Below are 52,302 nucleotides of genomic sequence, written 5' to 3'. Positions count from 1 at the left end.
CGGCGGAGGCGGCGCGGGCCGGGACACCGGAGCCGGTGGCGGCGCGGGCCGGGCCGGCGGGGTGGCCGCGGGACGAGTCGCCGCGGGGGGCGGTGTGGGACGGCCTCCCGGCAGGGCGGGACGCGTCACGGTGGTGCCCGGACGCAGCGGTGTGCGCACGGCGGCCGGACGCGGCAGGGCGGGACGCTCGGCGGGCTCGCGGCCCGGCTCCACCTCGCCCATGTCCACGCGGCCGCGGAAGCTTGCCCCGTCCACGATGATGACGCGCGGCGAGTGGATGTCCCCCACCATGCGTCCCTCGCGGGTGAGCTCCACACTCTCGGTGGCGTTGATGTTGCCCACCACCACGCCGCTGATGATGGCGTTCTTCACCGCCACGTTCGCCTTCACCACGCCCGTGGGCTCCACGATGAGCGTCCGGCTGAGGGTGAGCTCCCCCTCCACCCGGCCACGCACGGTCAGGTCCTCATCACCCGTCAGCTTGCCGCTGATGAGGATGGAGGGACCCACCACGGTGTTGTTGACGTTGGCCCCAGAGGCCAGTTCCTTCGTGGTGGCCAAGGATCAGCGCTCCTTCGGGATGTCCATGTCGACGTTGCCCTTGAAGGAGGCTCCGTCGGCGATGAGGATGCGCGGCGCCCGGATGTCGCCCACCACGCGGCAGTCCGTCTTGAGCTCCACCTTGTCCGAGGCCGCGATGTTGCCCGTGACCCGACCGGCGATCTCCACGTTCTGCGTCTCGATGTCCGCCTCGACCACGCCGCTGCCCTCGACGTAGAGGCTCTCCTTGAGGGAAATCTTCCCCTTCACGGTGCCCTGGATGACCAGGTCCTCGTCGCCGGAGATCTCCCCATCGATGACAATGCTCGAACCGATGACCGTATTCGCCATGAGTGTTGTCCACCCCTCCCGAGAGGCATGCTGTTGGCCGCGAGGCCCGTGTTAGATGTCGTCCGGCAACTTCACGTCCATCTCGATGGAGCCGTTGAACACCGCTCCATCCTCGATGACCACGCGCGGGGCCTTGATGTCTCCGGCCACCTTCGCCGACGCGTTGATGGCCACGCGCCCCGAGGCGTCGATGTTGCCACTCGCCTCGCCATTGATGGTCAGTTCCTCGGCGCGGATGTCCGCCTGCACCTTGCCGGTGCCCTCGATGGTCAGGTGGTTCTTCAGGGCAATCTGCCCCTCCACCCGTCCCTCGATGATCAGATCGCCGCCCCCGGTGAGATTGCCCCGGATGACGATGCCCTTGCCGATGATGCCCGTTTGATCGCCCTGTGCCATGCGGTGAAGCCTCGGCTGTGAGATTCCAACCTACGTCAGAGACGTTCGGAGATCCAGTTGCAGATGTCCCGGAAGACCTGCTCGCGCCCGAGCTCGTTGAGCGGCTCGTGACGCATCCCCGGATACGCCTTGTACACCTTGTCGCGGGAGCCCACGGCATCGAAGAAGGCGCGTCCGGTCTCCACCTTCGCCACGCCGTCCTCCGCTCCGCTGAAGAGCAAGAGCGGCACCTGGAGGCCCGGCGCGATCGCCAGCACCCGTGCCTGGGCCTTCGCCGACTCGATGAACCACCGCGGGGTGACGATCCGGCCGTAGAGCGGATCCGCGCCCGCCGCGCGCTGCACCGATTCGTCCCGGCTGAGCTGTTCGAGCTTGAGCTCGGTGGGCAGGGGCGCCCACGGCAGCACCCGCGCCAATATCTTCGCCGCCAGCAGCTTCACCGGGGGCGGAGTGATGGCGAGCTTGAAGAAGGGCGAGGACAACATCATTCCGCTCAGCCCCTGCAGCCCGCCCCTCGCCCACTGGTGCACGGACATCAAGGCCCCGTGGCTGTGCCCGAGCAGGAAGAGCTTGCCGCCACCCGCCGCCGCGCGCACCCGCTCCCAGAAGGCGTTCAAGTCGTCCAGGTAGTCCGGCCACGCATCGCAATGGCCCCGGCGCCCGTCCGCCCGGCCGTGGCCGCGGTAGTCGAAGCCGTGCACGGCGAAGCCCTGCCCCGTGAGCGCCTCGATGGTCGGCAGGTAGCGGCCGATGTGATCGCCATAGCCGTGCACCACGGCCACGTGGGCACGAGGCTGCTCCGGCTGATCGGATCTCCAGTAGAGGCGGAGCCCATCCCTGCTGGTGAAGAACCCCTCGTCGAAGCGCGCCATGGCTGCCGGGGAGATTAGCGACCCGCCGCACCAGTGGATAGCAACTTCAGCTTCCGCTCGATGAGCGCGCGTTGATCCGCGGGGTCGGCGGCCTCCGGCATCCGCTCCAGCACATCCAATGCCCGCTTCCAGGCCTCCGCCGCCGCCTCCGGACGCGCCACCCGCTGGTAGGCATCCCCCAGGTGCTCGAGGATGACGGGCTCCTCGGGCTCCAGCTCCGCCGCGCGCGCCAGGGTCCGCACCGCGCTCGGGTAGTCGCCACGCTGGTAGTGGATCCACCCCAGCGAGTCGAGGAACGAGCCCGTGTCCGGACGCAACGCCAAGGCGCGCCGCACCAGCCGCTCCGCCTCGGCGAAGTCCCGGCCGTGTTGCGCGAGCAGATAGCCGATGAAGTTCATGGCCGCCGCGTGGTCCGGCTCCAACCGCAGCACGCCGCGCATCGAGTACAGGGCGCCCGGTACGTCCCCCATGTCCAGCAACACCGTGGCCAGCACGTAGCGCGGCGCCGCGTCCTCCGGGGCCTGGGAGATCGCCTCGCGCAGCGCGGCCAGCGCCTCGCCGGGGCGGCCCTGGCGCTTGAGGGTCGAGGCGAACGCCTCCAGCAACTCCGGTGTCCGCTTGCGTCCGAGCGCCTCGCGCAACAGGGCCACCGCGCGCTCCGGCTCCCCACCGCGCTCCACGGCCCGGGCCTGCTGGATGCGCAGGCCCGTGTCCTCGGGATTCTCCTCGAGCGCTTCGGCGAGCAGGGCCAGCGCCTCCGCGTGCCGTCCCGCCTGGGACAGGCAGAGGGCGCGGCGCGAGCGCGCATCGGCCGCCAGCACCGAGCCATCGGGCACCTCGGCATAGGCGGCCGCCGCCTGCTCGAAGTGACGCAAGCGCTCGTGCACCAGGCCCGCGTAGAAGGACACGCGCGGCGAGGCGCCCCGGCCCCCACGCGCCGCGTCCAGCACCTCCAGCGCCGAGGGGTTGTCCCGCGCGGACAGGAACAGCAGCGCCACCTGCACGGTGAGCTCCGGATCCCCCGCGTCCGCCAGCAGCCGATCGAAATACGCCCGGGCCCGCACCGACGAGCCGAGCCGCAGGGCGAGCCGCCCCGCTCCCTCCAACATCGCCGCGTTGTCCGGGTCGCGCTCCAGCGCCCGCGCCAGATACTCCTCCGCCGCCGCCAGGCGCCCGGCCTTCTCGTTGAGCCGCGCGAGCGTGATCAACGCCTCCAGGTCGCCCGGGTCGCGCTCCAGCGCCCGCTTGAGCATCCGCTCGGCGCGCACGGCATCTCCCCGTTCGGCCAGGGCCATCCCCAGCCGCCGGTAGCCGGAGACCTCGCCGGGAAGCGCCGCCGCCAGCGCCTCCACCGCCTTCACCGCCTTGTCGTGGGCCCGTGCCTCCAGATGGAGCTGCGCCAGTTGCAGGTAGGCCTCCGGTTCGCGGGGCTTGAGCCGGATGGCGCGGCGCAGGTGTTGCTGGGCGAGTTGGGGCTTGCGCGCCTCCTTCAGCACGCGCGCCAGCATCAGCCGCGCCTCGTAGTAGCGGGGCTGGAGCTCCACCGCGCGCCGCGACTCCCGCTCCGCCCGCTCCAGCTCTCCCAGGAGCAGGTACTCCTCACCCAGGCGCGTGAGCAGATAGGGGTTGGCCTCGTCGGTGGCCAGCGCCAGCCGCAGCTCGTCCGCCGCGCCCTGATGCCGACCCTCCAGGTGCAGCAGCTTCGCCTTCAAGGCATGCGCATAGCTGGCGGACGACGCGGAGCCGACCGCGGGGGACGTCGGGGACGTGGCCTCGCGCATGGCCGAGCGATCCACCTTCGGCCGACGGGCGGCAACGGGCGCCGCGGCCGCCCCCCACCCGAGGAGGAGCAGCAACGGCACGGCGCGGGCAGCGTTTCGCGGGAGGCGCACGCCTCCGATTCTAGCGCGGAGGCGGCGCCCACGCAGGGGGGCTCTACAACCGGGGAACCGGGGCCGGCGCCCCCAGCCGCTCCAGGATGCGCTCCACCGGCTCGCTGTCGTGGCTCACGTCCGCCACCGCCGAGCGGTATTCCATCCGCGTCTGTTTCTCGACATCGGGCAGCAGGCGGCCGATGGCATTGCGTGCCGCTTCAACATTGCACTCCGGCAGGATGATGGCGAGCACCCCATCCCCCATGTGGCCGAGGATGTCCTGGGTGCGCAGCCGGGCGCGAATCACCGGGGGCACCCCCACCAACGACTCGTTGGCGACGGGGCGGTCCGGACGGAGCACCGCGAGGCTCACCGGCCGGCTGTAGCGCCGGCCCCGGCCCACCTCGTGATCCAGGCGCAGGAGCAGACCGCGCCGGTCATAGAGCCCGGTGACGACATCATTGCCGCTGCGGCGCGTGCTCGGGGCGGCGCGCTCCAGCTCGCTCTCCTCCTTGCGCAGCTTGAGGGCGCGCTCGGTGCGCACGAGCAGCTCCATCGCGTTGAAGGGCTTGCTCATGTAGTCCACCGCGCCGAGGTTGAGCGCGCGCACCTTGTCGGCCACGCCCTGATGGGCCGACAGGAGGATGACGGGAATGCCCGCCGTGTCCGAGGAGGACTTGAGCGCCACGGCCGCGTCCAGCCCGTCCAGCTTGGGCAGGAAGACGTCCATCACCACCAGGTCCGGCCTGGACGAGCGCGCCCGCGCCAGACCCTCGGCGCCATCGCGCGCCACGTCCACGCGGTAGCGCGAGCGCAGCACCTCCACCAGCACCGCGGCGATCTCCGGCTCGTCCTCCACCACCAGGACACGCGGCTGCTCGGTCGTCTCCTTGTTGGGCAGGTTCTGCACGGCGCGCTGGATTTCATGCGCCAGGGGCAGCGTGAAGATGAACGCGGCGCCACCCTCGGGCGGGGCCTCGGCCCAGATCTCCCCGCCGTGCAGCTCCACGAACTCCTTGCAGATGGCCAGCCCCAGCCCCGTGCCACCGCCCGCCTTGGCTCCGCTGCGGTAGCGATCGAAGACGAGCGGCAGCTCCTCGGGAGGAATGCCCTTGCCATCGTCCTGCACCACGATGCGCGCCACGTCCCCGTCCGGGCGCACCAGCCGCGAGGCGCGCACCACCACCTGCCCCGCGTCCTTGGCGTGGTGGATGGCGTTGGTGATGAGGTTCTGCAACACCTCGTGCAGCTTGAGCTCATCGCCGATGAGCATCATGCGCTCGGGCGCCTCGGCCTTCAGCGCGACGCCCCGCTCCTTGGAGAGGATGCCCAGCTCGCTCACGCTCTCGCGGCAGAGCACCGAGATGTCCAGCACGCGCGGCTCGATGGACAGGCGCGCCACGTCCCCCTTGCCCCGCTCCAGCAGCGACTCCACCAGCCCGAGGATCTTCCGGCCCTGGCGGATCATCGCCTCGGCGGACTGCTTCTGCATCTCGTCCAGCTCGCCCTCGAGCAACAACCGCCCATGGCCCAGCAGCACCTGCAGCGGCGCGCGCAGGTCATGGCTGCACACCGCGATGATCTCGTCCTTGAGCCGGTTCAAGTCCTTGAGGCGGCGGTTGGCGTCCGACAGCTCGCGGTAGCGCTCCACGTAGGCGAGCTCCAGCTCGTCGCGCTTCTTCTTGAGGCTGGTGTGCAGGCGCGCGTTGCGGATGCAGTTGGCCAGCGCCGCGCCCACCGCCTGGGCGAACTCCTGCTCGTCGCGGTTGAAGCCCTCGGTGCCGTGGGAGATGCGCAGGAAGAGCGCTCCGAGCAGCTCGTCCTGGCACACCAGCGGCTGCACGAGGATGGAGCGCACGCCGAGCGACGCCATGGCGGGGTGCACCTCGGCCATGAGCGGATCTCGCTGGGCCTCCTCCACCAACACCTGCTGCCGCGTCTCCAGCGCCCGGCGCAGCTCGGGGTAGCGCGCCAGGTCCACGTCCAGCGACAGGCCCGGGTCCTCCATGGTGGCCACCACGCTCGCGGTGCGCGAGTTGCTGTCCTCCACCAGCACCACCGAGCAGCGGTCCGCGTTGATGACCGCGCCCACCTTCTCCACCACCAGGCGCAGGATGTCCTCCAGCTCCAGCGAGCTGGTGGCCACCTGGGTGATCTCCAAGAGCCGCTCCATGCGGTTGCGCGTGCGCGCCATGAGCCGCCGCTCGCGCAAGGCCGTGTCCAACCGCGTGGTGAGCTCCTCCAGGGTGCGCACCCAGTCATCCGCAGGCAGCTTGCGCAGCACCTCCGAGCGCGTCCGGGTGAGATCCGCCAGCACCCTCAGCTCGCGCAGCCGGGCATCCCGGCGGATGGCCTCGAGCGCCTCGGTGGCGCGCTTGCCCGTGGCGGACACGAGCACGGCGTCCGGCCGCGACGACTCGGCCAGGTGCGGCAACTCGCCCAGGTCCTCGGTGATGACCCACTGGAAGCCCGCATGCGACAAATGCGCGAGCAGGACCTCGTTGGCCTTTCGTGCTCCAATCACCAGGACGCGGCCACGAGGCCCCGCCAGTTCCGCTCTCAAGGAATCCCCCATGGTGCCTGGTCCTTTCCTAAGGGGTGAAAAGACCAGCGATTTTCCAGCGTAGCATCAGCCGTCATGCGCGGCTCCAAATCATGCCGTCGAAGCGCGTGGGGGGCCAGCGTGGCGAACCGCGCGAGTCAGGGCAAGCTTCATGATTCAACGCCCCCACGTAGGAGCCCCACCGGCCCCGGGACAAAGCGCTTCCTTTCTCGTCTGCCCTGAATCCAACACATGGGGAGGGTTTCATCCTCCCTACCAGATGGGATCCCTCCCCGCCCCAGCAACCAGGCCCCCGGGCACGGTCCGGAGCGAGTAGACCGCTATGATGCACCCCATGACGCAACCCGGCCTCGCGGCGGCCCCGGACAGCGAGAAGACCTCGCGCGCCTCCCTCATGGACTGGCTGTCGGGCGGAGGGGTGATGGGCGAACTCATCCGGTCCATGGACTGGTCCGCCACGCCCCTGGGTCCCGTCGAGTCCTGGCCCCAGAGCTTGCGCACCACCGTCAGCCTCTGCCTGTCCTCCACCTTCCCCATCCTGATCGCCTGGGGCCCCGAGCGCGTGCAGATCTACAACGACGCCTACCGCCCCATCTGCGGCGCCAAACACCCCCAATCCATGGGGCAGCGCTTCAACGAGTGCTGGGCCTCGGCGCTCCCCGCGGTCGGCGGCGTGGTCGACCGAGCCCAGGCGGGCACCGGCTCGTACCTCGAGAACCTGCCCATGATCCTCGACCGGCACGGCTACCTGGAGGAGGCGTTCATGACCTTCTCCTTCAGCCCCATCCGCGATGAGTCGGGCAACGTCGGCGGCCTCTTCCACCCCATCACCGAGACCACCGACAAGATGCTCAGCGCCCGGAGGACCCAGGCGCTGCAACACCTCGCCGCGCGGCTCGGCGACGTGAAGTCCCTGGCCGAGGTGGGCGAGCGGCTGAGCCAGGCCGCCGGGGAGTCCGTGCTCGATCTGCCCTTCCTGCTCTACTACCAGTTCGACGAGACCGGCCGGCATGCCCGGCTGCTCGGAGGCACGGGGCTCGCGCAGGACAGCGTGGCCCGGCCGGCCGAGCTCGATCTCGGGGGCCCGGACGAGCCGTGCTGGCCGCTGGCCCGGGTGCTGGAGTCACGGAGGATGGAGCCGGTGGACTTGCGCGGCCGGTTCGGCGCCTGGAGCTGCGAGCCCTACGAGGAGCCTCCCCACCAGGCGCTGCTCATTCCCCTGCAGCCGGTGGGCGCGGCCTCCCCCACCGGGTGCCTGGTGGCGGGCGTCAGCGTGCGGCGCGCCCTGGACGAGAGCTACCGGGCCTTCTACGAGCTGCTGGGCAGCACCGTGACGACCGCCCTCACCAACGTCCGGGCCTATGAGGAGGAGCAGAAGCGCGCCGCGGCCCTCGCGGAAATCGATCGCGCCAAGACGGCCTTCTTCTCCAACGTGTCCCACGAGTTCCGCACGCCCCTGACCCTGATGCTGGGGCCGCTGGAGGACTCGCTGGCGGATCTCACGGAGCCGCTGTCCGCCGGGCAGCGCCAGCGACAGCAGCTCATCCACCGCAACGGCCTGCGGCTGCTCAAGCTCGTCAACTCCCTGCTGGACTTCTCCCGCATCGAGGCGGGCCGGGTCCAGGCCAGCTACCGGCCCACCGATCTGTCCCAGCTCACCGTGGACCTGGCGAGTGCCTTCGAGTCGGCGATGGCCCAGGCGGGACTCACGTACCTCGTCACGGCGCCCGCCCTCCCCGAGCCCGTCTACGTGGACACCGACTTCTGGGAGAAGATCGTCCTCAACCTCATCTCCAACGCCTTCAAGTTCACCCTGAAGGGCAGCGTCGAGGTGTGGCTCACCCCGCTCGAGGGCCGGGTTCGGCTGACGGTGCGGGATACCGGAACCGGCATCCCCGAGGCCGAGATGCCCCGGCTGTTCGAGCGCTTCCACCGCGTGGAGACCACCCGGGGCCGCACCTACGAGGGCACGGGCATCGGGCTCGCGCTGGTGCAGGAGTTGGTGAGATTGCAGGGCGGCTCGCTGCGCGCGGAGAGCGTGGAGGGACTGGGCAGCGCGTTCCATGTCGAGCTGCCCTTCGGCCATGCCCACCTGGATCCCGCCCGCATCGACTCGCGCGAGAAACCCCTGGGCTCGCAGTCCTTGAGTTCCGCCTTCGCCGAGGAGGCGCTGCGCTGGTTGCCCGACGCGGTGGAAAGCCCCGCCGCCCCGGCGCCCGTCACCACGGCCGAGCCCGCCGCCCCGCCATCCAGGGACGAGGGATTCCAGTTCCCCTCGAGACCAAGGATCCTCATCGCCGACGACAACGCGGACATGCGCGGCTACATCAAATCCCTGCTCCAGCGCTCCAGCGAGGTGCGCACGGTGGAGGATGGAGAGGCGGCGTACGCCCTCATGCCGCAGTGGATGCCGGACCTGGTGCTCAGTGACGTGATGATGCCGAGGCTCGACGGCTTCGGCCTGCTGCGCAAGCTCCGGGAGGATGCCCGCACCCGCTCCGTGCCCCTCATCCTGTTGTCGGCGCGCGCGGGAACCGAGGCCCGCATCGAGGGGCTCCAGGCCGGCGCGGACGACTACCTCGTCAAGCCCTTCAACGCCCCCGAGCTGCTCGCCCGCGTCGAGAGCGCCGTGCGGCTGGCCCGCGAGCGCACCGAGCGCGAGCGCGCGGCCGGGGATCGGGTCAAGCTCGAGCAGCAGCTCATCGGCATCGTCAGCCACGATCTGCGCAGTCCCATCTCGGCCATCCTCATGTCGACGCAGTTGATGCTGCGCCGCATGGACCTGGACGAGAAGACGGCGAAGATGGCCGCGCGCATCCAGACCAGCGCGGAGCGCGCCAACCGGATGATCCGCGACCTGCTCGACTTCACCCAGGCGCGGCTGGGCGGGGGCCTGCGCATCGAGCGCGCTCCCGCGGCGCTCCATGACATCGTCTGGCACGCCGTGGAGGAGGTGAAGCTCGCGCATTCGGGGCGCGAGTTCCTCCTCGACATGGACGACATGCCCACCGGCGAGTGGGACGCGGACCGACTCTCCCAGGTGATCATCAACCTCGTGAGCAACGCGGTGAAGTACAGCCCCGCCCCCAGCCCCGTCCACATCCAGGTCCGCAAGCGGCCCCACCAGGCCCTGGTCGAGGTGCACAACGGGGGCGAGCCTATCTCCCCGGCCCTGCTCCCCCTGCTCTTCGAGCCCTTGCAGCGCGGCGGGCAGGGCGTGGACAAGGCGGGCCGGAGCATCGGCCTGGGGCTCTACATCGTGGATCAGATCGTCCGCGCGCATGGCGGCTCGGTCAGCGTCCAATCGACGGTCCAGAGCGGCACGACCTTCTCCGTCCACCTGCCCCTCCAGGTTTGACGCGGTCCGGCCTGACAGGAGCGGGTGCTCCTGACCTAGAGTGCGCCCCCATCATGGCCCACTCCCCTCTCCGTCAGGCAGTGCCCGCCTCGGCGCTGGTGTCCCTGTTGGCGCTCGCGTGCAACAACCCTCCGCCCGTCACCATCCCGGATCCTCCCCAGGTCACCGTGAACCTGGAGGAGACGAGCACGGTGGGACGCAGCGTCAAGCTCTCCATCTCCACCTCCGGGTGCGATCAGGTGCAGCGGCTGGAGCTGTTCAACGACACCACGTTCATCAAGCAGGTGCCCTACGGCGGCAATCCCACCCCGGTGGAGCTGGCACACACCGAGCTGAGCTACGCGCTGGGCCTCGCGGTGCCCCTGTCGCTCAACGCCCGCGTCACCTGCGCCGATGGACGCACCAATGTCTCCCAGGGCCAGGTCGCCACGTTCTTCCCCGTGGAGGAGGTGGTGGAGCCGCCCAACGCCAACAGCCAGGTGGTGCCGGACTACTTCGTCGTCGACGGCAGCGGCAACTCCGTGTCGTTCATCGGCTGCGCGATGGATGGCGCTCGCCCGTACCTCTACCGGGTGGACAAGAACAACCCGAACACGCCCCAGCGCGTGGAGATCAACTTCCCCTGTGACGCGACCACGCTCATCACCGACCGCAAGCCGGCCGGTACGGGCACCCGCTGGGTCTGGACGCCGGGCCGGGGCCTGCTCTCCCTCGACGCGAACTTCAAGGTCCTCTACTCGGCCAACGGCGCCGTGGAGAACCTCGTGGTGGCCGCCGACGGCAATGCCTTCCTCTACAACGTCACGGGCCTCTATCTGGTCACGCCCAAGGGACAGGTGCGCTGGAGCCGGGAGTACACCGGAGCGGCCAACCCTCTTCCCGGCCGGCCCGCGGGAGATCCCGTCCACATCACCAGTGGGACCCAGGCGGGCAAGGTTTTCGTGCCCCTGCGCGAGGAGCACACCGAGACCGTCAACCTCCGGGTCGTGGTCCTGGACTACGCCACCACCGACCCCAACGGGAAGCAGCTCGCCCAGTACGAGATCGATGAACTCAATCCCATCCAGGCGGCCTGGACCGCGTTCAACGACACCGGCACGGTGATGTACCTGGGCACGCAGCAACAGGGGTCGGCGACCGTTCGCGCCTGCGCCTTCGGGGCGAACCTTCCCGCCTGTGTCGCCTCCAATCCCCAGTCCCGGCTGTGGATCAGCGATCCGATTCCGGGCGCTCTCGCCGCGCTGATTCCGTACGCCAGCAACAACCGCCTGGCGGTCATCACCTCCAACCAATTCTGGTTCATGGACGTGACGCGCAAGTCGCTCACCGAGGGCCGGATCATCAACAAGGATCAGCAGCCCCTCACGCCCACCGGCGCGCTGGTGGGACGCTTCGCCCAGCCTGGCAAGGGCGATGCGTTCTTCATGTTCAACAGCGCGCCCGGCGTCCCCAACCCCTACCCGGTGGAGATCGTCGCCACGGACAAGGCCGAGCAGGGCCTGCTCTACCGCTATCAAATCCCCGGCGGCCTGAGCCTCTACGGGGCCGTGGACGACGCGGGCACGCTCTGGATGCGCGCGGGCCGCAAGCTGGTGAAGCCCTTCTCGCTGGAGCAGTACCGGCAGATGCGGTGAGCGGCCTTCCCCAGGAGGACACTCACCCCGCGAAGGGCAAGCCCTCGGTCTTGCCCTCGAGGTCCGCCCGCGAGGCCCACCCCAACAGCCCGGTGGAGGACTTCACGAGGTAGAACGCCTCGCCCGGGCGCCCCGAGGTGTCCGCGGCGAGCACCTGGATGCGCGAGTCCTGCGCCAGCGTGGCCACCGGCGTCTTGTCACCCCGGCCCTGGACGATGGGGAAGGACTGCTTCACCTTGCACTCGACGCCCACGGCGTAGAGCGGCTGGGGCACCGCGCGGATCTTCCACGCCGGGCGGTCCAGGACGTACTTCTCCCGCTTGTTCCAGAAGCCCATCCACGAGTCCGAGAGGATGATGCCATTGCCCTTGGCCTCGGTCAGGGCGTGGACCTCGCCCAGGGGCTTGAGCGTCTTGCCATCGAAGCCATAGAGGAAGACGCGGTGGTCGCTGTCCGTCTGGCCCGTGGTGATGGCGATGTCCTTCCACTTGTCACCTCGGTCCAGGTCCACGACCTCCACTCCGCCCTCGTTGGGATCCTCGGTCTTCGCCCGGACGCTGGCGCTTCCCACCTGGAGGGTGAAGGCCCCCTGATCCACGTCCCACTTCACGGTGATGGTCTCCGGCTTGCCATCCCCATCGAGGTCCGCGCGCACGGGCTCGGCGGCCAGCACCGGAAGGGACAGCAACACGGGGGACAGGGCGATCAGCACTCGAGCCTTCATGGAAGCGACCTCGGGGAAAAGGGGCGGACATCCTACCGGCCCGGCGCCTGTTTCCACGGGGGCCCGGGTGATGACTAGACTGAGGGGCATGGAACGCCTCCGCTCCACCCCGTCCACCGCCACTTCCGAGGACGTTCCGTCCCTCCCCTCCTCCCTGGAGGTGCCGGACGTCCGACGCCAGGCCGTTCCGCTGCTCGAGCGGCTGAGCGCACTGCGCTCGGAGGACGTCCCGCCGGACGAGGTGGCGTCCTTCCTGGACGGACTCTCGCTGCCCCTGGGCCCAGGCGAGTCCCCGCGGAGCCGCGCGGACCTGCTGTTGGAGGTGCTGGAGGACGAGCGGCTGTGCACCCTGACCACTCCCGATGGACGGCAGGTGGGCGGCGCGGCCCTGGAGGCCTTGCAGGAGCTGGGCTTTCCCTTCGCGCTCGAGGTGACCCCCGCCATGCTCGCCCGGGTCCGCGAGCATCAGGCCTCCGACAGGCCCATGAACGGTCTCCTGGGAGGGCTGGGCTCGGCCGTGGGCAGCGCCGCGTTGGTCTGGGCGGTGTACCTGGCCAACGTCCCGACGGAGTACAAGGCCTGGCTGTCCGTGCTGCTGCTCGGACCCGTGGCGGTCTCGGTCCTCGCCAAATGGATGGAGCTTCCGTCGCTCCATCGCCTCGCCAACCTCGCGCAGTGGCTGGTGGGCCTGGCGTGTCTGCTCGCGTCCGCCAACACGGAGAAGGTCTCCACGACCCTCACCCTGGGCATCGCCGGGGTCCTGGCCCTCCTCTCCGCCTTTTTCCTGCGCCACGGCCCTCCGAAGGAGCTTCCCTCGAAAGAGCCGCCCCCGAAGGAGCCCGAGAGCTGAACCCCCGCGCCGCGCGGCTCAGGGCCGGTCCGCGACGAGCAGCGCCTCGACGTTGCCCGCGGGGCCCGGCACGGTCGAGTCCATCACCCCGCGCACCGTGAGGCCCTGCCGCTGGACGAAGGCGACCGTGGAGTCGATGGCCTCCTGGCGCGCGGCCACGTCCCGCACCACGCCGCCCTTGCCCACCCGGTCCGGCCCCACCTCGAACTGGGGCTTCACGAGCGCCACCAACAGGCCCTTGGGCTTGAGGAAGGGCAGTACCGCGGGCAGCACCTGGGTGAGCGAGATGAAGCTCACGTCGATGACCACCACGTCCACCGGCTCGGGGAGATCCTCGGCGGTGAGGTAGCGGGCGTTGACGCGCTCGCGCGAGCGGATGCGTGGATCCGTGCGCAGCTTCTCGTGGAGCTGCCCATAGCCCACGTCGATGGCATGCACGCGCACGGCCCCCTCCTGCAGGAGGCAGTCGGTGAAGCCGCCCGTGCTGGCGCCAATGTCCGCCGCCACCCGGCCGCGCATGTCCAGGCCGAAGCGATCGATGGCGGCCTTGAGCTTCAACCCGCCCCGCGACACGTAGGGCAACACCTCGCCCTTGAGCCGCAGCTCCGCCTCCACGGGCACCAGCGAGCCGGGCTTGTCCACGCGCTGCTCCCCGACGACCACCTGGCCCGCGAGGATGAGGGCCTGGGCCTTGGTGCGCGACTCCGCGAGCCCCCGCTCCACCACCAACACGTCCAGCCGCTCCTTGCGCGGCTTCATGGTGCGTCCTCCTCGAGCAACGCCCGGGCCGCGCGTCGCAGCCCCGCGGCATCCAGGCCCAGTTGCGCCCGCTGCACGCGCGCGTCTCCATGGGGCACGAAGACATCCGGCATGCCCAGCAGCGTCACCCGGGCCGTCACGCGCCGGGCGGCGAGCACCTCCAACACCGCGCTCCCCAGGCCCCCGTGCGTCGTGCCCTCCTCCGCCACCACCAGACGCCCACAGGCGGCGGCTTCCAGCACGGCCGCCTCGTCGAGCGGGGTGACGAAGCGCGCGTCCACCACGCTCCAATCCGGCTCCGCCGCGGCGGCCTCCAGCGCGGACAGGGCGAGCGGCCCCAGGGTGAGCAGGCATACGCGCGGCGTCCGCGCCCGCTTCAACCAACGCGCGCCCCGCCCCGTCCCCGGCGGCTCGGGCGCGAGTCCGGCCGGCCACTCCGGCAGCGTGCCCCGGGGAAAGCGCATCAGCGAGGGGCCCGGCAGCGCGAGCGCGGTGGCGAGCAGCTCCGGCACGTCCCCGCCCGTCACCGGCGCCATCATCGTGAGGCCGGGGATGGGCCGCAGCGAGGCCACGTCGTAGGTGCCCTGGTGCGTGGCGCCATCCGCGCCCACCAGGCCCGCGCGATCCACGGCGAAGAGCACGGGCAGGCCCGGCAGGCACACGTCGTGGATGAGCTGATCGTACGCGCGCTGCAGGAACGTCGAGTAGATGGCGCACACGGGCCGCAGTCCCGTGGCGGCCAGGCCCGCGCAGAAGGTGACGGCGTGCGACTCGGCGATGCCCACGTCGAAGACGCGCTCGGGGAAGCGCTGCTGGAGCCGCACCAGGGCGCTGCCCTCCAGCATGGCCGGCGTCACCGTCACCACGCGCGCGTCGCGCGCCATGAGCTCTTCCACGGCGGAGGCGAAGGCCTCGCTGAAGGTGCGCTGGCCCCCGCGCGAGCGCACGAGCTTCCCATCCCGCCACTCGTACGGGCCCATGGCGTGGCCGCGCGTCTGGAGATCCGCCTCGGCGGGGGGAAAGCCCCGGCCCTTCTGCGTGAGCGCGTGCACCACCACCGGGCGCGACGAGGTGCGCGCCTCGCGCAGCGCGTGCAGGAGCGTGGGCAGATCGTGTCCGTCCAGGGGCCCCAGGTAGGTGAAGCCGAGCCCCTCGAAGAAGGCCCGGGCTCCGCTCGTGCGCAGCAGCGCGGGGATGGCGCCCACGTTGGCGGAGATGGACATCTGGTTGTCGTTGAGCACCACCACCAGCGGCAGGTGCATTCCCCCGGCGTTGTTGAGCCCCTCGAAGGTGAGGCCGCCGGTGAGCGCCCCGTCCCCCACCACCGCCACCGCGTGTCCGGACAGTCCGCGCAGCCGCCGGCCCTGGAGCATGCCCAGCGCGGCGGAGACGGCGGTGCTCGCGTGACCCGCGGCCAGGGCATCGTGGGGGCTCTCGCGGGGATCCAGGAAGGGCGAGAGGCCACCGGCCTGGCGCAGGGTGTCCATGCGCTCGCGCCGGCCGGTGAGCAGCTTGTGGGCGTAGGCCTGGTGGCCCACGTCGAAGACGAGCGCGTCCTGGGGCGAGTGGAAGACGCGGTGCAGGGCGACGATGAGCTCCACCGCGCCCAGCGAGGCTCCCAGGTGACCGCCCACGCGACCACACAGGGCGATGATGTCCTCCCGCAGCTCCTCGCACAGACGGGGCAGGTCGGACTCGGGCAGGGCCCGGAGGTCCTTGGGTTCGTGGATGCGCGGCAGGAGCCGCTCCGTCACGAGCTGCGCTCCACCGAGTAGTGCGCGAGCGCCGCCAGCGGACCCGCGCGGGGCTCCAGCGGGGCCACGGCGGCGATGGCGTCGGCCACCTTGCGCGCCGCGAGCTGCTTGGACTCCTCCAGGCCCAGCACCGCCGGGAAGGTGTGACGTCCGGCGGCGGCGTCCGCGCCCACGGGCTTGCCCAGGGTGGACGCGTCGCTCGTGACGTCCAGCACGTCATCGGCGATCTGGAAGGCGAGCCCCACCGCGTCCCCGTAGGCGTCCGCGCGGGCGAGCGCGTCGGCACTGCCGCCCGCGGCGATGACGCCCATGCGGCACGCGGCGCGGATGAGGGCGCCCGTCTTCAGGCGGTGCATCCGGGTGAGGTAGTCGATGTGGGCCGGCCGATCCTCGGCGATGTCCAGCACCTGCCCGCCCACCATGCCCGAGGAGCCCGCGGCCACGGCCAGCTCGCGGCAGAGCGTGGCGCGCATCGGCTCGGGGCCGCCGGCCACCAGGGCGAAGGCATCCGTGAGCAGCGAGTCGCCCGCGAGGATGGCCATCGCCTCGCCGTACACCTTGTGGTTGGTGGGCACGCCCCGGCGCAGATCGTCGTCGTCCATGGACGGCAGGTCATCGTGCACGAGCGAGTAGGTGTGGATGAACTCGAGCGCGCACGCGCAGTCCTCCACCACCCGCGGCACGGCGCTCTGCTGGAGCACGGCCTCGGCGAAGCTCAGGCACAACACCGGACGCAGCCGCTTGCCACCGGCCAGCAGCGAGTAGCGGATGGACTCGAGCAGGCGGGGGGGCACATGGGTCCCCAGCTCCTCCACGCGCGAGCGCAGCAGCGCTTCCACCCGCTGCTGCTGGGTGTTCAAGTAGGCATCCAGATCGAAAGACGACATGTCAGGTGACCTCGGGCGTGGGCTGTGGAAGGAGCTGGCGCAGACGGCGAATCAGCGCCTCCAGGTCCAGGGGCTTCACGAAATAATCCGCGGCGCCGGCTTCCGTGCCGCGCCGCTTGTCCTCGGGCTCCCCACGTCCACTGATGAAGATGATGGGGATGTCGCGGAACTGTTCGTTCTTCTTGACGGCCTTGCACAACTCGAAGCCATCGATCCAGGACATGTTCACGTCCATGAGGATGACGTCGGGCCGCTGGAGTTGAAGGGAGGCGATGAGCCGCAGACCGTTGGCGGCGGCGTTGACCTCGAAGTCCTCGGACTCCAGGGCGAGCGAGAGCAACTCGCGCGTGTCGCGGTCATCGTCGACGATGGTGACCTTGGGCTTGGACATGAGATGGCCGGGGTGGGGGGTCGTCGTCCCTGGACAAACTAGAACGGCACATCATCCTCGGGAGGGGGCGTGGCCGCTCGGGAAGCAGCCGGGCTGCTCCGGGCCGGAGCGGGGGTGGCGGGCGCCGGGGACACCCCCGGGGGCTTCACGCCCGCCTGCAGCGCCACCACCTCGTCCTGCCCATCCGCGGACAGCAGCTCCTCGATGCGCTTCTCCGCCGCGTTGAGCAGGTGCTCACCCCGGCGCACCAGCTTGATGCCCTCCTCGAAGGACTTGAGCGACTCCTCGAGCGAGAGGGTGCCGCCCTCGAGCCGGGCCACCATCTCCTCGAGCTTCTGCACCACGTCCCCGTACTGTTCGGGCACCGCCTCCGCCACCTTGCCCCTGCTGTCCTTCGCCACGGCGTGTCCACCTCGAGAGAAAGAGCCGGCGGACTCTATAGAGGAGGCCTTCTCCGGGTTCCAGAGGGACCTGAGGGGGGTTGGTTAGCAATCCACCGGACCCTTCACGGCCGTCACGGTGGCCTCGATTTCCTCGCATCCCTGGAGCGTCTTGGCCCCGGCGCTGGCGAACTTGATGCCGAGCAGCTCGCCGGGCTGGACATCCGCGATGGAACGCACCACCCCCCCGTCGCGCCGCCGGACGGTGACGGCGTAGCCGCGGGACATGACCTTGAGGGGGCTCAGGGCATCCAACCGGCCCTCCAACCCCTGGAAGTGACGCTGGGCGTGGGCGAGCGCGTCCTTCTCCAGGGCCACCATGCGGGCCTTGTGCTCGGCCAGCCGGGCGCGCAGCTCGGCCACCCGAGCCGCCGGGGAGACACGCTCCAGCCGCAAGCGGGCCTGGGCCGACTGGGCCCGGCGCGCCGCCACGTCCCCGCGCAGCGCGTCCTTGAGCCGGGCGGACAGCTGCACCAGCCGCGCGCGCTGCTCGGCCAGCCGCGACTGGGGCCGCTGGCGTTGCAGGTGCTCGGTGTGGGCCCGGAGATCCTCCCGGTGCCGCCGGAGCACCAGCCGCATCTGCCGTGTCAGGGCCTCCTCGGCGTCCGCCAGCCGCAGCCGCTCGGTGGACAGGCGTCGGCGGGGATCCACCAGACCGCTCCGCGCCTCCACCAGGGCGCCGCGCAGCTCCAGGACGCGGCGCTCGGCCGCCTTGCGCAGCCGCACCGACCAGGTGGCCAGGCCGTACTCCAGCTCCTGCAGCACCGGCGCGAGCCGCTCCGCCGCCGCGCTGGGGGTGGGCGCGCGCCAGTCCGCCACGAAGTCCGCGATGGTGAAGTCGATCTCATGCCCGATGGCGGACACCACCGGCACGGGCGAGGCGAAGATGGCGCGCGCCACGCGCTCCTCGTTGAACGTCCAGAGGTCTTCCTTGGAACCGCCGCCGCGCGTGACGACGATGACGTCCACGTCCGTGCGCGACAGGCGCTCGATGCCGCGCGCCACCTCCTCGGCGGACCCCTCGCCCTGCACGCGCGCGTCGCACAGCAGCACGGACAGGCGCGGGTGGCGCGAGTGCAACACGCGCAGGAAGTCCTGCAGCGCCGCGCCGGTGCGGCTCGTCACCACGCCGATACGCCGGGGCAGGAAGGGCAGCGGGCGGGGCGGCCGGACGCGGTTGTCGCCAATGAGCCCCTCGGCGGCCAGCCGCGCCTTGAGTTGCTCGAAGGCGAGCGCCAGCGCCCCCTCCCCTTCCGGCTCCAGCTTGAAGGCGATGAGGCTGTAGCGCCCCGAGGGCGCGTAGAGGTCCACGCTGCCCTCGACCACCACCGCGAGCCCGTCGCGCAGGTGGAAGCGCAGCCGCGCCGCCTGCGAGGCCCACATCTTCACGTCGATCGACGCCTCCGCGTCCTTGAGCGTGAAGTACAGGTGACCGCGGGCGTTGGCGCCCCGGAAGCCGGACACCTCGCCGCGCACCAGCACCCGGGGGAAGCGCGACTCGAGGGTCGTCTTGATCTGCTGGGTGAGCTCGCCCACGGTGAGCACCGAGCGCGTGGGGGCCGCCGGGCGCACGGGCGCTCCGGGCAGCGGGGACAGCGACGTGGACACGTCCGCCAGCGCCGCGGGCGGCACGGGCGCGGGGGGCCGCACGGGAGGCTCGGGCGGCTTGGGCGCCACGGCCTCCGCCGCCGACGCAGCCAGGGGAACAAGAGCCCCGCCGAACAGATCTCCCTGCCCGGCCGGAGGGGCGGGAGGAGCCTCGCCCGTCGCGCGCCGCTTCTTCATCGCTTGAGCTTCTCGACCCAGCCCTTGGCCTTCTGGTGCGTCTCGTCATCCGGCGACGTCATGGTCATGACCTCGCGGAACTTGGGCAGCGCTTCCTCGGGATCGGTGTCCTTCATGGCGTAGGCGCTCATGTAGACATCCTTCGCCTTCTGGCGCATCTCGTTGACGATGTTGGCGGCGCCCGTGTTGCTCGGGTCGGCCTGGAGGGCGCGCTGGGCATAGTCCATCGCGCGGCCCCACTGCCCGGACACCTTCGCCGACGAGGCCATCTTGTAATAGTTGTTGGCGGCGCGCTTGCCGGCCCCGGCGACGAGCTTGCTGCCGCGGCCGTTGGTGATCCTCCGGTCCAGGTCCAGCAGGCGCGTCAGGCCCCGGTCGTCCAGATCCTCCATGCGCTTGTAGAGCATGCTGAAGTCGGCCAGCTGGCTCGTGAGCGTCTTGCACTGCGGGGCCTTGGCGGCGCAGTCGTTGGCCATGGCCATGGCGCCCTGCAGATCGCCATCGCGGTAGCGATCCACCGCTTGATCCCACGGCTTGGGCACCGCCTTGGGGGTGGGCGGAGGGGGCGGCGCGTCACGCTCCGCGATGGCGCGCGCGGCCTGCTCGTTGACGACCTTGGCGTCGCGGTGCTCCGGGAAGGCCACGAGCACGTCGTCGGTGATGGCCTTGGCCTGATCCAACTGCTTCTGCGTCAGCAGCGACAGGGCCTCGCCCACGCGCTTGTCGGCCTTGTCCTTCAGCCCCCGGCGCAACGAGCCCACCGCCTCGAACATCTGGGTGTCCTGGGACACCTTGGCCAGGGAGGTGAACGCCGGACCGATCTGGTTCTGCTCCAGCGCCGTCCGGGCCGCCTCGAGCGCCAGCTGGTTGGGAATCTCCTTCTCCACGCGCGCCAGGTAGTCGCCCACCTGCGGGTGATCGGGCTCGGCCTCCTTGAGCTCCAGCAGCCGCGCCTTGGCGTCGGTCCACTTGCCATCGCGGATGAGGTTCTTGGCCTCCTGGAAGAGCCCGGCGATCTGCTCGCGCTGCTGCAGGGCGGCCTGGGCGCTCTGGCGCTGCGCCTCGGCCTGCCGCTGCTGCTGCAACTTCATGACGAGCAGCACGCCCGCCAGGAGCACGAAAACGGACGCGGAGATCACCAGCAGGCGCTTCTTGCGCTTCTGCGCCTCGGGATCCGCCGCCGCCGCGCGGCCCCGGGCCGGGCGTACCCGCGACTCGGGACGGGGCGGAGGACGCCGGGGGGCGATCGCCCCCTCCCCATTGCCCTCCTCCTCCTCCGCGGCGGGCGCCGTCGGAGCGGCCGCGGTGCGGCTGCGGGCCGGGCGCGCGGGCGGTGCCGAGGGCATCGGCATCATCATCGTGGCATTGGAGGCGTCGTTGAAGGTGAGCTCCGTGTCGCCCAGCGTGAGCACGGCACCGGAGACCAGGGGCGTCTCCTCGCTCAGGGGCTCGCCATTCATCAGGGTGCCGTTACCGGACCCCAGATCGTTCACCGTCCAGCCTCCGCCCAGGCGCCGGATGAGCACGTGCCGACGGGACACCGAGGAGTCCGGGATGCAGATGGGGTTGTCGTTGGCGCGGCCGATGACGTACTCGCCATCCTCCAGACCGAACTCCTGACCGGCGCAGGGACCCGCGGTGCACACCAGCTTCGTGGCCGACGGTGGGAGGGGCTCCTGCTCGGGGGCACGAGGCGCGGCGGCGGCGGTGGGACTCCTGCGCGCCGCGGGACGCGGACGCGCGGCGCCGCCCGAGGGGGCGTCCGACGAGGAACTGGTCGTGGGGCGACGACGGGTGGGAGGGGAACCGTTCGACATGGGAAGTCACCGCTTCATTTCGTACACGGAGACGGGCGTCACGGCCCGTGCTCGATGGCCTTCTCGGCCGCCAGATTGTGACAGCGATGCGCCCCGGGAGGAAAGCTCCGGTTGATTTCGCCGGGCACCGGGGCTGCCCGCTCGGTGGCCTTGAACTGGATGTCGCGCTGGAAATCCAGCCCCAAATGGCCAGATGTCCGCTCCAGGTCGACCGTCAACCGGCCGGGCATGGAGCTTCCCCCCGGGTCCAGGTCCGACGGACCCTGGAGTGCCTCGGGGGATGAGCCCCGTCCGCGCGGGAGGTCCTCCCCGCGCGGACTAGCTGCCGACGTCGCCGAACATGAACTGGAACACGATGGGCCCGAAGAGCACCATGAACACCGTGGGGAAGATGCACGCGATGAGCGGGAAGAGCATCTTCACCGGCGCCTCGCCGGCGAGCTTCTCGGCGCGCTGGGTGCGGTCGATGCGCAGCTGGGTGGACTGGATGCGCAGCACCTTGCCGAGGCTGGTGCCCATCTTGTCCGCCTGGATGAGCGCGGTGACGAAGGTGGTGAGCGAGGGCAGGTCCACCCGGGCGATCATCGCCTTGAGGCCCTCCTCGCGCGTCTTGCCCATCTTGAGCTGCTTGAGGACGATCTGCAGCTCCTCGCGCAGCGGGCCCGCCTTGCCCTTCTCCACCACCTTGGCCAGCGCGCCCGTGAAGTCCAGGCCCGCCTCCACCGACAGCGTCAGCAGGTCCAGGTTGTAGGGCAGCGCCCGGGAGATGAGCAGGTGGCGCTTCTTCACCTGATCGTTCACCCAGATCAGCGGGTAGTACATGCCAAACAGCAGGAAGAGCAGCGCCCAGGCCAGGTTCTCGCCGATGGCGTTCACCAGGATGAGCCCCGCCACCAGCCCCACCGCGGCGGAGATCTCCTGCAGCGCCATGATATCCTCGGGCTTGAAGGCCTGGGGCTCACCCGCCCGGATGAGGGCGCGGCGCATCTTGTTCTCGTAGCTCGGCCACATGAAGCGGCGGTTCATCACGCCGAGCTTGCGGATGGCGACCGAGCTGAAGCCCGCGACGCCTCCTGCCGACTCGTCGCGAACCTCCGACACGAACTGCGAGACGTAGTTCTGGTAGACGCCGAACCCGAAGAAGCCCACGGACGCCGCGAACATCAGCGCCGAGCCGCCCATCAGCGTCGTGGTGAGAGCATCGCTCATGGTCGTTCCTTAGATGTCGATGTTGACGATGCGCCGGATGATGAGCACGCCCATGACTTCCATGAGCGCGATGATCGTCACCAGCACATACCCGAACCAGTGGTCCATCATCGGCTCCATCAGGTCGGGACGCATGTAGTTGAGCACCAGGCCGAGCACGCCCGGCATGGCCGCCACCACCCAGCCCTGCAGCTTGCCCTGGGAGGTGAGCGCGTCGATCTTCCCCTCGAGCCGGAAGCGCTCGCGGATGACGCTCGAGATGGTCTCGAACATCTCCGCCATGTTGCCGCCGAGCTGCCGCGCGATGTTGGTGGCCACCACCACCAGCTCCAGGTCGTCACTGCCCACCCGGCGGCCCATGTTGATGAGGGCCTCCTCCAGCGGCACGCCCAGCTTGATCTCCTTGACGAAGAGACCGAACTCCTGGGCCAGCGGCGGCTGGGCCTCGCGCGCCACGTGCTCGATGGCCTGCGGGAACGTGAGGCCCGCCTTGAACGCGTTGGCCATGGCCTGCAGCGCGTCCACCAGCTGCACGTTGAACTTCTTGATGCGCCGCTTGCGGTAGTGCTTCACCAGGATGATCGGCAGGAAGAAGCCGAAGATGGTGCACACCACGCACAGGATGGGGTTGAAGATGATGTACGACAGGATGCCCAGAAGGCACATGCTGGCGATGTTGAGCACCAGCAACTGACGGGCATCGATGAAGAGGAACATGTCGCTCAAGTCGTTCATCGACTTGACGACGTAGCGCTCCTGGTACTGCTCGTAGGCCTTCGCCAGCACGGTGAAGATCACCAGGCTGAAGAAGAAGACCGATCCGGTGACGAGGAGGAGGACGATTCCGGCCAGCATGGGCGAGGACTTCCTTCAGCGACGGGGGGAGGCCAGCAGCGGGGAGGAAGGAATCAAGGGGTGCCTCAGGGAGTGCCCGAGGAGCCCACGGCGCTCTTCTCCGAGGCGCTGCCCTTGATGATCTGGATGATCTCGCGGCGCTTCTGCTCGAGCACGCGGGTGCGCTCGCCCGACAAGAGCGTGGTGATGGTGGCGCGGCCGCGCTCCTCGATCATGTCCACGTCCTCCTCGTTGCGCAGCGACAGCGTGAGGTTGCCGAGCTCCGAGGCCAGGGTGAGGATCTCCGCCTCCTCGGGGATGACCATCAGCGTGATGTTGTTGTACTCGCGCTGGGACTCGGGGATGAGGTTCACGTTCGTGGTGCCCGTCACCTTGCCGGTGGCCAGGACGATCACGTTCTGCAGGAGCGTCACCGCCACGCTCTCGTCCGTCTGCGGGTCGCGGAAGGTGCCGATCACGTCCACGTGATCATTGGGACGCACCCAGCCACCCACCGACGTGGTGACGCGCGAGTCGATGGTGACGGCGCGCACCTTCTTCTGCACCTTGGTGGACAGGCGCTCGGCGGCCTTGGTCGTCTCGAACTGGCTCCACAGCAGCGGGTCGCCCGTCTGCAGCGCCACGAGCACCTTCTGGCCCACCACGTAGTTGGCCGAGTCCGGCTTGACCACCGACGAGGTGACGAACTGCTCGGGCACCTGCCGCTGGCTGATCATCTCGAAGGTGATGACGGTCCCTTCGGGCAGATCCTGCGTGGCCACCACCACCGGCACCAGATTCCAGCCCCGGCGTACGTCCGCCTCCTTCTTCTTGATGGCGGACCACGCGATGATTCCAGCCAACAGGCCGAGGCCCAGCGCGATGATCAGAGGAGTCTTACCCTTCAGCATGTCTTGAGGACCTCCAAAAGCGGGGGGTCGCCCGCAGGGGGCGGGAATGCGGTGGTGCGGGAGCTGTTTGCAAAGCGGGGGCCCAGGGCACCAGCGGGCGCAGATGTTATCCAGTAGTCATGGAAGGTGTCAAAGACGCGAGAGTGCGGTTGCCTGCCTGTCCTACCCGCCGCGTCAACCGTCCCGGATACCTGACACGTTGCTTCGCCGGTGGACTCTCCTCCGGCGGCCACCTGACCGATACACGCCGTGGCATGAATGTCGCTAGATGGCGGTATTCATGAGTGAACACTCCCCTCCGTCCCGGGAATCAGGGCAAGCAGCGGTCGAATCGGCACTGGTGCTCCCACTGATGGTCTTCCTGGGCCTGGGTCTCATCCAGCTGACGATGATGCAGCAGGCGAAGTTGATGACCGAGTACGCGGCGTACTGCGCGGCGCGCACGGGCATCGTGTGGAACGGCAACAACGAGCGCATGCACGACGCGGCCATCATCGCGCTGCTGCCCACCATGGGCCGCACGGATGACCTGATCCACCTGGGCAAGACGTGGGCGCTGGCGCAGCTCTACGACGAGGCGCTGCAACTGCTGGCCTGGCCGAACAAGAAGCAGAGCGATGATCCGAAGGCGGGCTCGACGCAGACCTCGAGCGTGCCGGCCTCGGTGAACGGCTCCAACCTCTTCGGCCAGGTGCGCGTCGACACGGTGAACCCCTCCTGGTACTCGCCCATCAAGAGCGTGTGGAAGCTGCGCTCGGGCGCGGGCTGGAAGGAGCTGGACTTCGACGGGCCGGACACCTACCCGCAGGTGCCGTCGCTGGAGTCGAAGATCGCCAAGTTCTTCAACCTGGCCCTGCCGGACAACGACGAGGAGGTCTACCGCAAGGCCACCGTGCTGAGCATCCGGGTGCGCTACTGGTACGAGCTGCGCGTGCCCTTCGCCAACTGGATCATCTTCACGTCCTGGTGGGCGGCCAACGCGGGGGTGACCCTGGGCGGCGCCATCTACAAGCCCACGACCGACTCGGGCGCGCGCATCACCAGCAAGAAGGGCGGGATGAGCGAGGTGGGCGCGGTGCCCGTCAAGGGACTGGATCACCAGCGCGGCTACAACTCGCTCTACCAGCCGGAGATGACCGTGCTCTGGATGCTGGCCACCGGCAGCATCCCCCTGCTGTCGAATTACGTGGGCAAGCGCTACTTCATCCCGCTGACGGCCACCTACAGCATGCGGATGCAGTCGAACTTCTACTACAAGTGGCTGATGCACCTGGAACCGGAGTGGGGACTGTAACGTCATGGTGACCCGTGCACTACGAAGAGGCATGAAGCGGCAGGAGGGCCAGGCCCTCGTGCTCGCGTGCCTGTTGATGCTCATCCTGAGCATCGCGCTCATCACGACGGTGAACATCGGCCATGGGGTGCACGAGCGCATCCGCCTGCAGAACACGGCGGACGCGGCGGCCTACTCCACGGCGGCGATGGAGGCGCGCGCGTTCAACTTCTACGCGTTCACCAACCGCACCCAGGTGTCGCACTACGTGTCGGCGATGATGTGGCAGTCGCTTGACTCGTTCCTGTTCTCCGTGCAGGCCTTCCTGACGGACATCTTCGGGTTCATGCGCACCATCGGTCCGTGTTTCCCCTCGGACTCACGCAGCAGTTACTGGATCATCGTCTGCGCGGTGCTCGACCGGATCCCCTACATCAACATCATCATGAAGGCGCTGGACATCGTCTACAAGGCGATCCGGATGATCCTCGACGTGATGAAGAAGGTCTTCCCGGCCATCGATCGCGCCATTGGAAGGATCGTGGTGCCCGGGCACCGGATGCTCAACGGGGTGATGGCCGGTGCGTCCACGGCGGTGATGATGTCCACGTCCACCTACGTGCTGGGCACCTCCAACACGATCATCGCCGCGAACGATCCCAACGTGGACTCGCTCATCCCGCAGACGCTCGCGGGGCTCATCAATCAGTGCCTCTACAACCGCACCCACTACAAGCAGGCCAACGGCACGCCGTTCTCTCCGGTCAACCCCTTCAAGGAACTGGACCCCACGGTGCGGGACGAGTCCAGCAAGGTCGCCCGCGCCAAGCGGGTGATGGCGGGGATCACCAACGCCACGCGCTTCCCCTGTGACGCGAAGACGAGCTTGTGCCCGGAGACGTTGGTCACCAAGCGCACCCTGGGCGCGCTGCTGCCCATCCCCGACTGGCTCTCGCCCCTGGAGAGCTTCCTCGACAACATTCCCAAGTGGGGCCAGACGCGCTTTCTCACCTACAAGCTCGGCTACGGCACGGATGAGGACCAAACGGGGTCCAAGTCCAAGAAGCGCAACAAGATCCGCGAGATGAACGATCTGCCCAACTCCCCCATGGGCATGATCGCCCAGGGAGACATCCTCGCCTCGGACGACCCGTACTACATCAAGCTGGGGCCGGGCAGCAGCCTCGGCCCGCTCAACAACCCCTTCTACTGCCCCAAGCAGAGGAGCTCGGGGGACAAGCGGACGTGGCGCGACTGCTGGGGAGATCCGCGCGAGGACAAGGACAGCACGCTCAAGACGAGCATCTGGGCCTTGAGCAAGAGTGAGCGCAAGGGCGGCGCGCACTGGCGGGTGGTGTTCCCCGGCCAGGCCTCCGACGAGGATGACGAGAAGGTGGGGCTCTACGAGAGCAAGCCCTGTCTGTTGGACACGCCGATCAAGTGCTTGTTCAAGATGTCCGTGTTCGTGGCCAACACCCGGATCGATCCGGATGACAAGGACCACGCCTGGGAAGGCCTGATGCCCTTCCCGCACTTCGAGCCCGGCGACTACGCGAAGGACTGCGGAGGGGGCTTCGGCGCCGACCCCAGCAGCACGGAGATGGCCCAGCGCAAGCATGACTTCAACCAGCCGTCGACGTGGGTGCTGCTCAACAAGAGCACGGACGAGCTGCACAACTCCAAGGCGGACCAGACCGGCGCCACCTACAACCGGCCGGGCCTGCTCAACGACAGCGGCAAGCTCACCTTCTCCATGGGAGGGTCGTCCACGACGCTGGACCTGGACAACGATCGCAAGAAGCTGGAGATCGCCGGCTTCCAGATCTCCTCGGGCATGAGCGTCATCTCGCGCGGGCAGACGTACTACCACCGGCCCGGCAACTGGACCGAGCAGCCCAACTTCTTCAACCCCTACTGGCGACCGCGGCTGGCGGCCGTCTGGCAGGGCCGGGAGTCGCTGCCGCTCATCAACAAGCTCACCAACGCGCTGCCCGAGTCCGTGCGCGACACGCCCGCGAAGATCATCACCCACTGAGAACCGTCATGCTCCGCTCACGCGCACACAAGAAGACCGTCCGGCGCGGCGCCGCCATCGTGGAGTTCGCGCTCGTGGTGCCCCTGCTGGTGTCCATCCTCATGTTCAGCATGTTCCTGAGCGACATCATCCGGGCGAAGCTCAAGATGCAGGAGGCCAGCCGCTACACGGCGTGGGAGATGAGCAGCTACACGCTGAGCGACTACGGCAGCGCGGATCATGACAAGGCCTTCGAGACCGCCCAGAAGGCGGCGGTGGACGAGGCGACCGAGCGCTACAAGGACCTGGACTCGCTCGAGCCGGACGGCAAGTTCGGCTTCATGCTGAGCGCGGAGCCGGTGCAGGTGAAGGTGGAGAACCAGACCGTGGCGGGCATCGACCTGAGCCGCGTCTTCGAGGGAAACGGAGGCATTGGCGGCGAGGCCTCCAGCGCGGTGGGCAAGACGCTCAACTTCTTCCTCGACCACTTCAAGATGAACACCAAGGGGCAGGTGCAGGTGGAGATCACCAGCAAGCTCGCCAGCCTCGGGTTGCCCCGCAACTACCTGCAGCAGGAGCAGAAGGGCTTCTTCGACGTGGACAACTGGGGCGGCAAGGACCTGAGCAACCTGCCGGTGAAGAACCGCTACACGCTCATCGCCACGGGGTGGCAACTGCCCGACGGAGCCAACGCCGTCATGGCCCCCAAGCGGGCGGGCGTGCACAGCGGGGGGGAGAGCCAGCATGGCATGGCCGCGCAGGTGGACCGGATGACGTTCCTGGGTGTAGGAAACTACGCGGACAAGGTGGGGTTGGACGCGCTCGGCTCGATCGCCAACTTCGTGTTCCCCGACTTCTTCGGACCGTTCGTGGTCGCCCACAACTATGAGCCCTCGGCCGAGGGCAACGAGTGCAACAAGCCGGGGCATGGCGCCTCGGTGGGGCTCAACAACCTCAACAAGTATCCCGGCCTGGACGACGACGCCCAGCGCTGCTTCGACACCGCTCCGTTCCGCGACACCCAGAAGTACGACGACTCGCTCTACCGCAAGGTGTTCATGGCCCGGGGCAACAGCTTCATGGGCTGCAAGAACGAACAGGCGGACATGCCCAACACGCCCGCCCCCGATCCCAGCGTCCAGAAGGACAAGAACAAGAAGAAGGTGTCGTGCGAGTAAGCCCCCTCCCCCTCCTGGTGTTGCTCCTCTGGGCCCCCGTGTCGCGGGCCGAGCAGGAGCTCGCGGTCTATCCTGGCACCGTGCACACGCGGATCGGCAATGATCTGCTCATCGACGGCCAGTACCACCGCATGGCCTACTTCACCACCAAGGACTCCCTGGAGAAGGTGGCCAAGTACTTCCAGGGCTACTGGCGCAAGCAGGGCTACCCGGTCGTCGTGGAGGGGGACTTGAAGAACGAGGCCGTGGTGTCGGCCTTCTATACCCGCGAGGGGCTCCAGCGGGCCGTGGTGCTGCGGGCCGAGCGGGACAGGACGGTGGGCTTCACCGTGCTCAAGGATCTCTGGCTGTACGAGAAGCCGCCGGACGCGGGCAAGGGCCGCTTCATCCAGATCGAGGGCTCGCTCTTCAGCGCGGACGTGGGCTCGAGGGACGAGGCCGGGAGCACCCATCACCGCACCCAGGTGGTGGAGCGGGGACTGGACGTGGTGCGGCAGGAGCTCGTCTCCAAGATGACCGCCACGGGCTACAAGCCGGTGCGCGAGTCCGGAGGCAAGCTGGATGGCCAGCGCAACATCGTGCTCGAGTTCACGCGCGGAGCCGAGCAGGCGATCACCACGCTGGTGGAGCTGGCCCCCTCGCAGGTGGCCGTGTCGCAGAGCTGGGTGGGAACGGACCGGCCGGACGGCATGCCCAACGCGGACGCCGTGCGCCAGGCGCGCGAGGCGCACGCGCGCGAAGTCCAGCAGCGCCGGGAGAAGAAGCCATGAGCGCGCTGCTGTGTGCCGTGTCGGTGGTGCTGGTGGCGGCGGCCCCGCCGCAGCTGTCCCGCGAGAGCCGGATGCTCTTCGAGTCCGCCCCCGCCCGGCTGGAAGCCCGCGTCGGGGAGTGGGTGACGTACCAGATGGATGGCGCGCCCCAGCAGGGCTTCATGCGCCTGGCCGTCGTCGGCGAGGAGAAGGACGCGCGAGGGCGGGACGCGGTGTGGGTGGAGATGGAGTTCGGCAGGCACTCGGAGCTCAAGGCGCCGATGGCGCAGTACCTCATGTTGGTGACGCGTGACGTGGGGCTGCGCTCGGAGGGCGTGACGCGGTTGTTCGTCAGCCAGGGCTACGAGAAGCTGCAGGAGTTGGAGCAGGACGCCGTGGCCCACTTCATGGGGACGCCCAAACCGGAAGCGCCCCCGGCCGCCCTTTCCCCGCCCACCGAGCAGCTGCCCGCGGGTCCGGACACGAGCGTGACCCGGGGCAGGCCCGCGCGGGTGATGACGCTCGCGGGGACGGTGCAGGCCGAGCCGATGGAGGTCCGCTACCGTCAGCTCGTCGTCAAGCGCTATTGGATCAGCCGGGAAGTGCCCATCCTGCGGCTGGCGAAGATCGAGTTTCCCCCCATCCAGTACACGATGGAGGTGCGCGACTACGGCGTGGATGCCCGGCCCCGCATGGTGCGCCCCTCCCCGAACGACAAGAAGATGCCCCTGGGGACCGAGGAACAGCTACCCTCGCGCTTCAAGTTCCAGCCTCCCGCCGAGACTGATTCAGAGTCGAAGGACAACCGCCCATGAAGACGCCCGTGCCGACCCAAACGCTCCGCCGCCGCGCCCGTCGTGGCCAGGCCATGGTGGAGTACTCCTTCATCAACTGGGTGCTGGTGTTCGGCCTCATCGTCATGATGAGCGTCGACCTGGGCAACGGGAAGGAGAAGATGAACGTCATCGACGCCTTCCTGCGCGCGTACCAGATCTATTACGACTCGTTCTACTTCGTGCTCAACCTGCCGTTCCCGTGAAGCCCACCCCGTCCCGCGCCGCCCCCGCCTCACCGCTCGCGCTCCGCGTCATCCACGGCATCGTCTTCGGCGGACTGACCGCCATCTGTGTCGTGGCCGGCATGGCGGAGTTCGAGCACCTGTGGCGCACCCAGACGCAGCCCTTCCACGCCGGGCCGCCACCGCGTCCGGCGCTGGTGCTGGCCGTGCTCGCCACCGTGCTCGGCATGGGCGTCATCCTGGTGCAGAGCCTGCGCGGGCGCAGCGCGCGGCTCTCGTGGTCGCTGTTCGTCCTCGCGGGACTGGTGTTCACCCTCTGGGACTCCCATGAGGGACCCGTGCCGGGGCGCAGCCCTCCCTCGGCCAACCTGAAGATCCTCCAGGTGGCCCGGGCGCTCCATGGCCGCATGGTGGAGGCGCTGCAGACCCGCGGCGCCCTTCCCGAGGACCCGGAGAGCTGGCAACAGGCGCTTCAGCAGGTGGCCCAGGAGCAGCCCACACCCGTGCGCACGCGCTCGTTCGCGCCCCTGCCCTTTCGCATCCAGAAGGTGGACTCGCTCGAGGCCCTGCCCCCGGAGGCGCCACCGGGCACGGTGTTCCTCTATGTCGTGGAGGGCGGCGTGGCCTACGAGTTCCAGGCGGTGGGCCTGTCTCCCGAGGGAGACCCATGGCGGCTCCAGGCGCCGAACGGCGAGCCCGTGGTCTTCCGGGGAGCCTACAATCCGGACCTCGCTCCGGCCTCCGGAGAGGGCGCGTCCGTGCCGCCGTGAGTCGGCGGCGTGCCGCGCCAGCGTGGCGGGACTAGCGCTTCTCGACCTCGCCGCCGGCCTCGGGCTCGGGCGCGCGGAGCTGATCCTCCAGGACGCGGAGGGCCGACCGGGCCTCACTGGTGCCGGGTGCCGTCGCCACGACCCGCTTGCAGACCTCGATGGCGTTGCGCCGCCGACCCAGCGCGGCTTCCGCGTCGCACAACCGGGAGAGCACCGTCAGGGCTTGAGTGCCCTGGGCGCCAGCGGCCAGGGCCGCGCGCAGGAAGACGGCTTCCTGGGAACGATCTCCCGAGCGGAGGGCCAGGTCGGCTTGCCGCATCAGCTCCGCGGGGGACGGAGAAGCCCGCGCGGCCGAGAGGCCTCTGGAAGCCGACATGCCCTCGGCCTTCTCGCTCTTCTCCCTCTCCTCGGTATCCACTCCATCCTTGGACTTGGACGGCTCCGGCCGCGGCGAGGCGCTGGCCACGCGAGGCGGCGGACTCGCCGGAGCGGCGGGCGGCGGGGGTGCCCCGGTGGGCGCGAGCCTCGCCAAATCCCTCGGGAGTTCCTCCTGGGCACTGGCGTCAGCCATGGCGGCTGGAGGGGGCGCGCTCTCCGCCAGCGCCATCCCCTGGACGCTCTCCTCGAGCGGCGCGGGCGCGGAGTCGTCGGAGGCCACCGTGCTTTTCCTTTTCGAGGCGCTCCCGCCCATTCCGGTCAGCGCACCACCTTTTCCCTCCGCGGCCCGGCCTCGCGCCGCGGGTAGCGGCATCGACTTGGCCATCGAGGGGCGGGGTGCGGCGTAGGAGGGCTTGTCGGTGCGCTGGGGAGCCGCGAGGGGCTCGGCCTCCGCGAGACGCGACGCTTGCGCGGGGACGGCGGAAGGGGCCACGGCCAAGGGCACCACGGCCTTGGCGGCCGGGGCGGACTTGTGCGCGGTGCTCTGGAGCGCGGGGCTCAGGTCCACCTCGCGGTTCACCTGGAGGACCACGATCCCGAAGACACTCACGGCCGCCATGCCCAACGCGGGAGCCATCAGGCGGCGCCACCAGCGAGGGGCGGGTTCCGCGCCCGCCGCGGCCCGGCGAGCCGACTGCTGCGCGTACGCGAGCAGGGAGTCCAGTCCCGTCTCTGGCGCGGCCTCCTGGGGAAGGCGGGCCATGGAGCGGCGCACACCACGAATGCCCTGGAGGGTCTCCGCGCACCGCGAGCAGCCCTGGAGGTGCTGCTCCACGGCATGAGCCTCGGTCTGCGGCAGCTCGTCATAGGCGAAGTCCAGCAGCCGATCCTCGTGCGCATGGGCATTCTGGGTCTTCATCCCGCCACCGTCCTTCCATCCTCTGCCAGATCGCCATCCACGCCGAGCTCGGCCAGCCGCCGGCGCAGGCCCTCCAAGGCATAGCGCATGCGGCTCTTCACCGTGTTCTCCGACACGCCCGTCACCTCGGCGATGTCCTTGAAGGGAATGCCGCTGTACTCGCGCAACACGAAGACCTCCCGTTGCTCCTCGGGCAGGCTGGCCAGGGCGCGCTCCAGCAAGGGCCTCACCCGGGCGTTGTAGGCGCCGCGCTCGGGGCTCGCGCCCTCGTCGGGAAGGGCCTCGCCCAACGGACGGCTGTCCTCACCCTCGGAGCCCACCGTGGGCGACTCCAGCGAAGCGGCCTGCCGATAGCTCTCTTTGCGCGCGCTGTCCACGCAGAGGTTCCTCGCGATCGTGTACAGCCAGGTGGTGAACTTCGCCTTCGTTTCGTAGTCCGGTGCGCCGCGCACCACCTTCAACCACGTCTCTTGAAGGACGTCTTCCGCCCGGGCGCGGTGACCCGTGAAGCGGAAGATGAAGTTGAACACCGGGGTCCGGTGCCTGCGCACCAGGACCTCGAACGCACGGGGGTCTCCCGCCCGGAAGGCGAGCATCAACCGTTCGTCTGAGAGATCCGGTTCCAACACTCCCCCAAGCCCGGGGCCCCGCGCCCCGCCTCATCCCATCCGCCCGCTTCAACGGACGAGGAAGGATTCAGGTCTACGGTCTTCAGCGGGCCCCGTAAGTGGGCAGAATGACAGGGAGTGCCGCCGCTGTCACCCGTCAGGGGCCCGGATTGGATTTCCGGGAGGTGGCGAGAAGCACGGGGATGGCGACGCCCGCCACCAGGGCCGCCTGCCACAGGAGCACCGCGGGCAGGGGTCGCTGGAGGTGGATGAACAGCGAGCGACCAAGGGCCATGCCCAGCAGCACCCCGGTGAGCGTGCGTACGGCGTTGGAGCCCCCGGTGGGACGGAAGCGGCCCACGGCCCAGTCCACGAGCGCGGGCAGGGTGAGGCCCAGCACCACCGGCACGTCCCAGGACCAAGTCAGCGGGGCACGCAGCTTGAACAGCCCCACCAGCACGGCCAGCAGGACCGGGTAGGTGCCCAGACAGCGGGCGCATACCCGCACGCCCCCGAGCACATAGGTGCGGTTGTACTCCTCGGGATGATGGTGACTGAGCCAGAACACCCTACCCTCCCTCGTGGCTGGGGGAAGCATCCGGGGTGGAGGCCGGACGCTCGCGCGCGTCGTTCTCCACCAGGAAGCACGCGGCGGTATGCCCCCGCTCCAGCGAGTAGAGGGGCGGCGTTTCCCGCCGGCAGCGCTCCATGGCGAAGGGGCAGCGCGGATGGAAGGCGCACCCGGGAGGAGGCGCGAGCGGAGACGGGACATCGCCCTGGAGCAGGAGGCGCTCCCGGCGCCGCTCGGGATCCGGCACCGGCACCGCCGACAGCAGGGCCTGGGTGTAGGGGTGCCGGGGCGTGCGGTAGAGGTCCGCCGCGTCCGCCAGTTCCACGATGCGGCCCAGGTACATCACCGCCACGCGCGTGGAGACGTACTCGACGATCTTCAGGTCGTGCGCGATGAAGACGTAGGTGAGCCCCAGCTCGCGCTGGAGATCCCCGAGCAGGTTGACGATCTGCGCCTGGATGGAGACGTCGAGCGCGCTGATGGGCTCGTCGGCGACGACCAGGTCCGGCCGCAGGGCGATGGCGCGGGCGATGCCGATGCGCTGGCGCTGGCCTCCGGAGAACTCGTGCGGGTAGCGGTCCAGGGCCTCGCGCGGCAGGCCCATCATGTCCAGGAGCCCGGCCACCTTCGCCTCGCGCGCGGCGCCCCGCTCGAGCCCGTGGATGGCGAAGGGCTCGCCGAGCAACTCCCGCACGGACATGCGCGGGTTGAGCGAGGCATAGGGATCCTGGAAGACGAGCTGCATGCGCCGCCGCAAGGGGCGCAGCTCCCGCTGGGACAGGCCCGTCAGCTCCCGGCCCTCGAAGCGGATGGAGCCCGCCGTGGGCCCCACGAGCCGCAGGATCGTGCGCCCGAGCGTGCTCTTGCCGCAGCCGCTCTCGCCCACCAGCCCGAGCGTCTCGCCGCGCCGCACGTCGAAGCTCACGCCGTCCACCGCCTTCACGCTGCCGCGCGCGCGCCCCCACGGCCCGCTCCGCACCGGGAAGTGGGTCTTCACGTCTCGCACCTGGAGGAGGGGCTCGGTGAGGAGGGGCTCGGTGAGGAGGGGCTCGGTCATGGCGCGGGCACCGGGTTGTGACATGCGGCCTCCTGGCCCTCGCGCTTGGACTCCAAGGGGGGTTCCACCCGCGCGCAGAGGTCCAGGGCGCGCTCGCACCGGTCGCGGAAGCGGCAGCCCCCGGGCAGCCGGTGCAGGCTCGGAACCATGCCGGGAATCGTCTTCAACCGGGGACGCGCCCCCGGTGGCCCCTCCACCGTCTGGAGCGCTGGAATGGAGCGGAGCAGGCCCGCGGTGTACGGATGCGCCGGCTGCCGGAAGAGCGCCTTCACCGGGGCGCGCTCCACCACGCGGCCCGCGTACATCACCACCACCGTGTCACAGTGCCCCGCCACCACGCCCAGGTCATGGGTGATGAGCATCACCGCCATGCGGCGCTCGGTCTGCAGCCGCTTGAGCAGCTCGAGGATCTGCGCCTGGATGGTGACATCGAGCGCGGTGGTGGGCTCGTCCGCGATGAGCAGCTCCGGGCCGCTGGCGAGCGCCATGGCGATCATCACCCGTTGGCGCATGCCACCGGACAACTCGTGGGGGTAGCTGTCCACGCGCTGCTCGGGGGCGGGGATGCCCACCTGTCGCAACATCTCCACGGCGAGCTCTCTCGCGGCGGAGCGTGACAGGCCCAGGTGCAGCCGCACGCCCTCGGCGATCTGCTCGCCCGCCGTGTAGACGGGGTTGAGGGACGTCATCGGCTCCTGGAAGACCATGGAGAGGTGGCGCCCGCGCTTGCGGCGCATCTTCTCCTCGGGGAGCGCGAGCAGATCCTCGCCCTGGAAGAGGATGCGCCCGCCCACCACCCGGCCCGGGGGCTCGGGCACCAGGCGCATCACCGAGAGCGCGGTGAGGCTCTTGCCGCAGCCACTCTCCCCCACCACGCCCAGGGTGCCCCCGGGAGGAAGGGAGAAGGACACGTCATCCACGGCCAGCACGGGACCCGCGTCCAGCGACAGCTGGGTCTTCAATCCGCGGACGTCGAGAAGAGGTTCGGACATGGGGTGCACGGGAGGGCCTGTGAACAGCCGGCCCGGGCCTTCACTTCCGGGACAACTCCTCCAGGAACTCCTCCTCGTGGATGAGGCGCTTGCGGATGAGCAGGCGGATGAGGCTGGCCACCATGCGCGCGGGCTTCACCTTCTCCGTGTGCAGCTCCGCCTCGGCGCCATCCGCCATGCGCTCGAGGTCCTCGAGTACCTTGAGGTCTTCCTCGGAGATGTCGGGCAGCTCGGGCCGGGGCGGCGGCAGCGGCGTGCCCTTGGCGGCCCCTCCGAAGACGACCACGGGCACACCCTTGCGCGATTCCTCCTCGGGGGCCGCGTCGTCGGCCTCGCGCACGCCCTCACCGAGCAGCTCGTCGAGCACCTCCCCGTTCTCCTGGGGAGGCGGGGGCGGCAGCGCGGCGTTCCGGGCCTTCGCGGGGGCGCGAGGGGTGATGAGGGTGATGTCCTCGTCCTCGTCGGAGAAGGGAGGAGGCGGCGGGGGCCTGGGCTTCGCGGAGACAGGCGGCTCCCAATCCAGGAGGGACACGTCGGCCCGGCCGCCGTGCGCCATCTCCAGCGGCTCGTCCTCGTCCTCCAGCTCGTCCACCACCCGGCCACTCACCAGCTCCAGCACCCGATCCAGGTCGTCCTCGGCGGCCACGTGCACGCGGATGGGCTTGTTGAGCTGGAAGCTCAGCTCCTCCACGGGGCGCAGATCCGAGGGATCATCCACCGCCACGTGCAGCCGCTCCACGCGCCCCTCGCGCTCGAGCCGGAACGGCACGAGGCGGTGCTCGATCTGGAAGTCGAGCGGCACGAGCGCGCGCACCTCGGGGGGAATCTCTGGCAGCTCGACGAACGGGAGGTTGGCCTGCCGGGCGAGCGCCCGGGCCACCTCGGGAAGGGAGGCGAAGCCCAGGGTGACGATGACCGAGCCCAGCCGCACGCCACGGGCCCGGGTGCGCTGCTGCTTACCGAGCGCCTTGCGGATCTGCTCCGGATTGATGACGCCGGACTCGAGGAGGAGCTCGCCAATCTTCTTGCGCATGGGGGACCGAGGGGGGCGGCCTAACGCTTGACCTTGGCCAGGTACTCATCGCGGGTGAAGACGCCCTTCTCGATGAGCAGCTCCACCATGGCCTTGAGGGCCGCGACCTCCTTGCGCTGCACCTCCTCCACGCCGCGCAGCATCTCCACGGGGCTGGCGCCCGAGCGCACCGAGGGCGACTCGCGCGAGGCCATGGGCGGCATGGGGGCCGGAGCGGGAGCGGGCTGGGTGGCGGGCGAGTCCTTCATGTTCCGCACGACGGTGCGGCCATGGGAGTCCACCACCTTGAAGTTGGTGTCCGCGTCCTCCAGCTCGCCCCCGTCCTCGTAGAAGCGAGCCATGGCGCGCGCGATGGCCGTGCGGCCCGCCACGTTGGGGACGATGCGGCACTTGGTGATGGCGCGCAGCTCGTCCAACTGCCGCACGTTGAGCGGATCCGCGATGGCCACCACCAGCGTCTTGCCGTCATCGCGCAACTGCATGGGCAGCAGCGCGAAGTCCCGAGCCGTCTGGACCGGAACCCGGTTGAGCACGTGCTTGGGGACTTCCTTGAGTGCGTCCAGGTTCACCGCGGGGATGGCGAGCTGCTTGGAGAGCGCCCGGACGAGGATGTCCTCGGACACGAAGTTCATCCGCACCAGGATTTCTCCCAGTTTTCCGCCCCATTTCGCCTGCTCCGCGAGCGCCGCCTTGAGCTGGCTCTCCTGGAGCACATTCGCCTTGATCAGCAGTTCGCCGAGCTTGATCTGTGCCATGTCACGGTCGTGGGGGCCCGAACGGACCCGCCGGTCGCCTCACTCTACCCCGAGATGCCGGGGGTTGCTCTTTTCTTGAGCCGCTCAGGAGCCCGGCGCGGCGGGCGGCAGGGCGACCGGGGGCAGGGCCTGTCCCCCCTCGTCCACCTCGACGACGGAAACGCCCTCGGGGGCGGACAAATCGAAGAGGGTGAGGTCCGGGGCCTCATTCAGCGTGACATCGGTGTAGCGCAGCCCCAGGGAGGTGTCCGCCGAAGCGGCCCGGAGCGTCACCTGGTGGGGGAAGACGGCGTCGCCCTGGGGCTCGAAGCGGCCGTACTCCAGCGCGTAGGTGCGCGCCCCCTGGACCTCGCTGCGCACCACCCGCAGGTGACGGGGATGGATGTGCAGCACCTGGGACACGCCGCCGCGCACCAGGGTGAGGACATAGAGCGCCTCCTTATCGTCCACCCCGAGCGTCATCCGCTCGGCGGGGATGAAGGGCACCCGGCCGAGCATCACGGAAACCAGCTCCTCGCTCGGCAGGGCGAGCGGCAGGAAGCGCGACAGGTTCTGGGGGGTGGCGGGCCCCTGGTAGAACTTGTTCTCCTGGAATTGGAGCAGCCCGAAGCGCTGGCCGTCGGTGACGAGCACGGCGATGGGGCGGTTGAAGAAGTCGAACATCTCCACCCGGAGCAGGCCCGGCCGGGAGGCGGCCAGGAAGACGGACACGGTGCCCGTGCCCTGGGGAGACTCGACGCGCAGCTTGCCATCCCCCTGGAGCGTCGCCGTGACGTCCTGGGCCTCGCGGGTCAGGCGGAAGAGCTCCTCGGGCTGGGTGATACGGCCCCGGGGCCCGAAATCCAGGCGCTTGGGACAGCCTGAACAAACGAGGGCCAGGAAGATTGCGACGGCAGCGCGGTTCATGGCTTAAGTCTCGCGCCCGGCGACCTCCCTGGCCACTCCCGTATGAGCCTTTCCGACATCCTCCACTACCTGCGCATCGGCGGCTTCACCCTCGCCTTCCTCCTGCTCGCCTCCACGGTGGCGCTGGTGGTGGCCATCGAGCGGCTCATCACCCTCTGGGGGGTGAGCGAGCGCTCCCGGCTGCTCGGGGACACCGTGCACAAGCACCTGTTGCGCGGAGACATCGCCGCGGCCCGCTCCGCCACCGAGCGCTCCAATGCGGCCGTGGCCGACATCTTCCTCGCGGGCTTCGATCGCTTCGAGCGCACGCGCGGCAGTTGTGAGGGAGTGGACTCGGCGGTGGAGCGCGAGCGCGCCCAGGTGGGCCTGCGCCTGCGCCGCAACCTGTGGTTGCTGGCCACCATCGGCTCGCTGACGCCGTTCGTGGGCCTGTTCGGCACGGTGGCCGGCATCATGAAGTCCTTCAAGGACCTGGGCCTGGACGTGGCGGCGGGAGGCACGGGCGGCACCGGCGCGGTGATGACGGGCATCTCCGAGGCGCTGGTGGCCACCGCGGTGGGCATCCTCGTGGCCGTGCAGGCCATGGCCTTCTACAACTACTTCCAGGCCCGGCTGTCGCGCGTGCTCGTGGAGCTGCGGCTGTTGGGAGAAGAGTTCGTCGAGCTCTTGCGCGAGCGGCCCCTGGGAGCTCCCGCCGCCCTCGCTCCCGCCGCCCCCGCGGCTGTCGCGGAAGCGCGTTCCCCCACGGACACCTGAGGTTCACTCACATGGCGATGGGCAAGATACCCGGCGACTCCGAGGGGGGTGACGAGGTCGGGTTCGCGGAGATCAACATCACTCCGCTGACCGACATCTTCCTCGTGCTGCTCATCATCTTCATGGTGACCAGCTCGGTCATCGTGCAGCAGGCGCCCAGCGGCGGAGCCCAGACGGGCCTCAAGGTGAACCTGCCCAAGGGCGGCGCCACGGACGTCACCGCGCGCGCCACGGACATGTCCGTGGCGATCCTCTCGGACGGGAGATTCGTGCTCGGCGGCAACGTCGTCAGCGAGGACGAACTCAAGCGCGCCTTCACCGACGCCCAGCAGAAGGATCCCGACACCATCGTCATCGTCCAGGCGGACGAGGGCGTGCCCCATGGCACGGTGGTGCAGGTGATGGAGCTGGCCAAGGGCGCGGGACTCGGACAGCTCGCCATCGGCGTGCGCGAGCCCCAATAAAGCAACCGCCCCCGCCCTCTTCCCGGAAGGAGGAGGAACGGGGGCGGCGGACGTCACGCCCGTGGGCGCGGGCTCAGATGGAGCCGAACGCCTGCGTGGAGATGTCCACCGAGGAGGTGTCCTCGGTGGCCATCATGCGCGCGGCCTGCTCCACGTTGGGCAGCACGTTGCGCGCGTACCACAGCGCGCTCCACTTCTTGCCCTCGTAGAAGGCCTTCTCGTCGCCCGAGGCCTTCTCGCCCGCGCGCTCGGCGATGAGGGCCGCGTCCAGGAGCAGCCAGCCCACGGCCACTTCCGACATCATGTTGAGGAAGCGGTTGGCCGACAGCGGGATGAGCGTCATCTTCGCCGGCTCCTGCGACCAGCCGAGGATCGCCATGGCGCTGGCCATCAGGCCCTCCTGCGCGGCGGCGAGCTGCTTGACGGCGTCGCCGTAGATCTTGTGGTCGCGCTGGGCCTCGATGAAGGCGCCCACGTCCGACATGAACTGCTGGAAGTGCGCGCCGCCGGCCTGGCCCATCTTGCGGCCCACCAGATCCATGGCCTGGATGTGGTTGGTGCCCTCGTAGATGGAGAAGATCTTCGAGTCACGCGTGTACTGCTCCACCGGGTAGTCCTGGCAGTAGCCCGCGCCGCCGAACACCTGGATGGCCTGGGCGCACAGCCGGAAGGACTGATCCGAGGCGTAGGACTTCACCAGCGGGGTGAGCAGTTCCACCTGGCCGCGGTGGTAGGCCGCCTGGGTGTCGTCCTTGCCCGCCAGCTGGTGCGCCTTGTCCGTGTGCATGGCCAGCTTGACGATGAGCGCGCGGATGCCCTCCACGTGCGCCTTCATCTCCAGCAGCATGCGCCGCACGTCGGCGTGCTCGATGATGGCCGCGCGGGGCGCCGCCGGATCCTTCCACTTGTGCGCCGGGGCGCCCTGCTTGCGATCCTTCGCGTACTCGAGCGCGTTGAAGTAGGCCGTGCTCGCCAGCGCCAGGCCCTGGATGCCCACCGCGATGCGCGCGCCGTTCATCATCTTGAACATCTGGCTCATGCCGACGTTCTCGATGCCGCCCACGAGCTCGCCCACACAGCCGTCGTTCTCGCCGAAGTTGAGCACACACGTGGCCGAGGCGCGGATGCCCATCTTGTGCTCGATGGAGCCCAGGGTGACGTCGTTGGGGCCCTGGAGCGAGCCGTCCGGCTTCACGCGGATCTTCGGCACGATGAAGAGCGAGAGGCCCTTGGTGCCGGGCACCGCGCCCTCGATGCGCGCGAGCACCAGGTGGATGACGTTCTCGGCGAGGTCATGGTCGCCGCCGGAGATGAAGATCTTCGTGCCGCGGATGCTGTAGGTGCCGTCCGCGTTCTTGCGCGCCGTGGACTTGGCCGCGCCCACGTCCGAGCCCGCCTGGGGCTCGGTCAGGCACATGGTGCCGCCCCAGGTGCCGTTGAGCATGCGCTCCACGTACAGCTTCTTCTGCTCGGGCGTGCCGCACTCGGCCACGAGCTCCGCGGCGCCGTAGGCCAGGCCCGGGTACATGTTGAAGGCCGAGTTGGCGCCCGAGAGGATCTCCTCGACGAGCACCGAGAGCATCATCGGGCCGCCCTGGCCGCCGTGATCGGGGCTCGCGGAGATGGACTTGAAGCCCTGCTCGTAGACGCCCTTCCACGCGTCCTTGAAGCCCTTGGGCGTGATGACCGAGCCGTTCTCCACCCGGCAGCCCTCCCGATCGCCCGAGGCGTTCAGGGGTCCGAGCACGTCCTTGGCGAAGCGGTACGTCTGCTCGAGCACCGCCTTGGCCTCATCCGGACCCCAGGCGTCAAACGGCGCTTGTCCGGCGACCTGGCCGAAGCCGAACTGCTCGAACAGCGTGAAGTAGAGTTCCCGAAGGTCGATCTTGTACGTGTTGATGCCGGCGGACATGGCGCTTCCCCTAACCCCGAAGAGGGAGGCTCACGGCCGGAAAAAGGCGCGTGGCCCCAAGTGGGATGAGGGGAAGGTTACGTCGATTGATTCTAGAGTCAACCCGGAATGACGCCTCGCGTTGGGTGGGACATTGCCCACCATCCCGCGGGGCGGCCGACAGGCGGGAAAGACCCTATTTCTTGGTCTTCTTGGAGGCGTCCGGAGCGGTGGCCGTCTTGGCGGCGGGCTTGGAGCCCGTCGTCTTCTTGCCTGACAGGCTCGCCCCCTCCTCCTCGGTGCCCTCGGGGGCGGCGGTGCCGGAGTTCTGCAGGAGGCTCTCGCGCGGCACGTCCACGACGATGGGAGACTGGCCCGAGCGCTGCCGGTTCTCGTCCTCGAGGGAATAGAAGAGCTGGATGCTGGAGTGGCCCTTCATCACCAGCTCACCGCGCTGGTTCTCCGCCCACAGCTCCACCTCGACGAAGTAGCGGCCGCCCTCGCCATAGCGGTCACTCACCCGGCCCTTGCAGACCACGGTGTCGCCCGGCCACACCATCTTGATGAAGCGCACGTGGTAGCGCCGCAGCTGGCCGCCGCGGGCCCAGTCGCTGATGAGCTGGCCGAGCATGCCCATGACGAGCATGCCGGGGGCGTAGACGGACGGCATGCCCACGCTCTTGGCGTACACCTCGTCCACGTGCACGGGGTTGAAGTCCCCCGAGGCGCCGGCGTAGCGCGACAGCTGCACGCGATCGATGGGGGCCTTGGCGAGCGCGGGCAGTTCGTCACCCACGCGAATGCCTTCGAAGTAGAGCTTGCGCGCGGGCATCACGAATTCTCCTTGGCGGCGCGGACGATGAGGGTGCGGCGGGCACGGAACACCAGGTTGCCCTCCTCGTCGCGGCCCTCGTCCTCGATGACGGCGACGTCCATCTTGCCCGCGGGCCCCGTGCGCTCGAGCACCTCGGCCACGCGCGTGGCGACGAAGATGCGATCGCCGGCGAAGATGGGCCGCTCGTACTCGAAGGACTGCTCGGCGTGCAGCAGGCTCTTGATGCCCACGCCCAAAAGCTCGCGCAGGTCCGCCGCGGAACTGAAGGACGCGGGGAACGTGGGCGGCGCCACCACGGTGGGGTAGCCCGAGGCGCGCGCGTACTCCTCGTCGTAGTAGATGGGGTTGTAGTCACCGAGGGACTCGGCGAAGCGCCGGATGGCGCCCTTCTCCACCTCGTTCAGGAATGGCGGGGAAGCCCGGCCAATCGCATTCTTGTCCAGCATGTCCCTCTCCCTTTAACGACCGGCCGGCAGCTCGAGCACGGTCAGAAGGCCAGCCTCGGCGGCCGTCACCCGCGGGGCGGCATTCACCAGCATGTGTGCGGTGGCCCGGTCGCCGGGCACCCCCCCACGGATTTCCAGAACCAGCTTCGGCTCCGCTTCAATCTCGATGCGATCGCCCGGCTCGTCCGCGCCCACCGCGATCGTCAACTCCAACCGCACCCGCTCCTGCCCCTCTTCCAGCCCCACCGCGGACTGGAAGATACCCGCCACACGGCCCTTCTTCACCGGGAAGGCGCCTCCGGTGATGTCCTCCTCGGCGAACACGGGGACGATCTCCTCCTCGAAGTCGTCGCAGTCCATGCCCAGCCCCAGCGCGCACAGGGCCGCGCTCTCCACCAGGCCCACGTGGCCGAGCTGCTCGCGGTCCACCAGGGCGAAGAACTCCTCCTCGCTCAGGCCCGCGCCCACCTTGCGCTGCAGGGCCTCGCGGCGGTGGCGCGCGTCCACCACCCGCGTCACCGTGGCATGGCGCACCGGACCGCACGCCTGACCCGCCGTGGCCACCAGGCGATCCATCACGAAGCCGGGGTTGACGCCGGTGCCGAGCACCGCCACCCCCGCGCGCTGCGCGGCCTGCTCCAGCTTCTGCGCGAGCTCCGGGTACTTGAGGAAGGGAAAGGCCAGCTCCTCGCAGGTGGAGACCACGGACAGGCCGAGCTGGATCGCCTGCAGCAGCTGATCCATGACGCCTTCCAGGCGCGAGCCCGTGGCATGCAGCAGCACGACGCCCTTGCGCCGTCCCACGGCCGCCTCCAGGCTGCCCGCGACCTTGCCCTTCAGTCCCGCGACCCCCACCACGTCCGACAAGGGTCGCCCCACCAGTTGAGGGTTGGCGTCCATCGCGCCGAGCAGCTCGACCTCGGGTGAAAGCAGGGCCGCCCTGACGATCTCCTGCCCGATGACTCCCAACCCCATGACCACCACCGGGACCGGCCCTGCGGAGGCTCTAGGCATCGGAGAACTCTCCAAATTTCAAGGAGTTACAACACAGTGCAGCACTGCGGCGCACCATAGACCACCCCCCGCCGGACAGGCAAGCGGCTCGTGAGGCGAGGGGGTGCTCATTTTCCGAAAACCCCGGGATCTCACGAGGGCTCGTCGGGCAGGCAGGTGCACGGTGGAGCAGACCCGAGGGTGTGACCTTTGGGTGGGAAGCCGTGTATAACGGCCCGGTTCTTCAACATCCGTTCTTCAGGGTTGGGAGGCTGTATTCATGGACCGCATCCTCGTAGTGGATGACGATCCGCTCATTCTGGCCGCGCTGTCGCGGATCCTCCAGTCGGAGGGCTACGAGGTCGTCACCCACACGGATCCCGCCCAGGCCGCCAAGGAGCAGGGATTCCAGGTGGTGCTGACGGACTTCATGATGCCGCTGCTCAACGGCGTGGAACTCTTGCGCACGTTGCGTGAGAAGAATCCGCGCGCGGTGCGCCTGATGCTCACGGCGGCGGCGGACTTCCGCACCGCTTCCGAGGCGGTCAACCGCGGCGAGGTGTTCCGCCTGCTGGGCAAGCCGTGGTCGCTCAGCGAGCTGACCAGCGCGGTGCGCCAGGCCATCGAGCACTACCGGCTGGTGGAATCCAATGAGCGGCTCACGCGCGAGGTGGCGGAAAAGAACGCGGAGCTCACGGCCATCAACCGGGACCTGGAGCGCATGGTGGTCGAGCGCACCAACGGCCTGCTCGATGGGCTCATCAGCGCGCTCGACTACCGCGACACCGAGACCCAGTGGCACTCGCGCCGCGTGTCGCTCTACTCGCGCCGCATCGGCGAGGAGATCGGCCTGACGCCCACCCAGCTCGAGGTGGTGGAGCAGGGCGCGCTCCTGCACGACATCGGGAAGATCGGCGTGAGCGACACCATCCTGCTCAAGCCCGGCCCGCTCTCGCCCGAGGAGTGGGTGGAGATGCGCAAGCACCCCGAGTACGGCTACAAGATCCTCGCGAAGATGCCCTACCTGCACGACGCCTCGCTCATCGTGCTGCACCACCAGGAGCGCTGGGACGGCAAGGGCTACCCGCAGGGGCTCAAGGCCCGGGACATCGTCGTCGGCGCGCGCATCTTCGCCATCGCCGACACGGTGGACGCCATCACCTCGGATCGTCCCTACCGCAAGGGCCGGCCACTGTCCGTGGCGCGCGATGAGATCCGGCGCTGCTCGGGCACGCAGTTCGATCCCGAGATCGCCGAGGCCTTCCTGCGCATCCAGGACGCCGAGTGGCAGCGCATCCGCAAGAAGGTCGAGGACATGGAGAACGCGGAGAACGCGCTCTGGGCCGGCTTCACGCCGGGCAAGGTCCCCAACCGCGTGGCGAGCTGAGACGCCCGCCCCGCCTGCCTCACTGCATCAGGGCGACACCTCCACGTCGATCAGGGTGTCGCCCTCCAGCAACTGGTCCACCACCTCCAGGCCGCGCGTCACCTCTCCGAACGCCGTGTAGCGGCCGTCCAGGTGCGGCTGCGGCGAGTGCGTGAAGAAGAACTGGCTGCCTCCCGTGTCCTTCCCCGACAGCGCCATGCCGATGACCCCCCGCGCATAGCGCCGGTGGGTGATCTCGCATCGGATGGAGTAGCCCGGTCCCCCCTCCCCGTCTCCCCGCGGATCTCCCCCCTGGGCCACGAAGTCCGGCACCACGCGGTGGAAGGCGAGGCCCCGGAAATAGCCCTGGCGCGCGAGCGCCACGAGGTTGCCCGACGTCAACGGCGCCTCCGCATCCAGCGCCACGGTGATGTCCCCCTTGTGGGTGCGGAAGATGAGAGAGGTTCCCGCCGGCGCGGGCTCGGGACGGTGCGCCTCCTCCGAGACTTCCACGAAGGGCGCCCGCACCGGTTGTCCCGTGAGGCGGGTGAGCGCCTCGGCGGCCACGCGGCGCACGTTCGCATGCGGATGTCCCAGCCACCCGCGCAACACCTCCTCCGCGTCCCGCCCCGCGAGCGCCACGAGTCCCGCCGCCACCGGCTCGGCCAGGTCCGGCTCCCGCGGCACGCGCTCGGCCAGCGCTCGCACCCCAGGCAGTGCCTGCATGTCCTTCAACTCCGCGGCCGTGCCCGCCGCCGAGGCCGCCACCACCGCGTCCTCCCCCGCCAGGAGCTCGCGCACGGGCCCGGCCGCCTCGGGCACGGGCCGCGCCGCCACCGCCGCGAGCGCCGCCAGCCTCACGCGCGCCTCCGCGTGCTTCAGGTAGCGCACCGCCTCGCCCGCGCCCGGCGCCGCGCCGGACTGCGCCACCTCGCGCAGCCCCAGCGCCAACCGCGAGGCCTCCGCCACCCGGCCGCCCCCACAGCGCAGCACCTCGTCGAGCCGCCCGTGCTGCCGATCCATCGCCGCCGCCAGACGGCAGTCCAGGTTCATCAAATCCCCAGCCGCGCCCTCGGACACCACCCCAGGCGCCGCCTCCTGGAGCGCGCGCCGCAGGGACACCAGCACCCGGCGCCCCGCCTCGGGAAGGCCCTGTTGCGCGAGCGCGAGCCACGCATGGCCCGCGGCGGAGTCCCCTCGGGCCACGCGTCCCGCCCCCGGTGCGAGACCCGCCAGCGCATCCAACGCCGTGCAGTCTCCCGAGCACCGCGCGGCCAGCTTCGCGAGCGTCCGCGCCGCCTCGGCCGCCACACGCGGCACCTCGTCCGCGAGCAGTGTCCCCACCACCGCCGCGTCCTCCGAAGCGCCCACGTCGCCCAGGCCCTTCGCGCACACGGCCCGGACATCCGGCGCCCCGTCGCCCAGGCAGGCGCGCAGCGGGCCCAAGGCGTCGGAGCGCTTCAGGTTCGCCAGTAGATAGGCCCCTCCATACCGGGTGGCCTCGGGCTGGCCCGCCTGGAGCAACCCCTCCACCCAAGCGAGCGGAACCTCCGCCAGCGACGCGCCCCGGCGCCCCGCCACCCCGAGCGCCAGGGCCGCGCGACCCGCGAGGACGGGCCCGAGCGATAGCCGCTCCACCAGACGCGCCACCGCATCCGGCGTGCCGAGCTTGCCCAGGGAGTCGATCAGCGTGAGGTACGCGCCCGAGTCCACCTCCAATGCGCGGTCATCCCCGCCTGCCTCCTGACGCGTCCGGTACTCGCTGGCGAGCAGCGCCCGGGCCAGCCGGGACTTCTCCTCCGGGGTGAGGGGCTCCCACGACAGCGCGAGCACCCCGGCGGCGAAGGCGGCCGCCTGCTTCACGGAGGGCTCGCCGTCCTTCAGTCCCACCTCCACCGCGTCCAGTGTCGAGGGGGCCTGCAGGCGGGCGAGCGCGAGGAATGCCCGGATCCGGACCGGCGTGCTGCCCCGCACCGCCCGCTCCACCAGCCGTCCATCCGCCAGCGAACGGCGATCCTCCCACCGGGCGATCTCCGCGAGGGACTCCTCCTCGGTGGGGGACGGGGAGGAGTGGACACAACCCGAGAGCACGGCCCCCGCCAACAGCCAGGCGGCGAGCGAGGCATACAGAGAGTTCATGGCGCGCTCGCGTAGGCCAATTCCCCGCGAAAATCCAGGGGTTAGCGCTCGCTTGCCGTTTGACTTGGGGCTCCCGGGCGCCAGAAGATGCAGGGCGCTTTCCAGTCTCAAGGAGTACCGGTCCTGAAATGCCCTGGCTGCGGCATCAAGGTCGCGGATGGCACCGCCATCTGCCCTTCGTGCGACTACATCATCGATGCCTCGTTCATCTCGTCGGATGCTCCCCGGAGAAGTCTCGTGGAGGAGGGAGAAGAGGAGATGACCGGGTCGCTCTCGGCCATTCCGCCTCCGCCCCGGCCCGTCAGCACCAACTCCGGCACGCGCGGGGCCCCCACGAAGGTCACCACGTCCTCGGGCGTGCGGGTCTCGTCCGCGGGCATGCGGGTCACCACCGCCTCGGGTGTGCGCCCCAAGAGCGCCGCCGGCACGGGCTCGCGTCCCGCCGTTCCCACGCCCACGGGCTCGCGTCCCGCCGTGTCCCCGACCACGGGCTCGCGTCCCGCCGAGCCCCCGAGCGATGACGTCACCAACATCCGCTCCATGGAGGACATCGTTCGCAGCGCCCCACCCCGCGCCTCGAACGGACGCCCCATCCCGGCCGTGCGTCCCGGGAGCGCCACGGGCTCGCGTCCCGCCGTGCCCCCCCGCCGCGAGACGAACACCGAGCTGGATCCCTCCGACGTCGACTACGTCCCTCCCCGGCCCGCGCCCTCCTCCGTCAACACCACCGGGCAGATCATGGCGCCCGAGGAGCTCGCCGCGGACCTCAAGGACTTCCTCGGCGACCTGGGCCGCTCCGACAAGATCGTCTTCTTCAGCGCCGTCGCCGTGGTCCTCTCGGCCTTCACCCCCTGGAAGGAGACGGCCGAGGACGGCGACATCCTCGGGCTCATGAGCCTGGGCATCATCGCCATCCTGGGCGCGCTCGGCATCGTGGGCGTCCTCGCCGTGCGCGTGCGCCGCATCATGCCGCGCCTCAACGTGCTCGTGCCCTGGATGGCGCAGCTCGGCCTGTCCATCGCCTGCGTCCTCTGGTGCCTCATCTTCATGAAGCTCTCCACCGACAACACCGAGGTGCCCTCGGCCGTGGGCAGGGAGATCATCTACAACTCCACCCCCAGCTTCGGCTCGGTCCTCGCCCTGCTGGGCTCGCTGGGCTGTCTGGCCGGCACGCTGCTCGGCATCAAGGAGAAGCCGGGGTCATGACGCCGTCCCCCTCGCCGGCCAGCACCGCCTCTTCCCTCGATCGGCTGCTGCGGGCCCTGAGCGGGACGGTGCTCGGCCAGCCCCACGTCGTGGCCGACCTCGTCACCGCGTTCCTCGCGCGGGGCCACGTGCTGCTCGAGGGCGTGCCCGGCGTGGCCAAGACGCTCACCGCGCGCAGCATGGCCTCGGCGCTCGGCCTGGGCTTCACCCGCGTCCAGTTCACCCCGGACCTGATGCCGAGCGACATCCTCGGCACCCACGTCTTCCGGCCCCAGGAGGGCGCCTTCCAGCTCGTCAAGGGCCCCATCTTCACCGAGGTGCTGGTGGCCGATGAGATCAACCGCACCCCGCCCAAGACGCAGTCCGCGCTCCTGGAGGCCATGGAGGAGCGTCAGGTCACCCTCGAGGGCACCGCGCACGCGCTCCCCGCGCACTTCTTCGTGGTGGCTACGCAGAACCCGCTGGAGCTCGAGGGCACCTATCCCCTGCCCGAGGCCCAGCTCGATCGCTTCCTGATGCGGGTGCGCGTGGGCTACCCGTCGCCCGAGGCGGAGCTGGACATGGTGCGCGCCTTCCACCAGCGCCAGGGCCGCCCGCCCCAGGTGGAGCGGGTGCTGGACGCGCCCACGCTGCTGGAGTTGCAGGCGCGCGCGGCGGCCGTGGCCTGTGACGACTCCATCCTCGACTACACGGTGCGCCTCATCCGCGAGACGCGCGCCAACCCGCGCGTGCGCCTGGGGGCCTCGCCGCGCTCGGCACAGGCGCTGCTCGCGGCGGCCAAGGCCCGCGCGGCCCTGCACGGCCGCGACTTCGTCACCCCGGACGAGGTGAAGGCCGTGTGCCCGAGCGTCCTCAACCACCGCCTGCTGCTCAAGGCGGAGGCGGAGGTGGAGGGCCTCACCGCGGATGACGTGCTCCGCCACACGCTGGAGCGCGTCCAGGTACCCCGGTGAGCGCCGGCCGGCCCGTCCCCACGGGACTCGCCGTGGCCCTCGTCTCACTCGCCCTGGTGCCCGCGGCGCTCGCCGTGGCGGGGGATGTCTTCCTCTGGCTCGCGCTCGCGCTGGACGGGGTGGTGCTCGCGCTGTGCGTGGGGGACTTTCTCGCCGCGCCACGCGCCTCGGACGTGACGGTGCGGCGCGAGGTGGAGCCCGTGCTCTCCTCGGGCGTCGCCCAGACGGTGCGCCTGGTGGTGGAGTCGCGCGGCGCGCGGGCCCTACGCGGACGGGTGCGCGACGAGGTGCCCTCCGGAGTGGACGTGCGCGGGCACGAGCAGCCCTTCGCCCTCACCCCCGAGGCGCCCTCCGTCACCCTCTCCTACTCACTCACGCCCCTCACGCGCGGAGACCTGCGCCTGGGGGACATGCACCTGCGTCTGTTGGGGCCACTGGGCCTGTGCGCGCGGCAGGTGCGCGTGTTCGCGGCCCAGAGCGTGAAGGTGTACCCGGACCTCACCGCCCTGTCGCGCGAGGCGCTCGCGCTCACCCTCGCCTCGGACGCGCCCGCCGAACGCCTCCTGCGCCGCTCCGCCGAGGGCCGTGAATTCGAGTCCCTGCGCGAGTACCGCCCGGGTGACGACTACCGCTCGGTGGACTGGAAGGCGACGGCGCGGCGGGGCCGCACCACCGTGCGCGTGTACCAGCCCGAGCGCAACCAGCCCGTCCTGCTGATGCTCGACTGCGGGCGCCACATGGCGGGCCGCGTGGAGGGCCGCCGCAAGCTCGACCATGCGGTGGACGCGGCGCTGCGTCTGGCCAAGGTGAGCCTGGACGCGGGGGACCTGGTGGGCGTGCTCGCCTTCGCCAGCGACGTGCACGCGAGCCTTCCTCCCCGCAAGGGCCACGAGCACCTGCGCCTCATCACCGAGTCGCTCTACCGCGCCGAGGCCGCCCTCGAGGAGAGCGACTACGGGCGCGCCTATGACTTCGCCTTCGCGCGCTCCTCGCGCCGCTCGCTGGTGGTGCTGTTCACGGACCTGGTGGATCCGGACGCCTCGGGCACGCTGCTCTCGCGCACGCTGGCCCTGCGCCCCCGGCACCTGCCCGTGGTGGCCTCGCTGCTGGACGAGGATTTACAGAAGGCCGCCACCGCCGTGCCCGACTCGGTGCCGGATGCCTACGCGCGCCAGGCCGCCGCGCGCCTGGAGGAGGACTACCAGCGCACCGCGCTCACCCTGCGCGACGCGGGAGCGCTCGTCGTGCGCGCGTCCGCGAAAGGCTTTGGCGCCGCCGCCGTCAATACCTATCTCCACGTGAAGGCACGGGGACTGCTGTAGCGCCGAGTGCTCCAGGACTGGAGTCTGGCCGGTCAAGAGGTCTCGGCCTCATCCGCGTCGCGCGCCGGTCCGGGAACCTGACAGCTCGTTCAAGGCGCAGTTTGCTGTGTTTCTCGCCCTGAGCAAGCCGTTTAAACCCCCTGCGGTAATTCCAGCCCTAGGGCTCAGCTTTTGTGCCCGACATCATCTTTCGATGAACTCTCTCAAGAAAATTCACCAGACACGCTGGAGTATCCGCGTACTGAGCCAACTGCGAAAGGATATTGCCCTTCTGGACAGTCAGTGCGACTCGACGTGTTGTAAGAAACACCCCGGGGCTTTTGCTGTTTGCGTCGTCTATCAAAAAGGTAAGAACAACATGTAAAAATTCCATCTGAAATTTCCCCCTATGCACAACTCCGGGGACATTTGCCTCGTCGGCGATCCAAGAATCCATTTCCGACACATCAGAAGGACTAGAGGTTCGCCCAAACCTTTTATCTAGCGAGGCAATGGAGTATTTAGGCATGAACTTTGGTAACTGTTGTTCCACAAACTCCCAGACTCGAACATCTCGTAAATTCAATGAAGCAATCGTCTCCTTGATTCTCTCCGCCTCATCCTCCTTTATTCGTTGCTGCCGCAACCACCCATTAAGCACTCTGGTTGCGGCATTAAAGTTCTCAAGAGACAGTTGAAAAAATCTAAGAGCGGACTCAAAAGATGGCTCTCCATGCGACAACCCAAACTCACTAGCAAGAATACGTTCAAGCGCCGTTCTGGTTGCGTATAGATTTTCTATAGAATAGCAAGGAGTAACATAGATCAGATCATTCACGAGAGATGGAGCAACAAAGTCCTTATCAACAAAAAACACAAGATGGGAATTCGCATAACGCCCCCCGTCTACACTGAGTACCAAATTAAGAATCTGAATTACTCCAGCCCGCCCTCCAACAATAAGCTGACGGTACTTCGAGGGCCTTGCCACCAACTCAATTCGTACTGCGTAATATTTAAGATCTTCACCCTCAAAAAAACAAAACAAAGCTTCAGGGTCGGATGAAACTCCTTTAAGGAAGTTTCGCCACGCCACAGCATAACTGCTGCGAGCGAACCTCAACTCATCAGCGCGGCTCATCACTCATCACCATCCTCTATACTGGAGGTCGACTCTTCTGGATCGACCTTTGCGTTTTCGGTGATCTCGCTTGCGGTTACCGTTAATTCGCCGGCGTACTGATCAAGACTATTTTCAAAGATAAAGGGCGAGTGCGTAGCGGCGATCAGCAACTTGCACCGATGTGAGGCCACGATGTCTTCGAGAAGGCGTTTCTGCCACTCGATTGAAAGCGACAACTCCGGCTCATCAAACAATATAACATACTCTCGATGAGGCGACAAATAAAGACGCGAGAAAATAGAAACAATCTGCTTTTCGCCGGAAGACAATCGTTCAACATCAACGCGACGCCCCGTCTTCTTGTGTATGATATTTATTTGAAGCTTGCTCTCATTGTAAACAACCTCCTTGTCATCAAGGTAGCTATTCGCAACTCGAACAAAGTCTTTAATCATATTATCCTTGTCTCTCTGCTGCTCGTAGACTTTTCCAAGGTTAGAGAGAAAGTACACAAGAGGTGAGTACTGATCCCCTTGTATTCGTCCCGTCCGTATCAATTCAAGGATATGCTTTTTGTGCTGTTCATCTATGTTTTCGCCGACACGATCCAATACAATGCGCAGCGCCTCGGCATCCTGCAGACTGCTTCTCATTTCCTC

General features: G+C 69.2%; 49 protein-coding genes (1 of these 49 cut by a window edge). 16 read left to right on the top strand and 33 right to left on the bottom strand.

Annotated features, from left to right (window positions below; all coding sequences use genetic code 11):
* From D187_RS27445 to D187_RS27420, 6 genes are all read right to left on the bottom strand, one after another.
* The coding region (locus D187_RS27445) for a bactofilin family protein (RefSeq protein ID WP_051256566.1) at positions 1–561 on the bottom strand (561 nt) is incomplete at its 3' end.
* A 3-nt stretch (positions 562–564) separates the two neighbouring features.
* Positions 565–891, bottom strand: coding sequence for a bactofilin family protein (locus D187_RS27440; RefSeq protein ID WP_002624369.1), 327 nt, complete (start codon positions 889–891; stop codon positions 565–567).
* Between the two features lie 51 nt (positions 892–942).
* Complete coding sequence (bacN, locus tag D187_RS27435) at positions 943–1,287, bottom strand: bactofilin BacN (protein ID WP_002624368.1); 345 nt, start codon at positions 1,285–1,287, stop codon at positions 943–945.
* Between the two features lie 35 nt (positions 1,288–1,322).
* A complete protein-coding gene (locus tag D187_RS27430; protein ID WP_002624367.1) occupies positions 1,323–2,159 on the bottom strand; it encodes an alpha/beta hydrolase in 837 nt (278 codons plus the stop codon).
* A gap of 14 nt (positions 2,160–2,173) precedes the next feature.
* A complete protein-coding gene (locus D187_RS27425; RefSeq protein WP_043431691.1) occupies positions 2,174–4,051 on the bottom strand; it encodes a tetratricopeptide repeat protein in 1,878 nt (625 codons plus the stop codon).
* A gap of 43 nt (positions 4,052–4,094) precedes the next feature.
* Positions 4,095–6,608, bottom strand: coding sequence for an ATP-binding protein (locus tag D187_RS27420; protein WP_002624365.1), 2,514 nt, complete (start codon positions 6,606–6,608; stop codon positions 4,095–4,097).
* 322 nt (positions 6,609–6,930) lie between these two features.
* On the opposite strand from D187_RS27420, the gene D187_RS27415 reads away from it, so the two are divergent.
* Both D187_RS27415 and D187_RS27410 read left to right on the top strand, forming a co-directional pair.
* On the top strand, positions 6,931–9,954 hold the full coding sequence (locus D187_RS27415; RefSeq protein WP_002624364.1) for an ATP-binding protein: 3,024 nt from the start codon (positions 6,931–6,933) through the stop codon (positions 9,952–9,954).
* 53 nt (positions 9,955–10,007) lie between these two features.
* A complete protein-coding gene (locus D187_RS27410) occupies positions 10,008–11,588 on the top strand; it encodes a hypothetical protein (protein WP_043431690.1) in 1,581 nt (526 codons plus the stop codon).
* Positions 11,589–11,610: 22 nt separating this feature from the next.
* Here D187_RS27410 and D187_RS27405 read toward each other — a convergent pair whose 3' ends face one another.
* The gene (locus tag D187_RS27405) at positions 11,611–12,312 is read right to left on the bottom strand and encodes a hypothetical protein (RefSeq protein WP_043431689.1); all 702 of its coding nucleotides are present in this window, start codon (positions 12,310–12,312) and stop codon (positions 11,611–11,613) included.
* Between the two features lie 88 nt (positions 12,313–12,400).
* On the opposite strand from D187_RS27405, the gene D187_RS50445 reads away from it, so the two are divergent.
* On the top strand, positions 12,401–13,162 hold the full coding sequence (locus D187_RS50445) for a hypothetical protein (RefSeq protein ID WP_002624361.1): 762 nt from the start codon (positions 12,401–12,403) through the stop codon (positions 13,160–13,162).
* Between the two features lie 18 nt (positions 13,163–13,180).
* Here D187_RS50445 and D187_RS27395 read toward each other — a convergent pair whose 3' ends face one another.
* From D187_RS27395 to cpaB, 11 genes are all read right to left on the bottom strand, one after another.
* A complete protein-coding gene (locus D187_RS27395) occupies positions 13,181–13,921 on the bottom strand; it encodes a TlyA family RNA methyltransferase (protein WP_002624360.1) in 741 nt (246 codons plus the stop codon).
* On the bottom strand, positions 13,918–15,675 hold the full coding sequence (locus tag D187_RS27390) for a 1-deoxy-D-xylulose-5-phosphate synthase (RefSeq protein ID WP_002624359.1): 1,758 nt from the start codon (positions 15,673–15,675) through the stop codon (positions 13,918–13,920). Before D187_RS27390 ends, D187_RS27395 begins: the two co-directional genes overlap by 4 nt.
* On the bottom strand, positions 15,672–16,562 hold the full coding sequence (locus D187_RS27385; RefSeq protein WP_002624358.1) for a polyprenyl synthetase family protein: 891 nt from the start codon (positions 16,560–16,562) through the stop codon (positions 15,672–15,674). The genes D187_RS27390 and D187_RS27385 overlap by 4 nt, the downstream gene beginning before the upstream one ends.
* A 1-nt stretch (position 16,563) precedes the next feature.
* A complete protein-coding gene (locus D187_RS27380) occupies positions 16,564–16,953 on the bottom strand; it encodes a response regulator (protein ID WP_002624357.1) in 390 nt (129 codons plus the stop codon).
* A gap of 38 nt (positions 16,954–16,991) precedes the next feature.
* The gene (gene xseB / locus D187_RS27375) at positions 16,992–17,354 is read right to left on the bottom strand and encodes an exodeoxyribonuclease VII small subunit (RefSeq protein ID WP_002624356.1); all 363 of its coding nucleotides are present in this window, start codon (positions 17,352–17,354) and stop codon (positions 16,992–16,994) included.
* A gap of 84 nt (positions 17,355–17,438) precedes the next feature.
* On the bottom strand, positions 17,439–19,178 hold the full coding sequence (xseA, locus tag D187_RS27370; RefSeq protein ID WP_002624355.1) for an exodeoxyribonuclease VII large subunit: 1,740 nt from the start codon (positions 19,176–19,178) through the stop codon (positions 17,439–17,441).
* Positions 19,175–20,995, bottom strand: coding sequence for an FHA domain-containing protein (locus D187_RS27365; RefSeq protein ID WP_043431688.1), 1,821 nt, complete (start codon positions 20,993–20,995; stop codon positions 19,175–19,177). Before D187_RS27365 ends, xseA begins: the two co-directional genes overlap by 4 nt.
* A 38-nt stretch (positions 20,996–21,033) precedes the next feature.
* The gene (locus D187_RS55515) at positions 21,034–21,225 is read right to left on the bottom strand and encodes a hypothetical protein (RefSeq protein ID WP_002624353.1); all 192 of its coding nucleotides are present in this window, start codon (positions 21,223–21,225) and stop codon (positions 21,034–21,036) included.
* An 88-nt stretch (positions 21,226–21,313) separates the two neighbouring features.
* A complete protein-coding gene (locus tag D187_RS27360; RefSeq protein ID WP_002624352.1) occupies positions 21,314–22,204 on the bottom strand; it encodes a type II secretion system F family protein in 891 nt (296 codons plus the stop codon).
* Positions 22,205–22,213: 9 nt separating this feature from the next.
* Positions 22,214–23,059 carry a type II secretion system F family protein gene (locus D187_RS27355; RefSeq protein WP_002624351.1) on the bottom strand — a complete coding sequence of 282 codons (846 nt, stop codon included), beginning with the start codon at positions 23,057–23,059 and terminating at the stop codon, positions 22,214–22,216.
* A gap of 65 nt (positions 23,060–23,124) precedes the next feature.
* A complete protein-coding gene (gene cpaB, locus D187_RS27350; RefSeq protein WP_002624350.1) occupies positions 23,125–23,949 on the bottom strand; it encodes a Flp pilus assembly protein CpaB in 825 nt (274 codons plus the stop codon).
* A 268-nt stretch (positions 23,950–24,217) separates the two neighbouring features.
* On the opposite strand from cpaB, the gene D187_RS27345 reads away from it, so the two are divergent.
* Genes D187_RS27345 through D187_RS27315 form a run of 7 tightly spaced genes read left to right on the top strand, consistent with a single transcriptional unit; the run spans position 24,218 to position 30,951 of the window.
* Positions 24,218–25,243 (top strand): TadE/TadG family type IV pilus assembly protein, encoded by a 1,026-nt coding sequence (locus D187_RS27345; RefSeq protein WP_002624349.1) that lies wholly within the window; start codon positions 24,218–24,220, stop codon positions 25,241–25,243.
* A gap of 31 nt (positions 25,244–25,274) precedes the next feature.
* The gene (locus D187_RS27340) at positions 25,275–27,257 is read left to right on the top strand and encodes a pilus assembly protein TadG-related protein (RefSeq protein ID WP_002624348.1); all 1,983 of its coding nucleotides are present in this window, start codon (positions 25,275–25,277) and stop codon (positions 27,255–27,257) included.
* A gap of 8 nt (positions 27,258–27,265) precedes the next feature.
* Positions 27,266–28,414 carry a TadE/TadG family type IV pilus assembly protein gene (locus D187_RS27335; RefSeq protein ID WP_002624347.1) on the top strand — a complete coding sequence of 383 codons (1,149 nt, stop codon included), beginning with the start codon at positions 27,266–27,268 and terminating at the stop codon, positions 28,412–28,414.
* Positions 28,405–29,184 (top strand): hypothetical protein, encoded by a 780-nt coding sequence (locus D187_RS27330; RefSeq protein ID WP_043431687.1) that lies wholly within the window; start codon positions 28,405–28,407, stop codon positions 29,182–29,184. The genes D187_RS27335 and D187_RS27330 overlap by 10 nt, the downstream gene beginning before the upstream one ends.
* Entirely contained in the window at positions 29,181–29,978 is a 798-nt protein-coding gene (locus tag D187_RS27325; protein ID WP_002624345.1) for a hypothetical protein, read from the top strand. Before D187_RS27330 ends, D187_RS27325 begins: the two co-directional genes overlap by 4 nt.
* Positions 29,975–30,202 carry a hypothetical protein gene (locus tag D187_RS27320; protein WP_002624344.1) on the top strand — a complete coding sequence of 76 codons (228 nt, stop codon included), beginning with the start codon at positions 29,975–29,977 and terminating at the stop codon, positions 30,200–30,202. The genes D187_RS27325 and D187_RS27320 overlap by 4 nt, the downstream gene beginning before the upstream one ends.
* On the top strand, positions 30,199–30,951 hold the full coding sequence (locus D187_RS27315; protein ID WP_002624343.1) for a hypothetical protein: 753 nt from the start codon (positions 30,199–30,201) through the stop codon (positions 30,949–30,951). The genes D187_RS27320 and D187_RS27315 overlap by 4 nt, the downstream gene beginning before the upstream one ends.
* A gap of 31 nt (positions 30,952–30,982) precedes the next feature.
* On the opposite strand, the gene D187_RS27310 is transcribed toward D187_RS27315, so the two are convergent.
* From D187_RS27310 to D187_RS27275, 8 genes are all read right to left on the bottom strand, one after another.
* A complete protein-coding gene (locus D187_RS27310; RefSeq protein ID WP_002624342.1) occupies positions 30,983–32,248 on the bottom strand; it encodes a zf-HC2 domain-containing protein in 1,266 nt (421 codons plus the stop codon).
* Complete coding sequence (locus D187_RS27305) at positions 32,245–32,877, bottom strand: RNA polymerase sigma factor (protein ID WP_051256565.1); 633 nt, start codon at positions 32,875–32,877, stop codon at positions 32,245–32,247. The genes D187_RS27310 and D187_RS27305 overlap by 4 nt, the downstream gene beginning before the upstream one ends.
* Positions 32,878–33,013: 136 nt before the next feature.
* The gene (locus tag D187_RS27300) at positions 33,014–33,424 is read right to left on the bottom strand and encodes a DUF2085 domain-containing protein (protein ID WP_002624340.1); all 411 of its coding nucleotides are present in this window, start codon (positions 33,422–33,424) and stop codon (positions 33,014–33,016) included.
* A 1-nt stretch (position 33,425) separates the two neighbouring features.
* A complete protein-coding gene (locus D187_RS27295; RefSeq protein ID WP_002624338.1) occupies positions 33,426–34,508 on the bottom strand; it encodes an ABC transporter ATP-binding protein in 1,083 nt (360 codons plus the stop codon).
* Positions 34,481–35,476, bottom strand: a complete 996-nt coding sequence (locus tag D187_RS27290; protein WP_043431706.1) for an ABC transporter ATP-binding protein — start codon at positions 35,474–35,476, stop codon at positions 34,481–34,483. The genes D187_RS27295 and D187_RS27290 overlap by 28 nt, the downstream gene beginning before the upstream one ends.
* Before the next feature lie 40 nt (positions 35,477–35,516).
* Positions 35,517–36,509: a GspE/PulE/PilB domain-containing protein gene (locus tag D187_RS27285; RefSeq protein WP_002624334.1), complete on the bottom strand. Its 993-nt coding sequence runs from the start codon at positions 36,507–36,509 to the stop codon at positions 35,517–35,519.
* A gap of 20 nt (positions 36,510–36,529) precedes the next feature.
* On the bottom strand, positions 36,530–37,264 hold the full coding sequence (locus D187_RS27280; RefSeq protein ID WP_002624331.1) for a cyclic di-GMP-binding domain-containing protein, MshE-related: 735 nt from the start codon (positions 37,262–37,264) through the stop codon (positions 36,530–36,532).
* An 84-nt stretch (positions 37,265–37,348) separates the two neighbouring features.
* The gene (locus D187_RS27275; protein WP_002624329.1) at positions 37,349–38,170 is read right to left on the bottom strand and encodes a DUF4292 domain-containing protein; all 822 of its coding nucleotides are present in this window, start codon (positions 38,168–38,170) and stop codon (positions 37,349–37,351) included.
* 42 nt (positions 38,171–38,212) lie between these two features.
* Between D187_RS27275 and D187_RS27270 the strand changes: the two genes are divergently transcribed.
* Together D187_RS27270 and D187_RS27265 are read left to right on the top strand one after the other, a co-directional pair.
* A complete protein-coding gene (locus tag D187_RS27270; protein ID WP_002624326.1) occupies positions 38,213–38,926 on the top strand; it encodes a MotA/TolQ/ExbB proton channel family protein in 714 nt (237 codons plus the stop codon).
* A gap of 11 nt (positions 38,927–38,937) precedes the next feature.
* Positions 38,938–39,390, top strand: a complete 453-nt coding sequence (locus D187_RS27265) for an ExbD/TolR family protein (protein WP_002624325.1) — start codon at positions 38,938–38,940, stop codon at positions 39,388–39,390.
* A 73-nt stretch (positions 39,391–39,463) separates the two neighbouring features.
* Here D187_RS27265 and D187_RS27260 read toward each other — a convergent pair whose 3' ends face one another.
* The 4 genes from D187_RS27260 to D187_RS27245 form a co-directional block, all read right to left on the bottom strand.
* Positions 39,464–41,302, bottom strand: coding sequence for an acyl-CoA dehydrogenase (locus D187_RS27260; protein WP_002624323.1), 1,839 nt, complete (start codon positions 41,300–41,302; stop codon positions 39,464–39,466).
* A gap of 175 nt (positions 41,303–41,477) precedes the next feature.
* Positions 41,478–42,113: a MaoC family dehydratase gene (locus D187_RS27255; protein WP_002624321.1), complete on the bottom strand. Its 636-nt coding sequence runs from the start codon at positions 42,111–42,113 to the stop codon at positions 41,478–41,480.
* Positions 42,113–42,562: a MaoC family dehydratase N-terminal domain-containing protein gene (locus D187_RS27250; protein WP_002624318.1), complete on the bottom strand. Its 450-nt coding sequence runs from the start codon at positions 42,560–42,562 to the stop codon at positions 42,113–42,115. Before D187_RS27250 ends, D187_RS27255 begins: the two co-directional genes overlap by 1 nt.
* Positions 42,563–42,574: 12 nt before the next feature.
* Positions 42,575–43,576 (bottom strand): NAD(P)H-dependent amine dehydrogenase family protein, encoded by a 1,002-nt coding sequence (locus D187_RS27245; RefSeq protein ID WP_043431685.1) that lies wholly within the window; start codon positions 43,574–43,576, stop codon positions 42,575–42,577.
* Positions 43,577–43,835: 259 nt separating this feature from the next.
* Here D187_RS27245 and D187_RS27240 point away from each other — a divergent pair, with 259 nt between their 5' ends.
* A complete protein-coding gene (locus D187_RS27240; protein WP_002624314.1) occupies positions 43,836–44,942 on the top strand; it encodes an HD domain-containing phosphohydrolase in 1,107 nt (368 codons plus the stop codon).
* A gap of 27 nt (positions 44,943–44,969) precedes the next feature.
* On the opposite strand, the gene D187_RS52730 is transcribed toward D187_RS27240, so the two are convergent.
* On the bottom strand, positions 44,970–47,060 hold the full coding sequence (locus tag D187_RS52730) for a peptidylprolyl isomerase (protein ID WP_020918314.1): 2,091 nt from the start codon (positions 47,058–47,060) through the stop codon (positions 44,970–44,972).
* Positions 47,061–47,147: 87 nt separating this feature from the next.
* On the opposite strand from D187_RS52730, the gene D187_RS27230 reads away from it, so the two are divergent.
* The 3 genes from D187_RS27230 to D187_RS27220 are packed head-to-tail and all read left to right on the top strand — an operon-like array spanning position 47,148 to position 50,541.
* Positions 47,148–48,266 carry a zinc ribbon domain-containing protein gene (locus tag D187_RS27230; protein WP_002632451.1) on the top strand — a complete coding sequence of 373 codons (1,119 nt, stop codon included), beginning with the start codon at positions 47,148–47,150 and terminating at the stop codon, positions 48,264–48,266.
* On the top strand, positions 48,263–49,219 hold the full coding sequence (locus D187_RS27225) for an AAA family ATPase (protein WP_002632452.1): 957 nt from the start codon (positions 48,263–48,265) through the stop codon (positions 49,217–49,219). The genes D187_RS27230 and D187_RS27225 overlap by 4 nt, the downstream gene beginning before the upstream one ends.
* Positions 49,216–50,541, top strand: coding sequence for a DUF58 domain-containing protein (locus D187_RS27220; protein ID WP_002632453.1), 1,326 nt, complete (start codon positions 49,216–49,218; stop codon positions 50,539–50,541). Before D187_RS27225 ends, D187_RS27220 begins: the two co-directional genes overlap by 4 nt.
* Positions 50,542–50,698: 157 nt before the next feature.
* Here the strand turns inward: D187_RS27220 and D187_RS52725 are convergent, their stop codons facing one another.
* Together D187_RS52725 and D187_RS54140 are read right to left on the bottom strand one after the other, a co-directional pair.
* Positions 50,699–51,661 (bottom strand): DUF4435 domain-containing protein, encoded by a 963-nt coding sequence (locus tag D187_RS52725; protein ID WP_081713886.1) that lies wholly within the window; start codon positions 51,659–51,661, stop codon positions 50,699–50,701.
* A protein-coding gene (locus tag D187_RS54140) for an AAA family ATPase (RefSeq protein WP_081713885.1) crosses the window boundary here: on the bottom strand, positions 51,661–52,302 show its end. It continues 795 nt past the right edge of the window; only the last 642 of its 1,437 coding nucleotides appear in the window; its start codon lies off the right edge, out of view; the stop codon is at positions 51,661–51,663. Before D187_RS54140 ends, D187_RS52725 begins: the two co-directional genes overlap by 1 nt.

The organism is Cystobacter fuscus DSM 2262 (genome assembly GCF_000335475.2).
GTDB lineage: Bacteria > Myxococcota > Myxococcia > Myxococcales > Myxococcaceae > Cystobacter > Cystobacter fuscus.
This window is presented reverse-complemented; position numbering and strand designations above follow the sequence as displayed.

Excerpts from the sequence above, each read along its gene's own strand:
- D187_RS27265 (WP_002624325.1), top strand. The coding sequence starts at position 38,938 with ATGGCGATGGGCAAGATACCCGGCGACTCCGAGGGGGGTGACGAGGTC.
- D187_RS27360 (WP_002624352.1), bottom strand. The coding sequence starts at position 22,204 with ATGAGCGATGCTCTCACCACGACGCTGATGGGCGGCTCGGCGCTGATG.
- D187_RS27410 (WP_043431690.1), top strand. The coding sequence starts at position 10,008 with ATGGCCCACTCCCCTCTCCGTCAGGCAGTGCCCGCCTCGGCGCTGGTG.
- D187_RS27290 (WP_043431706.1), bottom strand. The coding sequence starts at position 35,476 with ATGTCCGAACCTCTTCTCGACGTCCGCGGATTGAAGACCCAGCTGTCG.
- D187_RS27430 (WP_002624367.1), bottom strand. The coding sequence starts at position 2,159 with ATGGCGCGCTTCGACGAGGGGTTCTTCACCAGCAGGGATGGGCTCCGC.
- D187_RS27275 (WP_002624329.1), bottom strand. The coding sequence starts at position 38,170 with ATGAACCGCGCTGCCGTCGCAATCTTCCTGGCCCTCGTTTGTTCAGGC.
- D187_RS52730 (WP_020918314.1), bottom strand. The coding sequence starts at position 47,060 with ATGAACTCTCTGTATGCCTCGCTCGCCGCCTGGCTGTTGGCGGGGGCC.
- D187_RS27420 (WP_002624365.1), bottom strand. The coding sequence starts at position 6,608 with ATGGGGGATTCCTTGAGAGCGGAACTGGCGGGGCCTCGTGGCCGCGTC.
- D187_RS27320 (WP_002624344.1), top strand. The coding sequence starts at position 29,975 with ATGAAGACGCCCGTGCCGACCCAAACGCTCCGCCGCCGCGCCCGTCGT.
- D187_RS50445 (WP_002624361.1), top strand. The coding sequence starts at position 12,401 with ATGGAACGCCTCCGCTCCACCCCGTCCACCGCCACTTCCGAGGACGTT.
- D187_RS27415 (WP_002624364.1), top strand. The coding sequence starts at position 6,931 with ATGACGCAACCCGGCCTCGCGGCGGCCCCGGACAGCGAGAAGACCTCG.
- D187_RS55515 (WP_002624353.1), bottom strand. The coding sequence starts at position 21,225 with ATGCCCGGCCGGTTGACGGTCGACCTGGAGCGGACATCTGGCCATTTG.
- D187_RS27260 (WP_002624323.1), bottom strand. The coding sequence starts at position 41,302 with ATGTCCGCCGGCATCAACACGTACAAGATCGACCTTCGGGAACTCTAC.
- D187_RS27365 (WP_043431688.1), bottom strand. The coding sequence starts at position 20,995 with ATGTCGAACGGTTCCCCTCCCACCCGTCGTCGCCCCACGACCAGTTCC.
- D187_RS27295 (WP_002624338.1), bottom strand. The coding sequence starts at position 34,508 with ATGTCACAACCCGGTGCCCGCGCCATGACCGAGCCCCTCCTCACCGAG.
- cpaB (WP_002624350.1), bottom strand. The coding sequence starts at position 23,949 with ATGCTGAAGGGTAAGACTCCTCTGATCATCGCGCTGGGCCTCGGCCTG.
- D187_RS27385 (WP_002624358.1), bottom strand. The coding sequence starts at position 16,562 with ATGTCGTCTTTCGATCTGGATGCCTACTTGAACACCCAGCAGCAGCGG.
- D187_RS27440 (WP_002624369.1), bottom strand. The coding sequence starts at position 891 with ATGGCGAATACGGTCATCGGTTCGAGCATTGTCATCGATGGGGAGATC.
- D187_RS27310 (WP_002624342.1), bottom strand. The coding sequence starts at position 32,248 with ATGAAGACCCAGAATGCCCATGCGCACGAGGATCGGCTGCTGGACTTC.
- D187_RS27335 (WP_002624347.1), top strand. The coding sequence starts at position 27,266 with ATGCTCCGCTCACGCGCACACAAGAAGACCGTCCGGCGCGGCGCCGCC.
- D187_RS27270 (WP_002624326.1), top strand. The coding sequence starts at position 38,213 with ATGAGCCTTTCCGACATCCTCCACTACCTGCGCATCGGCGGCTTCACC.
- D187_RS27225 (WP_002632452.1), top strand. The coding sequence starts at position 48,263 with ATGACGCCGTCCCCCTCGCCGGCCAGCACCGCCTCTTCCCTCGATCGG.
- D187_RS52725 (WP_081713886.1), bottom strand. The coding sequence starts at position 51,661 with ATGAGCCGCGCTGATGAGTTGAGGTTCGCTCGCAGCAGTTATGCTGTG.
- D187_RS27345 (WP_002624349.1), top strand. The coding sequence starts at position 24,218 with ATGGCGGTATTCATGAGTGAACACTCCCCTCCGTCCCGGGAATCAGGG.
- bacN (WP_002624368.1), bottom strand. The coding sequence starts at position 1,287 with ATGGCACAGGGCGATCAAACGGGCATCATCGGCAAGGGCATCGTCATC.
- D187_RS27250 (WP_002624318.1), bottom strand. The coding sequence starts at position 42,562 with ATGCTGGACAAGAATGCGATTGGCCGGGCTTCCCCGCCATTCCTGAAC.
- xseA (WP_002624355.1), bottom strand. The coding sequence starts at position 19,178 with ATGAAGAAGCGGCGCGCGACGGGCGAGGCTCCTCCCGCCCCTCCGGCC.
- D187_RS27285 (WP_002624334.1), bottom strand. The coding sequence starts at position 36,509 with ATGCGCAAGAAGATTGGCGAGCTCCTCCTCGAGTCCGGCGTCATCAAT.
- D187_RS27325 (WP_002624345.1), top strand. The coding sequence starts at position 29,181 with ATGAGCGCGCTGCTGTGTGCCGTGTCGGTGGTGCTGGTGGCGGCGGCC.
- D187_RS27280 (WP_002624331.1), bottom strand. The coding sequence starts at position 37,264 with ATGGCACAGATCAAGCTCGGCGAACTGCTGATCAAGGCGAATGTGCTC.
- D187_RS27355 (WP_002624351.1), bottom strand. The coding sequence starts at position 23,059 with ATGCTGGCCGGAATCGTCCTCCTCCTCGTCACCGGATCGGTCTTCTTC.
- D187_RS27240 (WP_002624314.1), top strand. The coding sequence starts at position 43,836 with ATGGACCGCATCCTCGTAGTGGATGACGATCCGCTCATTCTGGCCGCG.
- D187_RS27380 (WP_002624357.1), bottom strand. The coding sequence starts at position 16,953 with ATGTCCAAGCCCAAGGTCACCATCGTCGACGATGACCGCGACACGCGC.
- D187_RS27245 (WP_043431685.1), bottom strand. The coding sequence starts at position 43,576 with ATGCCTAGAGCCTCCGCAGGGCCGGTCCCGGTGGTGGTCATGGGGTTG.
- D187_RS27230 (WP_002632451.1), top strand. The coding sequence starts at position 47,148 with ATGCAGGGCGCTTTCCAGTCTCAAGGAGTACCGGTCCTGAAATGCCCT.
- D187_RS27405 (WP_043431689.1), bottom strand. The coding sequence starts at position 12,312 with ATGAAGGCTCGAGTGCTGATCGCCCTGTCCCCCGTGTTGCTGTCCCTT.
- D187_RS27395 (WP_002624360.1), bottom strand. The coding sequence starts at position 13,921 with ATGAAGCCGCGCAAGGAGCGGCTGGACGTGTTGGTGGTGGAGCGGGGG.
- D187_RS27340 (WP_002624348.1), top strand. The coding sequence starts at position 25,275 with ATGAAGCGGCAGGAGGGCCAGGCCCTCGTGCTCGCGTGCCTGTTGATG.
- D187_RS27255 (WP_002624321.1), bottom strand. The coding sequence starts at position 42,113 with ATGCCCGCGCGCAAGCTCTACTTCGAAGGCATTCGCGTGGGTGACGAA.